The organism is Variovorax sp. P4_B10 (genome assembly GCF_056402375.1).
Window position 1 is genome coordinate 1 of the sequence record NZ_JBFUHN010000028.1, and the last position, 56,497, is coordinate 56,497.

Here is a 56,497-nt window from a genome sequence, read left to right on the forward strand (position 1 = left end):
GCATCAAGCAGAAATTCACTCGAGCCTATCGACCACAAACCAATGGCAAGGCCGAGCGCTTTATCCAGTCAGCGTTACGCGAATGGGCCTACGGCCGTGCATATGCCAGCTCGGATCAACGCCGAGCTGCGTTGCCGGTCTGGAATCACTTCTATAACTGGCACCGGCCCCATCACGGCATCGGCTGCCAGCCTCCTATGTCTCGGCTCTCGAATTCACGCAACAACCTCTTGACTCTTCACACCTAGGGCCGCATGCCTCCTCCTTTATTTCGCTGCGCAAGGCACCCCATCGGCGTGATCGTTCAGAGCACTTGTTGATCGGCCCGCACGAGCAGAGCGTCCCTCGTGCACAGGGCACCGGGTGCTCCCCGCAGCGAAATAAAGGAGGAGCGAAGCGGGGGACATTCGCGGAGGGGAGTACCCGGTGTCCTGTGCACGCACCCCGAACGGACCCCGCACCACGCCGTGCAGTCAATCCCAACAAGGCACCTGCATGGCCCTGAATAGACCGTGAACAGGCTCTAACGCGCCCCGAACGCCGCGTTCTCGAACAGGTCCTTGAACTCGCGCGGCTGCGAGCGCCAGTACTGGTGGGGCGCCTTCACCTGCGCGCCCAGCTCGGCGGCCGCGTGCCAGGGCCAGCGCGGGTCGTACAGGATCGCGCGTGCCAGCGACACCGCATCGGCCTGTCCCCTGGCGATGATCTCTTCGGCCTGCTGCGCTTCGGTGATCAGGCCCACGGCGATGACCGGCATGCCGACCTCCGACTTCACGCGCTCGGCGAACGGCACCTGGTAACCCGCACCGAGCGCGATGGCCTGCTTCGGCGACACGCCGCCGCTCGACACATGGAGGGCCGCGCAACCGCGCGCTTCGAGGGCCTTGGCGAATGCGGCCGTGCCGTCGAGGTCCCAACCACCCGGCACCCAGTCGATGGCCGAGACGCGCACCCACACCGGCTTGTCGGCGGGAAAGGCTTCGCGCACCGCGTCGAACACCTCCAGCGGAAAGCGCATGCGGTTCTCGAGGCTGCCGCCGTACCCGTCGGTGCGGTGGTTGGCGAGCGGCGAGAGGAACTGGTGCAGCAGGTAGCCGTGCGCCGCATGGATCTCGATGCCGTCGAGGCCCAGCCGCGCCGCGCGCCGTGCCGCGGCGACGAAGGCACGGCGGATGCGGGCCAGCCCTGCGGCGTCGAGCGCGATCGGCACGTCTTCCGAAGGCGAATGCGGCACAGCCGAAGGTGCATGCGCTTTCCATCCGCCCGGTTCCTCGGGACGTATCTGCTTGCCGCCTTCCCAGGGTGCACGGCTCGACGCCTTGCGTCCGGCATGCCCGAGCTGCATGGCGATCCGGATGGGCGAGTGGGCCCGGGTCGCAGCGAGCACGCGCGCAAGGCCTTCTTCATTGGCATCGGAGTAGAGCCCGAGATCGCCCGGCGAGATGCGCCCTTCGGCCTCCACCGCCGTCGCCTCCAGGATCATCAGTCCCGCGCCGGAAAGTGCGAGGTGACCCAGATGGATCAGATGCCAGTCGCCCGGCGTGCCCTCGGTGGCGGAGTACTGGCACATCGGCGCGATGACGATGCGGTTGTCCAGACGAAGCTTGCTGAGCTGCAAGGGCTCGAAGAGTTGACTACGGCTCATGATGATGATGCGGCTCCACAGGTGCGGTAATTCTGGGGCGTCTGCACGATCGGTGCGGTGGGCGCCGCAGAAGCCTTGCGGCTCAGGGCGGTATGGATCAGCAGTGCGGCGACCACCATCGCCATGCCGACGATCTCGTGCACCGTGGGCAGCTTGCCCATCGCCACGCTCATCAGCAGCGCCGACACCGGCACGAAGTTGAGGAACGCCGTGCCCGTGACGGCCCCCAGCGTGCGCACACCGTAGTTGAAAGCCAGCACCGCGATGGCCGAAGACACCAGACCCACATAGAGCAGCGCCTGCCACGAGAGGCGCAGGCCTTCGGCACTGGGTGCGCTCGTCAGGCCCAGCGCGGTGGCGGCAATGGCGCCCGCCAACAGCAGCGGCCAGGAGGCCAGCACCGTGAGCGCGGTGTATTCGATCACGTCGAGCTCGGGGAAGCGCGTCGTGCCGCGCGTGTACCAGACCCAGCCCAGGGTGCCGATGAAGGCCACGGCATCGCCGAAGAGTGTCGATTCGGCCGACGGCCCTGTGCTGAACAACAGGCCCGACACGATGGCCACGCCGAGCAGCGCCAGCACAGTGGTCAACAGCGTCGAGCGTGCCGGCCGTACGCCGTCGAGCGCCCAGCGCAGCAGCTGCGTGGTCATCGGCGTGGTCGCCATGATGACCGCGCCGTGCGAGGGCACCGAATGCGCGAGGCCGACCAGCAGCATCACGCTGAAAACGCCGAAGCCTGCGAACCCGCGCAGCGCCAGCGGCCCCGCATGCAGCCGCAGCTTGCGCCAGGGCGCCGCCCCGCGCGGAAGAATCAGCAGCACGAACAGCAGCGCCGCCATGCTGTAGCGGATCAGCGTGAGCCACACGGGTTCGACATGGTGGAGCACGCCCTTGCTCACGAGAAACATGCCGCCCCACCCGGAGGTGGCGAGCAGCAGCGCGGCGATGCCGAGCAGGCGTTGACGATGGGACATGGGAAACCTCCTGCAATGAATCGATGCCCCAAGGATCGGGATTCACCGCCCCGATGGCCATTCGCTTCTTTGGAGCGGGGCCTCCAAAAATGCGAACGGCCGAATCCGGCTGAAGCGCTCACAATTTGCCCCATGGAGCTCTACCAACTGAAGACCTTCGTCGCCATCGCGAAGGAGGGCAGCCTGACCCGGGCCGCCGAACGGGTGTTCACGAGTGCGCCGGCGGTCAGCGCCCAGCTCAAGGCGCTGGAAGACGAGCTCGGCGTCAAGCTGTTCGACCGCACCCCGCGCGGCATGGTGCCCACCGAAGCCGGCCACAGCCTGCTCGAAGAGGCCGAGCGCACGCTGGCCTCCGCGATGCGCATGCGCTCGGCGGCCGACCAGCTGCGCGGCGCGGCGCAGGGCGTGGTGCGCTTCGGCACGGTGGTCGATCCGGTGGCGCTGCGGCTGGGCGAGGTGTTGGTCACGCTCGCGGAGCGGCATCCGCAGGTCACGCTGCAGCTGAAGCAGGGCCTGTCGTACGAAACGCTGTCCGCCGTGCAGCGCGGCGAACTCGACTGCGCCTATGTGCTCAGCGACGGCGAGCAGATCGATGGTCTGGAGCTGCACCGCCTGGGCGCGGTCGACCTGGTCGTGACCCTGCCGCTGCCCGTGGCCGAGGCGCATCCCGATCTCTCGCTCGACGAACTCACGAACCTGCCGTGGGTGGGCACGCCGCCCTCGTGCATCCTGCGCGTGCATCTCGAGAAGCTGTTCGCAGGTGCAGGCCGCGAGTACCGCCAGGGCCGCACCGCCGATGGCGAGAGTGCCATCCGCAGCATGGTCGCGAGCGGCATGGGTGCCGGCCTGTTGCGGCTCGACCAGGCCGAGCAGGGCGAGCGCCACGGCGAGCTTGCGATCTGGAAGGGCTGGCGTTCCCACACCTGGCTGTGCTGGGTCGCGCCGTCCGGGGGGCGACGCCCCGTGGCGGTCGATGCCGTGCGAGGCGCGGTGATGGAGGCATGGGCCTGAAACGAGACCTTGTTTTCTTGTCTTGATGCGTTGTGCGTGAGGTGCGTTGTTCAGGGCGCGCTCACGCCGACGGTGTGCGCAGCGAAGCGAATGTCCCCCGGCGCGGCCTAGGGCCGCATGCCTCCTCCTTTATTTCGCTGCGCTGCGCACACCATCGGCGTGATCGCTCAGCGCAGCGGTTGATCGGCCAGCACTACAGCCGCGCCTCTCGTGCACAGGGCACCGGGTGCTCCCCGCAGCGAAATAAAGGAGGAGCGAAGCGGGGGACATTCGCGGAGGGGAGCACCCGGTGGCCTGTGCACGCGCCCTGAACGCTCCCGTGTCGTTGCGTCGCGCGATACGGCGCCACGCATCGCAGCAGGGTACGATCCCCGCCGCCACAACGCTCCGTCCTTCATGACCGCTGAAATCGCTCCCTTGCCCGGCCTGTTGTTGATGTTCGTGCTCGGACTGCGCCACGGGCTCGACCCCGACCACATCGCCTGCATCGACGGCCTGACCTGGCGGGCGCTCTCGCACAAGCACCGGCATGCGGGTTGGGTGGGCACGCTGTTCGCCATCGGCCATGGCCTGCTGGTGACAGCCATCGCGGTGGTGGTGAGCCGGCTCGCGCTGCACTTCGATCCGCCGGCCGTTGCCATCCAGGTCTTCGAGTGGATTCCCACCGCGCTGCTCTTGCTGGTCGGCACCCTGAACCTGCGCCTGCTGCTGAGCCGCGGGGAGGCCTACGCGCCGATGGGCTGGAAGATGAGCCTGGTTCCCAAGCGGCTGCAGGCGCAGTCGAGCGCCTGGGCGATCGTCGTCATCGGCGTGCTGTTTGCCACCGTGTTCGACACCGCCACGCAGGCTGCGGCCTGGGGCTATGTGGCGAGCAACCGCGACGGCGGCGCCTGGGCCGCGCTGACCGCGGGCCTGGCCTTCACCGCCGGCATGGTCATCACCGACACGCTCGACGGCCGCCTCGTGTGCCGCATCGGCCGCAGCGCCGAAGGGCCCGAAGCCGGCCGCAAGGCGCGGCGCATCCTCGGTTGGCTGATCGTCTGCATCTCCTATGCGGTGGCGGCGTACAACCTGGCCAAGGCCTGGTTCCCGCAGGTCGAGCTCAGCGACGTTGCGTTCTCGTGGGCGGGCTTTGCGCTGGTTGCCGTGATGCTCGTGCTGTGGAGCTGGATCGCCCGCGCGCGGGCCCGCGCGGCCGTCGCCGGCGCAGGGCCGAAGTAGCCCGGGGAGCACTCGTGCTGCCAAAGCCATGACCGCCACGATGCGCTTCCTGCGACGACGCGGCCGCTTCGCATGGCTGCTGCTGGCACTCGCGCAGGTCGCCTGTGCGCATCGCACGGGCCGGGATCTGCACGCTCCCCCGGCAGCGGCCGACGACGCCGTGCTGCACTGGAACCAGCCCGCCGTGCGCGCCGACTGCCCCGACCGGTCCGGCTACCTCTGGGTGCGGCCCGTCGAAGGGCCCGCCTGCATCCGCTATTTCGCGAGCGACGAGATCGACGGCGCGCGCGTGGCCATCGTGCAGTTTTCCGGCGACCGCGACGGCGTGATGGACCAGCCGCCCGCGCGCATTCCCGGCAACACGGAACCCCTGCGCACGCTGGACGCGCAGCGCAATCGCGACCGCTGGGATGTACCGTGGATCTTTGTCGCACGGCCTGGCACCTACGGCTCGTCGGGCGACCATCGCAAGCGGCGGCAGCTGGTGGAGTTCCACGCGCTCGATGCGGCGCTCGATGCGCTCATGCAGCGTCACCAGCTGCAGCGCATCGTGATCCTGGGCCACAGCGGTGGCGCCACCGCGGGCGCCGCGCTGCTCACCATGGGGCGCACCCGCGTGGCCTGCGCGGTACTGACCTCCGGCGCCTACGGCCTGCTGGAGCGCGCGCGTCTTCTGGGCCGCTCGAAGGACGGGCAGACCGACACCACCGGCAGCACGCAGTTCTACGACCCGCTCGACCATGTGGCCGGCATCGCTCGCGACCCGTCGCGGCGCATCGTGCTGATCGGCAGCCGCGACGACAGGAACACGCCCTTTGCCCTGCAGGAGCGCTTCGCCGATGCCGTGGCGAAGGCCGGGCACCGCATCGAGGTGAAGGCCCATGCGGCCGAGCCGCCCCAGTACCACGACCTCACGGACGGCATCGGCCCGCGCACCGCATCGCAGTGCGCGCGCGAGGCGATGTTCCAGCAGATACCAGGACAGAGCAGGACAGGAGCCCCATGAGCAGCAGCATCACTTCGCGCGAATACGGTCGCATGCCCGATGGCCGGGCCGTGACCGAATACACCCTCGACAACGGCCGCGGCCTCCGCCTCAGCGCCATCAACCACGGCGGCATTGTCATCGCGCTGCACGTGCCCGACCGGCATGGCCACAGTGCGAACGTCGTGCTGGGCCTGCCGGCGCTGGCCGATTACCTGAAGCCGCATCCGCACTTCGGCACCATCGTCGGGCGCTATGCCAACCGGATCGCGGCGGGGCGTTTCACGCTCGATGGTGCGGCGCACCAGCTGGGTCTCAATGACGGCGCGAATTCGCTGCACGGCGGGCCGAAGGGTTTCGGCACGCGCTTCTGGCAGATCGAGCCGGTGTCCTCGGAGGATGCGAGGGGCGGCATCGCGATCGAACTTCGCTACACGAGCGCCGACGGCGAAGAGGGCTACCCCGGCGAAGTGCAACTGACCGTGCGCTACACGCTCGCTGCTGCGGACAACACCTGGCGCATCGACTACCGCGCCGTGACCGACAAGCCGACGGTGCTCAACCTGAGCCATCACGACTACTTCAACCTCGCGGGCAGCGGCTCGGTGATGGACCATCGGCTGACGATCCCGGCCAGCCGCTTCTGTCCGGTGGACCCGCAGCTGATTCCGCTGGGCGTGGGCGAGGTGGCCGCAACGCCTTTCGATCTCCGCACGCCGACGCGCATCGGAGAGCGCATCCGCGAAGGGCACGAACAACTGCTGCGCGCGCGGGGCTACGACCACAACTGGGTGCTCGACCGCAGCAGCGGCAGCGGCCTGGCACTGGCGGCGCGCCTCGAACACGAGGCCTCGGGCCGCGTGATGGAAGTGCACACCAGCGAGCCCGGCGTGCAGTTCTACTCGGGCAACTTCCTCGACGGCAGCCTCCTGGGCGCCGACGGCGCGAGCCTGCGGCAGGGCGACGGGCTGTGCCTCGAAACGCAGCACTGTCCGGACTCGCCGAACCAGCCAGGCTTTCCCTCGACCGTGCTGCGGCCGGGCGAGATGTTCGCCAGCACGACCGAGCACCGCTTCGGCATCCTCTGACGACGGATCAGCGCGACGGGCTCTGTACCGTCGCCGCGACGATCCTGCGCACGATCGGCAGCACCACGAGCAGTGACGGAAACGCGGCCAGCCACGAGACGCCCCACGCCGCCATCCACATCTGCAGCAGTCCCGGGGCCAGCCCCACGCTCTTCACCGTGGAAATGCCGGCCACGATGCACGACATGAAGATCGACAGCAGAAGCGGCATGACGATGCCCGCATAGCGGGCCGGCAGTTTTCTGTAGCTCATGATCGGGCCAGCTCCTGGATGTATTGAGGCAGCGTGCGCGGCGCGCGGCCGAGGATGGCTTCGAGCGTCAGCGCGTTGCCGCCGAGCCCGTGCGCTGCGTAATGCGCATGGACCCTCGACAACAGCTGCAACTGGCGCGCGTCGTAAGGAGGCTTCGCCAGCGCGACCCAGTCGTCGAAGTCCAGCGCCTTCGCCAACACCGGCCGCCCGAGTGCCTCGCCGGCCATCGCGGCGATCTCCAGCCGGTTGAAGCGCCCCGGCGCGCAGAGCTCGAAGCTGCCGTAGGCCAGCCTGTCGCTCGTCAGGGCGATGGCTGCGGCCTCGGCGACATCGCGGTAGTCCACGCGCGCGATCCGCGTGAAGACCGGGTAGGGCTCGGCGAGGACGCCGTTCTTCGCGATGCCGGGCCATGCGCCCTTCAGGTTCTGGAAGAAGTTGGCGGGGTGCAGCAGCGTGTATTCCAGGTCGGACTCGAAGAGCGCGGTCTCCACCGGCACCTTGCTCGCATGGTTGGCGAGCGTGCCGTGCGTGGGCTGGATCACCGAGGAGAAGACGAACTTCCGCACGCCCGCCTTCCGCGCCGCGGCCACCAGGTTGCAGCCCATTTCCGCTTCGTCCAGCTGGAAGGCCGGGCCGATGTGAAACACGCCGTCGGCGCCGGCGGCCGCGCGCAGCAGGCTGGCCGGGTTGCGCAGGTCCGCGACGACGGCTTCGGCCGCACCGTTGTCGATGGCCGTGCGCCCGTCCTGCTCGGTGCGCACCAGCGCACGCACCGTGGCGCCTCGCTGGACCAGCGCGGGCACCACGAGGCCGGCCACGCGGCCGGTGGCGCCGACCACCAGCACGGTGGGTTGATGTTCTTCCATGGATGATTCCTCCGGGTAAGCGGCGTAAGGCCGCGGTCCCGGGAAGATACGGACCGCGGCGGCGCCCGAGAATCCGTGGCCATCGCCATAGACCTTCATCCAGATCGGGAAAATCCATGGACCAGATTCAGGACATCCGCGCCTTCGTCGCCATCGTCGACCAGGGCAGCCAGAGCGCGGCGGCACGCCAGCTGGGGCGCTCCGTGCAGTCCATCAGCCGCTCGCTGGGCTCGCTCGAGCGCAGCCTTGGCGTGCAGCTGCTGCGCCGGACGACGCGGCAGTCGTCCACCACCGAAGTGGGGCGGACCTACTACCGGCGTGTGCAGGCCGCGCTGGCGGAGTTCGACGCGGCCGCCGTGGAGGCGAGCAGCCAGCTGAGTGCACCCAGGGGGCTGTTGCGTGTGGCCGCGCCCGTTCAGTTCGCGCCGGCCTTCGTGGTGCCGCTGATCGGCGCATTCATGCAGCGCTATCCGGGCATGGCGGTGGATCTCACGGCGTCCGACCGCTTCGTGGACCTGATCGAGGGCGACCTCGACCTGGCGATCCGCATCGGCGAGCTGCCGGATTCGGAGCTGGCGGCCCGGCGGCTGGGCGATCTGCGGCGGGCGGTGTTCGGTGCGCCCGAGTACTTCGCGCGGCACGGGCGCCCCCAGCGGCCCGAAGACCTCGCCGATCACCAGTGCCTGGTGCGGACGACGCACGGCAGCGATGCCCACTGGCCGTTCACCGTCGACGGCAAGCTCGAGCGGGTGAAGGTGTCGGGGCGCTTCCGGGCCGACAACACGGCCGCGATCTACGCGGCGGTGGCGGGCGGCATGGGCCTGTGCTTCACGCCCCTGTGGCAGATCCGCCACCTGCTCGACAGYGGCCGCGTCGAGCGGGTGCTGAGCGAATTCGAATCGCCGAAGATTCCCGTCCATGCGGTGTGGCCCGCAGCCCGGGGCAGCGTCGCCAGGGCGAAGCTGTTCGCGGATTTCGCCGCGGACAACCTGCCGTCGTTCTAGCCGGCGAACAGCGCCGCAGGCACGCCGGGGCTGCCGATGCGCACGGCGAACAGGCCGCCGGCCAGCGGCTCGGCCTTCAGCTGTTCGTCGGTGCGGCCGTTGCGCGCGGTCGTGATGTAGAGCGTCTGCAGGTCGGCGCCGCCGAAGGCGCAGTCGGTGACGTTGCGCGCGGGCAGCGCGATGCGGCACAGTTCCGCCGCGCTCACCGGGTCGTGGCAGGTCACGCAAGCGCCGCCCCAGTGGGCGATCCAGAGGCGGCCGGCCGCGTCGGTGGTCATGCCGTCGGGCAGGCCGTCGGGCGAGGGGAAGCGATGCCACACGCGCCGGTTCGACACCGTGCCGGCTTCCATGTCGAAGTCGTAGGCATAGAGGTTGTTGAGCACCGTGTTGTTGAAGTACATGGTGCGGCCGTCGGCCGACCAGGTGGGCCCGTTGGTCACCTCGAAGCCGTCGTCGTGCTTGGTGCAGTTGCCGTCGGCGTCGTAGCGGTAGAGCGCGCCGGTGGGCGCCTTGCAGTCGAAGTCCATGCTGCCGCCCCAGAAGCGGCCGCGGCTGTCGCACTTGCCGTCGTTGAAGCGGTTGCCGGTGCGCTCGGGTTCGGGCTGGTGCAGGTAGCGCGGGGTGGCGCCGGCACCGGGCAGTTGCGTCGTGTCGAAGAGGGCGAAGCCGCGGCGCAGCGTGAGGATGAGGCCGGGCGCCGTCGCGCGTTCCGAGATCGCGGTGATCTCTTCATCGAACTGCCAGGCACGCCGTGCGCCATCGGAAGGCCGGAACCAGAACAGGCGCGGCGTGAGGATGTCGATCCAGTAGAGCGCTTGTTCGCGCTGCGACCACAGCGTGCCTTCGCCGAGGTTTGCGCCGGCGGGCCAGATGCATTCGGGGGCGCCGATGACCGACGGCGCGGGGATGTTCGTCATGTGTCTCTTCCTCTTTTTTGGGTTTGTCCTTGACGCGGCGATGCGCCTCGGGGCATATTGATATTAGAAATCAATAATATTGGAATTGATTGATATCAATTTTGCAATGTCAGTGCAATCGCTACCGGAGACGCCATTTGAACCCCTTGAACCCCTCGAAGCTCTCGATCCATCCCAGCCTGCAAGGCCGCGCCGTGTTCGTCACGGGCGGCGGCAGCGGCATCGGCGCGGCCATCGTGTCCGCCTTCGTCGCGCAGGGCGCGCGCGTCGCGTTCGTCGATATCGCTGAAGCGGCCAGCGCCGCGCTGGCCCGGCAGCTTGCCGAAGCAGGCCACCCAGCGCCCTGGTGGCGCGCCTGCGACGTGCGCGACATCGCCGCGCTGCAGGCCGCGATGGCCGATGCGGCCGCCGAACTCGGCGACTTCGCGGTGCTGGTCAACAACGTGGCGAGCGACGACCGCCACACGCTCGCATCGGTCACGCCCGAGTACTACGACAACCGCATGGCGATCAATGAGCGGCCGGCGCTGTTCGCGATCCAGTCGGTGGTGCCGGGCATGCAGCGGCTGGGCTTCGGCTCGGTCGTCAACCTCGGCTCCACCGGCTGGCAGGGCAAGGGCTCCGGCTACCCCTGCTATGCGATCGCCAAGTCGTCGGTCAACGGGCTGACGCGCGGGCTCGCGGTGGACCTGGGCCGCGACCGCATCCGCATCAACACCGTGTCGCCCGGCTGGGTGATGACCGAGCGGCAAGTGAAATTGTGGCTCGACGAAGAGGGCGAGCAGGCGCTGAAGCGCAACCAGTGCCTGCCCGACAAGCTGATGCCGGAAGACATCGCGCGCATGGTGCTGTTCCTCGCGTCGGACGACGCGGCCATGTGCACCGCGCAGGAATTCATCGTCGACGCCGGCTGGACCTGATCAGTCCAGCTCGAGCTTGCGCCCGTAGACGCTCATGCTCGCGGTCTTGAGTGCCTTCATCATCACCTTGGCCGCCGGCGACAGCAGCCGGTCGGTGCGCGTGATGATGCCGAAGGCGTCCATGTGGCAGGGCATGTCCAGCGGCAGCAGCGACACGATGCCGTGCGCCGCGTAGTAGCGCGCCACGTCGGTCGCGAGCACCGCCACCATGTCGCTCTGCTGCAGCATGCGGGTGATGAAGAGCAGGGCGGAGCTCTCGATGGTGTTGGTCGGCGGCGCGAGGCCTTCTTCCTGGAACATCAGCTCGAAGCGGTGGCGCAGCACGCTGCCCGCGGGCGGCACGATCCAGCCCGCGCTGACCACGTCGCGCAGGGTGAGCTCGCTCACGCCGAGCAAGGGATGGCCCGGGCGCACCAGCGCGCACACCGGCTCCTCGGTCAGCGCTTCGTAGCGCAGCTGCGACTTGTCGTGCTCGGCGAAGAGCCGTGCCACCAGGATGTCCAGCTTGCCCTGCTCGAGCCGCTCGATCAGCACCGGGCTGGTCTCGATCTCCAGCGACACGCGCAGGTCGGGCTGGTCGCGCTTCACCATCGCCACTGCCGGCGGCATCAGCGTGAGACCCGGCGCGGTGATGGTGCCGACGCTCACCTGGCCGAACCGGCCGGCCTTGAGCGCGGTGAGCTCGTCGTGCGCCTGGTTCAGGCTCGCAAGCGCCACGCGGGCGTGGCGGATCATGGTTTCGCCGTACCAGGTGGGGCGCATGCCGCGCGGCAGGCGATCGAAGAGCGGCACCTCCAGCACGTCCTCCAGGTCTTTCAGCAGCTTGGAGGCCGCGGGCTGCGTCATGTTGAGCACCTGCGCCGCGCGGTGGATGTTGCCTTCCTCGGCCAGGGCCACGAGCAGCAGCAGTTGCCGGGTCTTGAGGCGGGCGCGAATAAACCAATGGTTGTAGTTGGTCATGACTTCTTAAGACGAAGGGCTGTCGGGTTTTCCAGAATCCCTTGATTGATATCCATTTTGTCTAAAAAATGATTGGATTGATATCAATTCTGTTCCTAGACTCGCCGCACATCCACAACAACAGAGACAAGGTCGGCGCCCGGTGATTCACGGCGAGATCCATCAGAACGTGCGGCAGTACATCAATGGCCGCTGGGAAACCAGCGCGACCACCGGTGTGAGCGCCAATCCGTCGGACACCAGCGAGGTGGTCGCCGAATACGCACGGGCGGACCGCCGCCAGGCCGAGGCCGCGATCCGCGCGGCCACCGAGGCCTTTCCGCACTGGAGCCACAGCACGCCGCAGCGCCGCGCCGACGTGCTCGACCGCATCGGCGCAGAGCTGCTGGCGCGCAAGGACGAGCTGGGCCTGCTGCTGGCACGCGAGGAGGGCAAGACCCTGCCCGAGGCCGTGGCCGAGGCGGCGCGCGCGGGCCAGATCTTCAAGTTTTTCGCAGGCGAGGCCCTCCGTGGTGGTGCAGGTGGCGGTGGCGGCGAGAACATCGCCTCGGTGCGTGCCGGCGTGCAGGTCGACGTGACGCGCGAACCGGTCGGCGTGGTCGGGCTCATCACGCCGTGGAACTCGCCCTTCGTGATTCCCGCCTGGAAGATCGCGCCGGCGCTGGCCCATGGCAACAGCGTGGTGTTCAAGCCGGCCGAATTGGTGCCGGCCTGCGGCTGGGCGCTGGCCGAGATCATCAGCCGCGCGGCACTGCCCGCGGGCGCGTTCAACCTCGTGATGGGCAGCGGCCGCGAAGTGGGCCAGGCGCTGGTCGACAGCGCGCACGTCGATGCGCTGAGCTTCACCGGCTCGGCCGCCAACGGCGAGCGCATCCTGCAGGCGGCTGCCGCACGGCGCGCCAAGGTACAGCTTGAAACCGGCGGCAAGAACGCGCTCGTCGTGCTGGCCGATGCAGACCTCGACCGCGCCGTCGATTGCGCGGTGCAGGGCGCGTACTTCTCTGCCGGCCAGCGCTGCACCGCATCGAGCCGGCTCATCGTCGAAGCCGCGGTGCACGACGCCTTCGTGGCCAGGCTGCGGCAAAGGCTCAAGACCCTGAAGATCGGCCATGCGCTGGAGCGCGGCATCGACATCGGCCCGGTGGCCGACGAAGAGCGCCTGGCGCAGAACCTGGCCTGGGTCGGCATTGCGCGCGAAGAGGGCGCCGAGCACGTGTGGGGTGGCGACGCGCTCGAGCGCGCCACGCCGGGCCATTACATGAGCCCCGCACTCTTCCTGGCCAAGCCGGCGCACCGCATCGCACGCGAGGAAATCTTCGGTCCCCTGGCCTGCGTGCTGCGCGCCGACGACTACGACGAAGCGCTGGCGCTGTGCAACGACACGCCCTTCGGCCTGTGCGCGGGCATCTGCACCAACTCGCTCAAGCACGCGATGCATTTCAGACGCCATGCCGTGGTCGGCATGACGATGGTCAATCTGCCGACCGCGGGGGTGGACTTCCACGTGCCCTTCGGCGGCCGCAAGGGGTCGGGCTACGGGCCGCGCGAACAAGGGCGCCACGCCGCGGAGTTCTACACGACGGTAAAGACCGGCTACATGCTGGCCTGAACCGGACGGGTTTCATCACGCACGTCAACACAGACTCATCAAGAAGGAGACATCTCATGACCATGAATCGCCGCACTCTCAACATCGCGCTCGCCGCCGCCTCGCTCGGCAGCCTGCTGCCTGTTTCCGCGCTCGCGCAGAAGAAACTCGTCCTGGGTTTCAGTCAGGTCGGCGCGGAGAGCGAATGGCGCACCGCCAACACCGAGTCGATCAAGGCATCGGCCAAGGACGCGGGCATCGAGCTCAAGTTCTCCGACGCGCAGCAGAAGCAGGAGAACCAGATCAAGGCCATCCGCTCCTTCATCGCGCAGAAGGTCGACGTGATCGCCTTCTCGCCCGTGGTCGAGTCGGGCTGGGAAACCGTGCTGCGCGAAGCCAAGGCCGCGAAGATCCCGGTGGTGCTCACGGACCGCTCCGTCAACACCAAGGACGACACGCTCTACGTGACCTTCATGGGCTCCGACTTCACCGAGGAAGGCCGCAAGGCCGGCCGCTGGCTGGTCGAGAAGATGAAGGACCAGAAGGGCGAGGTCAACATCGTCGAACTGCAGGGCACCGTGGGCTCCGCGCCGGCCATCGACCGCAAGAAGGGCTTCGAGGAAATCATCAAGGCCGACCCGAAGTTCAAGATCGTCCGCTCGCAGACCGGCGACTTCACGCGCGCCAAGGGCAAGGAGGTGATGGAAGCCTTCCTCAAGGCCGACGGCAAGAAGATCAATGTGCTCTACGCGCACAACGACGACATGGCCATCGGCGCGATCCAGGCGATCGAGGAAGCCGGACTCAAGCCCGCCAAGGACATCACCATCATTTCCATCGACGGCGTGAAGGGCGCCTTCGAAGCCATGATCGCCGGCAAGCTCAACGTGTCGGTGGAGTGCAGCCCGCTGCTCGGCCCGCAGCTGATGAGCGCGGTGAAAGACATCAAGGCCGGCAAGGCGCTGCCCAAGCGCATCGTCACCGAAGAAGGCATCTTCCCCATGGAAGTGGCCGCCAAGGAATTTCCCAATCGCAAGTACTGAGACTGAGGCACATCTGACATGAAACGCAACTTCCTCAAGGCCTCCCTCGCGGGTCTCGCCTTCGCCGTCGTCGGCTTCACGCCCCTCGCCCATGCGCAGGACAAGGGCCTGATCGCCATCTCGATGCCCACCAAGTCGTCGGCCCGCTGGATCGCCGACGGCGCGAACATGGTCAAGTACTTCAAGGACAAGGGCTACAAGACCGACCTGCAGTACGCCGACGACGACATCCCGAATCAGCTCGCGCAGATCGAGAACATGGTGACGAAGGGCTCGAAGGTGCTCGTGATCGCGGCCATCGACGGCACCACGCTGTCCGACGTGCTGCAAAAGGCTGCCGACAAGGGCGTGAAGGTCATCGCGTACGACCGGCTCATCAAGGGCTCGAAGAACGTCGACTACTACGCCACCTTCGACAACTTCCAGGTCGGCGTGCTGCAGGCGCAGTCGATCGAGGCGGCCCTCGGCCTGAAGAGCGGCAAGGGCCCGTTCAACATCGAGCTCTTCGGCGGCTCGCCCGACGACAACAACGCCTTCTTCTTCTACAACGGCGCCATGTCGGTGCTGGACCCGTACATCAAGAGCGGCAAGCTGGTGGTGCGCAGCAAGCAGATGGGCATGGACAAGGTCGGCACGCTGCGCTGGGACGGTGCGGTGGCCCAGGCCCGCATGGACAACCTGCTGTCGGCCTACTACACCAAGGACCGTGTCGACGCGGTGCTGTCGCCGTACGACGGGCTGTCGATCGGCATCCTGTCGTCGCTCAAGGGCGTGGGCTACGGCTCGGGTTCGCAGCCGATGCCGGTCGTGTCGGGGCAGGACGCGGAGATTCCCTCGGTCAAGTCGATCCTGCGCAAGGAACAGACCTCCACTGTGTTCAAGGATACGCGCGAGCTGGCCAAGGTCACGGTCGCGATGGCCGACGCCATGCTCTCGGGCAAGACGCCCGAGGTGAACGACACCAAGACCTACAACAACGGCATCAAGGTCGTGCCCTCGTACCTGCTCAAGCCGGTGAGCGTGGACGGGTCGAACTGGAAGCAGGTGCTGGTCGACAGCGGCTACTACAAGGAAAGCCAGGTCAAGTGAGCGGCGAACGCACCATCCTCGAGATGCGCGGCATCACCAAGACGTTCCCGGGGGTGAAGGCCCTCAGCAACGTCAACCTGGCGGTGCGCGCGGGCGAGATCCACGCGGTGGTCGGCGAGAACGGCGCGGGCAAGTCGACGCTGATGAAAGTGCTGAGCGGCGTCTACCCGTGCGACTCGTACACCGGCGAGATCCATTTCGAGGGTGAGCTGCGCCGCTTCAAGGGCATTGCCGACAGCGAGAAGCTCGGCATCATCATCATCCACCAGGAGCTGGCGCTGGTGCCGCTGCTGTCGATCGCCGAGAACATCTTCCTCGGCAACGAGATCGCCAGCGGCGGCGTGATCGACTGGTTCGCCGCCTACGCGAAGACGCGCGAGCTGCTCGCGAAGGTGGGCCTGAAGGAACTGCCCACCACGCTGGTGACCGACCTCGGGGTCGGCAAGCAGCAGCTGGTGGAAATCGCGAAGGCGCTGGCCAAGGAGGTCAAGCTGCTGATCCTCGACGAGCCCACCGCCAGCCTCAACGAGAACGACAGCGATGCGCTTCTGATGCTGCTGCTCGAGCTGAAGCGCCAGGGCATCGCGTCGATTCTCATTTCGCACAAGCTCAACGAGATCGCCAAGGTGGCCGATTCGATCACCGTGCTGCGCGATGGCGCGACGGTCGAGACGATGGACTGCGCGCGGCAGGCGATCAGCGAAGACCGCATCATCCGCGGCATGGTCGGGCGCGACATGGAACACCGCTATCCGCAGCGCTCGCCGAAGATCGGCGAGACCGTGTTCGAGGTGCGCGACTGGCGCGTGCACCACGCGCTGCATGCCGATCGCGAGCAGATCAAGGGCGTGAGCCTCCACGTGCGGCAGGGCGAGATCGTCGGCATCGCGGGCCTCATGGGCGCGGGCCGCACCGAGCTGGCGATGAGCGTCTTCGGCCGCTCCTACGGCCAGCGCATCAGCGGCTCCGTGCTCATGCACGGCAAGCCGGTGGACGTGAGCACGGTGCGCAAGGCCATCGACCATGGCATTGCCTACGTCACCGAGGACCGCAAGGGACTGGGGCTGGTGCTCGAGGAGGGCATCCGCAAGAACATCAGCCTCGCCAACCTCGATGCGATCGCCGAAAGCATGGTGATCGACGACGGGCGCGAGTTCAAGGTGGCCAACGACTACCGCAAGGCGCTCAACATCCGCTGCTCGGGCGTCGAGCAGCAGGTGGTCAACCTGTCGGGGGGCAACCAGCAGAAGGTGGTGCTGAGCAAGTGGCTCTTCACCAAGCCGGAGCTGCTGATCCTCGACGAGCCCACGCGCGGCATCGACGTGGGCGCCAAGTACGAGATCTACACCATCATCGACCAGCTTGCGAGCGAGGGCAAAGGCATTCTCATGATTTCTTCCGAACTGCCCGAACTGCTCGGCATGTGCGACCGCATCTACGTGATGAACGAGGGGCGCTTCGTGGCCGAGTTTCCGGCGGCCGAGGCTTCGCAGGAACGCATCATGCATGCGATCGTGAGTGCAGGGAGTTCCGTCCATGTCGCAGCCTGAAGTCAACGCGGTGCAGGCCGCCGCCCCTGCCGCTTCGAAACTCCACGTGGGGTTCCTGAAGAACAACCTGCGCGAATACGGCATGCTGATCTCGCTGGTCGCGATCATGGTGCTGTTCCAGGTGCTGACCGACGGCACGCTGCTGCGGCCGCTGAACCTCACCAACCTGCTGCTGCAGAACAGCTACGTGGTCATCATGGCGCTCGGCATGCTGCTGGTGATCGTGRCTGGCCATATCGACCTGTCGGTGGGCTCGGTCTGCGGCTTCATCGGTGCGCTGGCGGCGGTGCTGATGGTCGAGTACGAATGGCATTTCGTGCCGACCGCCATCATCAGCATCGCGGCCGGTGCGGTGATCGGTGCCGCGCAGGGCTGGTTCGTCGCGTTCCGCAAGATCCCTTCGTTCATCGTCACGCTCGCGGGCATGCTGGTGTTCAAGGGGCTCACGCTGGCGCTGCTGGCGGGGCAGTCGGTGGGGCCGTTTCCGGTCGAGTTCCAGCGTCTCAGCTCGGGCTTCATTCCCGATCCGCTGGGCGGCCTCGATGCTGGTGGGCTGCGCATCACCTCGCTGGTGGTCGGCGCACTGGCTGCCGCGGCGCTGGTGTTCTTCAAGCTGCGCGGGCGGGCCAAGCTGGCGGCGCACGGCATGGAGCAGGAGCCCTATGCCTTCTTCCTCGTGAAGAACCTGTTCTTCGCGGCGATCATCCTGTTCTTCAGCTACCTGCTGTCCACCTACAAGGGCCTGCCCAACGTGCTGGTGGTGATGGCGGTACTGATCGTGGTGTACGACTTCGTCACCAACCGCACCACCATCGGCCGCCGCATCTACGCATTGGGCGGCAACGAGAAGGCGGCGCGGCTGTCGGGCGTGAAGACGCAGCGGCTGGCTTTCCTGACCTTCGTGAACATGGGCGCACTGGCCGCGCTCGCGGGGCTGGTGTTCGCGGCGCGGCTCAATACCGCCACGCCGAAGGCCGGTCTCGGCTTCGAGCTCGACGTGATCGCGGCCTGCTTCATCGGCGGCGCCTCGGCCTCGGGCGGCGTGGGCCGGGTGATGGGCGCGGTGATCGGCGCCTTCATCATGGGCGTGATGAACAACGGCATGTCGATCCTCGGCATCGGCATCGACTACCAGCAGGTCATCAAGGGCCTGGTGCTGCTGGCGGCGGTGTTCATCGACGTCTACAACAAGAACAAATAAGCGCATGACCGACAGCACCGCCACGCCCGTGCTCGAACTGCGGGGCATTCACAAGCAGTTCGGTGGCATCCCGGTGCTGCGCGATGTGCAGCTGAAGCTCTATCCGGGCGAGATCCATGCGCTGATGGGGCAGAACGGTGCGGGCAAGTCGACGCTGATCAAGGTGCTCACGGGCGTGCTGGCGTCGAGCGGCGGCGAGATGTTCCTCGACGGCAAGGCCATCCTGCCCGCGTCGCCGCTGGAGGCGCAGAAGCTCGGCATCAGCACGGTCTACCAGGAGGTCAACCTGTGCCCGAATCTCTCGGTGGCCGAGAACGTGTTCGCGGGGCGCTATCCGCGCTGCGGCGCGGCGCAGGGCTTTCGCATCGACTGGTCGGCGGTGAACCGCCGGGCGGCCGAGTTGCTGGCGCGCATCGGACTGGAGATCGACGTGACACGGCTGCTGTCGAGCTATTCGGTCGCCGTGCAGCAGCTGGTGGCGATTGCGCGCGCGCTCGGCGTGTCGTCGAAGGTGCTGATCCTCGACGAGCCGACATCGAGCCTCGATGACGACGAGGTCGAGAAGCTGTTCGAGGTGCTGCGGCGCCTGCGCGGCGAGGGGCTTGCGATCGTCTTCGTGACGCACTTCCTGAACCAGGTGTACGCGGTATCGGACCGCATCACGGTGCTGCGCAACGGCAACTGGGTGGGCGAGTGGCGCGCAGCGGACCTCGGGCCGCAGGCGCTGATCGCCGCGATGCTGGGGCGCGAGCTGGCCGCGCAGTCGGCCCGGCCCGCCGCACTGCCCGCGTTCGACGAAGCGGCGCCCGCCTTGCTGCAGACCGAAGGGCTGGGACAGGCCGGACAGTTGCAGGCGACCGATCTGCGCGTGCGTGCCGGCGAAGTCGTCGGCATCGCGGGCCTGCTCGGCGCGGGCCGCACGGAACTGGCGCGCCTGCTGTTCGGACTGGAATCGCCCGACCGCGGCGTGCTCAAGATCGACGGCCGTTCCGTCAGCTTCTCGAACCCGGCCGACGCGATCCGCGAAGGCCTGGCGCTGTGTCCCGAAGAACGAAAGACCGACGGCATCGTCGCCGAGCTCTCGGTGCGCGAGAACATCGCGCTCGCGCTGCAAGCGCGCCTGGGCACCCGGCGCTTTCTCTCGCACGCCGAGCAGACCGCCATGGCCGAGCGCTTCGTCGCATCGCTGGGCATCAAGACGGCGAGCGTGGAAACCCCCATCGGCCTGCTCTCGGGCGGCAACCAGCAGAAGGCCATGATCGCGCGCTGGCTCGCGACCGAGCCGCGCCTCTTGATCCTCGACGAGCCCACGCGCGGCATCGACGTGGCGGCCAAGCAGGAAATCATGGAAGAGATCCTGCGGCTCGCGAAGGCGGGCATGGCGGTGATCTTCATCTCCTCGGAGATGAGCGAGGTGGTGCGCGTGGCGCATCGCATCGTGGTGCTGCGCGACCGGCAGAAGGTGGGCGAACTTCCGGGCGGTTCGACCGAGGACGAGGTCTACGAAATGATTGCTGCGGCATGACTCTCCCCCAGTCTTCGCGCACTGCGTGTCGCTTCGCCAACCCCCTTCCGGGGGCGACACCGGCGGCCCGGCAAAGCCGGTTCCGCGGTGTCTCCCGCATGACGCCCCTCCCCCAGCGGGGGAAGGAACAAGAAAAAAAGCGCTGACATGAAACGCCTCTCGTCCCTGATGAACCACCGCCTGGCGTGGCCCATCGTCACGCTGTTGCTGCTGCTCGCGATCAACACCGCATTCAACGCCAGCTTCCTGCACCTCGAATGGCGCGACGGCCATCTCTACGGCAGCCTCATAGACATCCTGAACCGTGCGGCCCCGCTCGTGCTGGTCTCCCTGGGCATGACGCTCGTGATCGCCACGCGCGGCATCGACATCTCGGTGGGTGCCGTGGTGGCCATCGCCGCGGCCGTGGCTGCATGGATGATCGGCGGCTCGGTGTCCAGCGGCGTGAGCCGCTTCCCGATGCCGCTCGCCATCCTCGCGGCCCTCGGCGTCGCGCTCGTATGCGGCCTGTGGAACGGCCTGCTGGTCGCCAAGGTCGGCATGCAGCCGATCATCGCCACGCTGATCCTCATGGTGGCGGGCCGCGGCATCGCGCAGCTCATCACCGACGGGCAGATCATCACGATCTACTACAAGCCCTTCTTCTTCCTCGGCAGTGGCTACCTGCTGGGCCTGCCGTTCTCGCTGTTCATCGTGGCGGCGGTGTTCGTGCTGCTCTACCTGGCCATCACGCGCACGGCGCTCGGCCTCTTCATCCAGGCCGTGGGCATCAACCCGACGGCGGCGCGGGTGGCGGGCGTGCAGGCGCGGCGGCTCATCGTCGGTGCGTACGCGTTCTGCGGCGTGTGCGCGGGCGTGGCGGGCCTGCTGATCAGCTCGAACGTCAAGAGCGCGGACGGCAACAACGCCGGGCAGCTGCTGGAGCTCGATGCGATCCTGGCGGTCACGCTGGGCGGCACGGCGCTCACGGGTGGGCGATTCAGCCTCATGGGCAGCGTGATCGGCGCGCTGATCATCCAGACGCTGACCTATGCAATCTATTCGCTGGGCGTGCCGCCGGAGATCAACCTCGTGGTGAAGGCGGTGGTCGTGTTCGTGGTGATGCTGCTGCAGTCGCCGGAGTTCAGGGCGGAGGTGCGGACGCTGGTGCAGCGGCCGGTGCATGAGGGAGCGCGGTCATGAGTGCGGTGATTGAAGTGGCACCCTCATCCCAACCCTCTCCCGCGAGCGGGAAAGGGGGCAAGAGGGGGCTCAATCCGAAGTATTTCCCGCTGGCGGCGACCGTCTCGCTGTTCGTGCTGATGGCGACGCTGGGTTCGGTGTTCTACGACGGCTTCTTCTCGGCGCAGGTGTTTCTCAACCTGCTGATCGACAACGCCTTCCTGATCGTCGTGGCCGTCGGCATGACCTTCGTGATCCTCTCGGGCGGCATCGACCTGTCGGTGGGCTCGGTGATCGCGCTCACCACCATGGTGTCGGCCTCGCTGGTCGAGAAGCATGGCTGGAGCCCGGCGGTGGTGATTCCGCTGGTGCTGGCCATGGGCACGGCCTTCGGTGCGTTCATGGGCCTGCTCATCGAGCGCTTCCGGCTGCAGCCCTTCATCGTCACGCTGGCGGGCATGTTCCTCGCGCGCGGGCTCTGCTACCTGATCAGCATCGATTCGATCAGCATCACCAACGCGTTCTATTCGGAGGTCTCGCAGATCCGCATTCCGGTCTGGGGCGAGGCCTCGCTCTCGATCAGCGCGGTGATCGCCATCGCGGTGCTGCTGGCGGCCGTGTTCATCGCGCACTGCACGCCCTTCGGCCGCGCGGTGTATGCCATCGGCGGCAGCGAGCATTCGGCCATGTTGATGGGCCTGCCGGTGCGCTCCACGCTCGTCGGCGTCTACACGCTCTCGGGCTTCTGCTCGGCGCTGGCTGGCGTGATCTTCACCTTCTACATGCTCTCGGGCTATGGCCTGCATGCGCTGGGGCTGGAGCTCGATGCGATCGCGGCGGTGGTGATCGGCGGCACGCTGCTCACCGGCGGCGTGGGTTATGTGGCGGGCACGCTGTTCGGCGTGCTGATGCTCGGGATCATCCAGACGCTGATTTCCTTCGACGGCACGCTGAGCTCGTGGTGGACGCGCATCGTCGTCGGCGCGCTGCTCTTCGTGTTCTGCCTGCTGCAACGTTTTTTCACCTCGCGCGCACCCCGGCGCTGAACTTCATTTTTCTCAGGACACTCTCGCATGCCGGACACCCCTCCGAAGAAACTGCGCTCGACCGAATGGTTCGGTTCGGCCGACAAGAACGGCTTCATGTACCGCAGCTGGATGAAGAACCAGGGCATTCCGGACCACGAGTTCGACGGCCGGCCGATCATCGGCATCTGCAACACCTGGTCGGAGCTCACGCCCTGCAACGCGCACTTCCGCAAGATCGCCGAGCATGTGAAGCGCGGCATCTCGGAGGCGGGCGGGTTCCCGGTCGAGTTTCCGGTGTTCTCGAACGGCGAGTCGAACCTGCGGCCCACCGCGATGCTCACGCGCAATCTCGCGAGCATGGACGTGGAAGAAGCCATTCGCGGCAACCCGGTCGATGCGGTGGTGCTGCTCACGGGCTGCGACAAGACCACGCCGGCACTGCTGATGGGTGCCGCGAGCTGCGACATCCCGGCCATCGTGGTGACGGGCGGGCCAATGCTCAACGGCAAGCTCGAAGGCAAGAACATCGGCTCGGGCACGGCCGTGTGGCAGCTGCACGAATCGCTCAAGGCGGGCGAGATCAACCTGCACCAGTTCCTCTCGGCCGAGGGCGGCATGTCGCGCTCGGCGGGCACCTGCAACACCATGGGCACGGCCTCGACCATGGCCTGCATGGCCGAGGCGCTCGGCACTTCGCTGCCCCACAACGCGGCGATCCCGGCGGTCGATGCGCGGCGCTATGTGCTCGCGCAGATGTCGGGCATGCGCGCGGTGGAGATGGCGAAAGAAGGGCTCACGCTCTCGAAGATCCTCACGCGCGAGGCTTTCGAGAATGCGATCCGCGTCAATGCCGCCATCGGCGGGTCGACCAACGCGGTGATCCACCTGAAGGCGATTGCGGGCCGCATCGGCGTCGATCTTGAACTCGAGGACTGGACGCGCATCGGTGGCCATACGCCCACCATCGTCGACCTGCAGCCTTCGGGCCGCTTCCTGATGGAGGAGTTCTACTATGCGGGCGGCCTGCCCGCCGTGCTGCGCCGGCTCGGCGAGAGCGGCCTGCTGCCGCACCCTGGCGCACTCACCGTCAACGGCCAGTCGATCTGGGACAACGTGCGCGAGGCGCCGAGCCTCAACGACGAGGTGATCCGTCCGCTCGGCAACCCGCTGATCGCCGACGGCGGCATCCGCATCCTGCGCGGCAACCTCTCGCCGCGCGGCGCGGTGCTCAAGCCCTCGGCCGCTTCGCCCGAACTGCTCAAGCACCGCGGGCGTGCCGTGGTGTTCGAGAACCTGGAGCACTACAAGGCGCGCATCGTCGACGAAAGCCTCGAGGTCGATGCGAGCTCGGTGCTCGTGTTGAAGAACTGCGGCCCCAAGGGCTATCCCGGCATGGCCGAGGTCGGCAACATGGGCCTGCCGCCCAAGCTGCTGCGCCAGGGCATCAAGGACATGGTGCGCATTTCGGATGCCCGCATGAGCGGCACGGCCTACGGCACGGTGGTGCTGCATGTGGCGCCCGAGGCCGCCGACGGCGGGCCGCTCGCCGCGGTGCGAGACGGCGACTGGATCGAGCTCGATTGCGATGCGGGGCGGTTGCACCTCGACATCAGCGACGAAGAGCTGGCGGCACGCCTGGCTTCGCTGTCGAGCAACGATGCCCAGCCGATGTCCACGCGCGGCGGTGGCTACCAGAAGCTCTACGTCAACCATGTGCTGCAGGCCGATGAGGGCTGCGACTTCGACTTCCTCGTCGGCTGCCGCGGCGCCGCCGTTCCCCGTCATTCACACTGATTCACCATGACCCCCAGATACCGCGGCATCTTCCCGGTGGTGCCTACCACCTTCACCGAACAGGGCGCACTCGACCTCGAGAGCCAGAAGCGCTGCGTCGATTTCATGATCGACGCGGGCTCCGACGGCCTGTGCATCCTCGCCAACTTCTCGGAGCAGTTCGTGCTGTCGGACGACGAGCGCGAAGTGCTCACGCGCACGATGCTCGAGCATGTGGCGGGCCGTGTGCCGGTGATCGTGACCACCACGCACTTCAGCACCAGGGTGTGCGCCGAGCGCAGCCGCCGMGCGCAGGACATGGGCGCCGCGATGCTGATGGTGATGCCACCGTACCACGGCGCGACCTTCCGCGTGCCCGAGCCGCAGATCTTCGACTTCTACGCCAAGCTGTCGGACGCGGTCGACATTCCGATCATGATCCAGGACGCGCCGGCCAGCGGCACGGTGCTGTCGGCGCCGTTCCTCGCGCGCATGGCGAAGGAGATCGCGCATGTGGCGTACTTCAAGATCGAGACGGCCGGCGCCGCGGCAAAGCTGCGCGAGCTGATCCGCCTCGGCGGCGATGCCATCGAAGGCCCGTGGGATGGCGAAGAGGCCATCACGCTGATGCCCGATCTCGATGCCGGCGCGACCGGCTCGATGACCGGCGGCGGCTACCCGGACGGCATTCGCCCCATCATCGAGGCGCACCGTGCGGGCGACCGTGACAAGGCCTTCGCGCTCTATCAGCAGTGGCTGCCGCTGATCAACTACGAGAACCGCCAGGCTGGATTGCTGGCGTGCAAGGCACTGATGAAAGAGGGTGGGGTGATCGCCTGCGAGGCGCCACGCCACCCCTTGCCCGCGATGCACCCCGACACGCGTGCCGGGCTGATCGACACCGCGAAGCGGCTCGATCCGATGGTGCTGCGCTGGGGAAAGTAGACGCTAGCTCTTTTCGAGCTCGGTGACCTGCAGGGACAGGTCGAACAGCTTGGACTTGCTGGCGTAGTAGCGGTCGAGCCGCCATTCCTTCAGGATGTCCATGGCGAGCTCGAAGCTCTTGTAGTCGAGGTTGTAGAGCGTGATCAGTTCGAAGCTGCGTTCGGACTCGAGCGCCAACACGAGCTGGGCCAGGATCTTGGCCGATTCGTTGGCCGGGTCCGTTTCTATGAATCGGCGAGCGACCTTGATGGCATTCATGGGAAAGAGTTCCTCAGTGGGCAGGGACCGAGAACTATAGCTAGCACCGCTCTGCGTTTTATGACAGTCTCGTGACAATCAAGGTCATCGCCCCGGAGCAGCCGGCCCCCCCGGTCCGGGGCGAGTGGCCTGGGTGCCGCCAGGCACCATCAGCGCGGCGCTGGCGTGGGTGCAATGATGATCGGCGCGGGGACGGCTCTCGAAGGAGCCGGCATCGGTTCCAGCATGGGCGCAGGCATGGGTGCCGGCATCACGGCCGGCGCAGGCATCACCACGGTGGTGACCGACTCGCGGATCACGCCGCCGCCCATCACGCTGCCGTCGACGCTGCTGTTGGTGTTGCCGCTGCTGCCCATTACGCGCGCCTCGCAGTCGGCACGGTCGGCCGGCGGCTGCAGGCCGCAGCGCGCGAGGGCGTTGCTGCGGTAGTCGGGGGCGCTGGTCAGGCCGCCGCGTGCGGCTTCCTGGCGGGCTGCGCCGGCTTCGCGGATGCAGGCCGCGCGGTCTTGCTGGTTGTGGCCGCAGACGGAAAGTTCCTCCCGGTAGATACCGGCGTCGCCGCGGCGCTGGCCGGCGGCGGAGGCAATGGTGGTGCTGGCCAGCCCGCTGATTGCCAGCAGGGCGAAGATCATCGATCGGGTGTTGCTTTTCATGGTGTGCTCCTTGGAGTGACCGGAAAAAGACCTGGGTTGTTGAACATGCAGCGCGCGGCCGGGTTCAGCGCGTCGGTTGCACGGGTTGGGYGGGCAGGGGCGTCACGGTTTCGCGGATCACGCCGCCACCCATCACGCTGCCTTCGGTCGTGGTGTGTGCGCTGCCGCGGATGCGTGCTTCGCAGTCGGCTTGATCGGCGGCGGGCTGCTCGCGACAACGCGCGAGCGCGTTGGCGTCTTCACGGCCGGCGCTCGGGGTGGTGAGGCCATTGCGCCCTGCTTCCTGGCGTGCGGCGCCGGCTTCGCGCAGGCAGGCGGCACGGTCCTGCTGGACGCCGTCGCAAACCGCGCGTTCCTTCTGCATGCGGGCTTCGGAGCCCGGCGCCTGCGCATTCGCGAAGGGGGCGCCGAGAACGAAGAGGCCACCGGCCGCAAAGAGAGCGGTGGCGGAAAGAACGGAACGGAATCTTGTTGTCATGGATGCTCCTGGTTTGGAAGCACCCTTCAGACTCCGAATGGTGCAACCGGAGCAGCAGTGTGGGTTCGGCGGACCCGGGCGGGCTGTGGGACAGCGCACTGTGCCGTCCCGGCCGGACACGCCCCTGCGTGTGGGACTTGTCCGGCAAGGATGTCGTCAACCCGCAGCGATGCGCTGTGCGAGGTGAGCGAGCGCTTCCTCAACCTGGTCGACAAGAATCAAGGACAGGTCGCCTGGCTGCAGGCGGGCCAGTGCGGTGTCGATCGCGACGAATTCGCCGCGGATCTCGTCGATGTAGCGTGTGCGCGCGGCGCCCTGCAGGCCCTGGCGCAGCAAAGCCATCACTTCGCCATCGGCGCGGCCACGCTGCGCGGCATCCTGATAGAGGATCACGTCGTCGAAGGCCTCGCCGAGGATCGCGGTCTGGTCGCGGATGTCCGAATCGCGCCGGTCGCCCGCTCCGCTGATCACCACCGAGCGCTTGTTGGCCGGCATGGTGTCGACCGCCGAAACCAGCGCGCGCATGGCGTCCGTGTTGTGGCCGTAGTCGGCGATCACGGTGGCGCCGCGGTAGTCCATGACGTTGAAGCGCCCGGGCACGCCGGCCGCGTCGTTCATGAAGCTCGCGAGGCCGCTGCGGATGGTGTCCCAGTCGAGGCCCACGGCCCAGGCCGCGGCCACCGAGGCCATCACGTTGTCGACCTGGAAGCCGATGGTGCCGTTGCGCGTGATGGGCACGTCGCGCAGCGCGATGCGTTCGCGCCACGAGCCTTCGGCCGCAACCAGCGTGTCCTGGTCGACGTACACGGTGCGCTTGCCTTGCGCGCGGTGCGTGGCCATCACCGGGTGCATGCGGTCGGCGGTGAAGAAGATCACATGGCCGGGGCAGCCGGCCGCCATGGCGGCGACGTTGACGTCGGCCGCGTTGAGCACCGCATAGCCGTCGGCCGCCACGTTGCGCACGATCACGCGCTTCAACACCGCGAGGTCCTCGACGGTGGTGATGTAGTTCAGGCCCAGGTGGTCGCCGCTGCCGATGTTGGTGACCACGGCCACCTGGCAGCGGTCGAAGCCGAGGCCTTCGCGCAGCACGCCGCCGCGGGCCACTTCGAACACGGCCGCGTCGACATCGGGGTGCATCAGCACGTTGCGCGCGCTCTTCGGGCCGCTGCAGTCGCCGCTGTCGGTCTGGCGTCCGTCGACGTACACGCCGTCGGTGTTGGTCATGCCGGTGCGCAGGCCGCTCGAGGCGAGCAGGTGGTTGATGAGGCGCGCGGTGGTGGTCTTGCCGTTGGTGCCGGTCACGGCCACCACGGGGATGCGGCCGTCGTCGCCATGGGCGAACATCGTGTCCATTACCGCCTCGCCGACCGCGCGGCCGCGGCCGAACGACGGCGAGATGTGCATGCGCAGACCCGGCGCGGCATTCACCTCGACCACGCCGCCGTGCTGCTCCTCGAGCGGGCGCAGCACGTTCTCGCAGACCATGTCGACGCCGCAGATGTGCAGGCCGACCATCTGCGCCGCATCGACCGCGCGCGCGGCCACTTCGGGGTGCACGGTGTCGGTCACGTCGGTGGCGGTGCCGCCGGTGGAAAGGTTCGCGTTGTTGCGCAGCACCACGCGCTGGCCGCGCTCGGGCACGCTGTCGGGCGTGAGGCCCTGGGCCTCGAGCCGGCCGATCGCGATGTCGTCGAGCCGGATCTTGGTGAGCGAGGTGGCGTGGCCTTCGCCGCGGCGCGGGTCGAGGTTGACGGTGTCCACCAGCTGGCGCACGGTGGCGCTGCCGTCGCCGATCACCTGCGGCGGATCGCGCCGCGCGGCGGCCACGAGGCGGTCGCCGACCACCAGCAGGCGGAAGTCGAAGCCCGGCAGGAATTTCTCGACCATCACCTCGCCGTAGACGGCGGCCGAGTCGTAGGCCGAGGTCAGTTGCTCGCGCGTGGTGATGTTGACGGTGACGCCCTTGCCCTGGTTGCCGTCCTGCGGCTTGACCACGACCGGCAGGCCGATTTCTTCGGCGGCGGCCCAGCCGTCTTCGGCGCTGGTGACGGGGCGGCCCAGCGGCACCGGCACGCCGGCGGCATTGAGCAACTGCTTGGTGAGTTCCTTGTCCTGCGCGATCGACTCGGCCACGCCGCTGGTGCTGTCGACCTCGGCCGCCTGGATGCGGCGCTGCTTGGAACCCCAGCCGAATTGCACCAGGCTGCCGCTCGTGAGGCGGCGGTAGGGAATGCCGCGCGCCACGGCGGCATCGACGATGGAGCCGGTGCTCGGGCCGAGGCGCTCGGACTCGTCGAGGTCGCGCAGCTCGGTGATGGCGGCGGTGGCATCGAAGGCCGTGTCGGCCAGGGCGGCGGCGATCAGTTCCTCGGCCAGCGCGATCGCGCGGCGGCCGACGGCTTCTTCGCTGTACTGGAAGGTGACCTGGTAGACCCCGTCTTCCACCGTGGGCGCGGTGTGGCCGAAGTTGACGGCGCAGCCGGCCTGGGCCTGCAGCGCCACGGCGGCGTTCTCGATCACATGGGCGAGCGCCAGCGGCTGGCCCAGCACCATCGGGTGCAGTTCGCCGATGGTGGGGAAGCGGGCGCGCAGGCGGGCCTCGAAACCGGCCAGCTTGCTGATGGCGTTTTCATCGCCTTCGCAGGCGACGACCGCTTCGATGGCGGTGTGGCGGCTCCAGAGATTGGGCCCGCGAAGGGCGCGGATGCGGGTGACTTTCATGGGGCTACGGCTCGGTTCGCGGATTCTGTTGGACGGTGCGGCCGTCTCTGTCGAGGCGGCCGCGCACGTCAGGCGAGTTGGGGTTGGGGGTGTTGCGACGACAGCGGCTGCGTCTGCGACAGCTGCAAAGAAGCCAGCGCGGCTTGCAGGTCGGCCTCGAAGGCCTCGACGCCGGCGCCGATCAGGTTCAGCGGGATGCCCATGGCCCAGGCGGCGGCCACGGCAGCCAGCAGGCTTTCGAGGCTCACGCCGGCATGGGTGGCACGCCAGATGGTCAGGCGGCCGAGGCCCGGCAGGAAGGATTCGCTGGTGCCGTTGGCCAGCACCACGCGGTCTTGCCGCACCAGCACGGCCTTGCCGCCGGCGGACTGGTGCGCGGTGAGCGCGGCAGCCTGCGGATCGGCAGCGTAAAGGATGACGGCACCGTCGCACAGCGGCGCGAGGCCGGCCACGCGCGGATCGCCCGCGTTCAGCACGGCCGTGCCTTCGCTGAGCACCACGTCGACCTGCGTGCGCAGCACCTTGACCATCTGGTCGCTCTCGGTGATGTCGTAGTCGGCGAGCGCTTCGGCGCCCTCGAGGTCGGTCACGATGCCGACTTCGCAGCGGTCGTAGGCGAGGCCGTCGCGCAGGATGGTTTCGGCGCCGTTCTCGATCACCACGGCCTCCACGGCGCGGTTCACCAGCAGGCGGTGGCCGGCGTCCCAGTTGGCGCTGTTGCGCGCATCGACGCGGCGGCGCTCGAGGAACAGGCCGTCGCGGCAGGCAAGGCCGGTGTGGCGGCCGCCCAGGTTGATCAGCCAGGCGACCAGGCGTGCCAGCACCGCGGTGTCCTGCGAGCCGGCCACGCCGACCACGGGGATGCGGCCCGGTGCGTCATTGGGGAACAGGTGGTCGCAGATGGCGCGGCCCACCGGGCGCGGCGAGCCGACGGCCGGCTTCAGGTGCATCAGCAGGCCGGGGCCGGCATTGACTTCGACGATCGCGCCGCGCTGCGGGCCGAGCGGCTTGCCGATGTCCTGCGCCACGAGGTCGATGCCGGCGATGTCGAGGCCCACCACGCGGGCGGCCAGCACGGCGGCGTGTGCGACTTCGGGGTGGACCTGGTCGGTGCAGTCGTTGGCCATGTTGCCGTTGCGCTGGATCGTCACCACGCGGCCGGCGGCCGGCACGGCGGCGCCGTCGAGTTCCTGGCGCTTGAGTTCGAGCTGCAGCTTGGCGTCGGTGGCCAGCACGATCAGGTCGAGCGGGTATTCCTCTTCGGCGCCGCGGCGCGGGTCGCTGTTGAGTTGTTTTTCGATGAGTTCGGCCACGGTGAGCTTGCCGTCGCCCGTCACGGTGATGATCTCGCCGCGCGCGGCCGCCACCACCTCGCCGCCCACCACCAGCAGGCGGTGTTCGTGGCCGCGGATGAAGCGCTCGACCATCACGTCGCTGCCTTCGGGTTCGGCGACCGCGAAGGCCGCCATCACTTCCTCGCGGGTCGTCAGTTCGAGCGACACGCCGCGGCCGTGGTTGGCGTCCGAGGGCTTCACCACCACCGGCAGGCCGATGTCCTCGGCGGCTTCCCAGGCTTCTTCGGCGTTGGCGACCACCTGGCCTTCGGGCACGGGCACGCCGCAGCTCGCAAGCAGCGACTTGGTCAGTTCCTTGTCGCTGGCGATCGATTCGCCGATGGCGCTGGTGTAGTCGGTCTCGGCGGTCCAGATGCGCTGCTGGTTGGCGCCGTAGCCCAGTTGCACCAGGTTGCCGCTGTTCAGCCGCATGTGCGGAATGCCGCGGTCGGTGGCGGCGGAAACGATGGCGGCGGTGCTCGGGCCGAGGTAGCAGTCCTCGACCTTGGCCTTGACGGCATCGACCGCCTTCTGCACGTCATCGGCGGTGAACGGGTCGTTGTTGATGGCCGCCATCAGCAGTCGGTGGCCTTCGGCCAGCGCCACCCGGGCCACCTGCTCGTCGCGCGCGCGGAACACCATGCGGTAGACGCCGTGCTCCGAGGTGCTGCGGGTTTGCCCGAATCCGGTCGGCATGCCGGCCAGGTTCAGCAGCTCGATCACCACGTGCTCGAGCACGTGGCCCGACCAGGTGCCTTCGGTCAGCCGCTGGATGAAGCCGCCGCGCTCGCCCACGCCGCAGTGGTGCTCGATGAGCGCCGGCAGCAGGCCGGTCAGGCGGTCGGTGAAGCCGTCGATCTTGTTGGAGGGGTAGTCCTCCAGTTGGCCCAGATCGAGCCAGACTTCGAGCACCGGACGGTAGGTCCAGAGGTTGGGACCGCGCAAATAGTTGATGCGCAGCAGGCGGATGTCGTCGAAACGGGTCATGCAAACGTTCGATGTGCTTTGGCCGAGCACCACGGCGCCTTCAAGCGCGCCCATGGCGATCAGTCAGAATCGGCGCCCGACAAAGGGCGCCATGACGCGGTCCATGCGGCCCGCGACGGGCAAGAGTCAAAGAAACACAATGCAACATCACGATCCAGTCGGCACCCGGGAGGGCGAAATCGAGGCGGCTTCAGCTGCGCTAAAAAACCGGCTCGCAGTCGCGGAAAACGTTCTGGTAATACTGACGGTTGACCTCGACGACCAACTTCGTTTCGCATCCGGCCTGGTTGCGTTAACTGACCAGCGCCTGATTGCCCTGGAACCTGGAGGGGAATGGCGTGAGTGGCCACTAACAAATCCGTCCCTGGAGCTGCTCCTGGCCGACCATTCGGGCGTCGGCACCCTCGACCTGATCGGCGCCCAAGGCCGTCTGGCGCGCTGGCGTTACACGCTGGCGAGCCAGGCCATCGCCTTGCGCCTGCTCAAGCTGTTCGGCCAGCGTGCGGCAAGTGTCGCGGAGGCGACAGCGGAAGTCGTCGACGGCGACGAACCGGCTGCCGACACCGAACTCCAGACCCCGCCCTCGACCTGGGTACTGCTGCGCCTGGGCCGTTTCGCCAAGCCCTACCGGAAGCAGCTCTTTGCAGGGTTTTTCCTGACCCTGCTCTCGACCGCCGCGACCCTGGTGCCGCCCTACCTGACCATCCCGCTGATGGACGACATCCTGATCCCGTTCCAGAACGGGCAGAAGATCGATCCGGCGCGTGTCGGCCTGTACCTGAGCGGCCTGCTTGGCGCCGCGCTGCTGGGCTGGGGGCTGGGCTGGGCCCGCACCTACCTGCTGGCGCTGGTGTCGGAGCGCATCGGCGCCGACCTGCGCACCACCACCTACGAACACCTGCTGACCCTGCCGCTCGACTATTTCGGCGGCAAGCGCACCGGCGACCTGATGTCGCGCATCGGCTCGGAAACCGACCGCATCAACGTGTTCCTGTCGCTACACGCGCTCGATTTCGCCAACGACGTACTGATGATCGTGATGACCGCGGCCATCCTGATCTCGATCAACCCGCTGCTCGCGGTGGTCACGCTGGTGCCGCTGCCCTTCATCGCCTGGATGATCCACGTGGTGCGCGACCGGCTGCGCACCGGTTTCGAGAAGATCGACCGCGTCTGGTCCGAAGTGACCAACGTGCTGGCCGACACGATCCCGGGCATCCGCGTGGTCAAGGCCTTCGCGCAGGAACGCCGCGAGGCCGACCGCTTCCGCACCGCCAACGCCTACAACCTGCAGGTCAACGACAAGCTCAACCGCACCTGGTCGGTGTTCACGCCCACCGTTTCGCTGCTGACCGAAATCGGCCTGCTCGTGGTCTGGGGCTTCGGCATCTGGCAGGTCGCGCGCGGCAGCATCACGGTGGGTGTGCTGACGGCCTTCATCGCCTACATCGGCCGCTTCTACACGCGCATGGACTCGATGAGCCGCATCGTCTCGGTCACGCAGAAGGCGGCGGCCGGCGCCAAGCGCATCTTCGACATCCTCGACCATGTGAGCAACGTGCCCGAGCCGGTCAATCCGGTGAAGGTGGAGCGTGTGCAGGGGCGCATCGAGATGAGCGGGCTGGGCTTCCGCTACGGCTCGCGCGCCGTGATCCACGACCTCGACCTCGTGATCGAGCCCGGCGAGATGATCGGCCTCGTGGGCCACAGCGGCTCGGGCAAGAGCACGCTGGTCAACCTGATCTGCCGCTTCTACGACGTGACCGACGGCGCCATCAAGGTCGACGGCACCGACATCCGCCGCTTCGCCGTGGCCGACTACCGGCGCCATGTGGGGCTGGTGCTGCAGGAGCCCTTCCTGTTCTTCGGCACCATTGCGCAGAACATCGCCTACGGCAAGCCCGACGCCACGCGCGAAGAAGTGGTGGCCGCGGCACGCGCCGCGCATGCGCACGACTTCATCCTGCGCCTGCAGCACGGCTACGACTCGCTGGTCGGCGAGCGCGGCCAGGGCCTTTCGGGCGGCGAGCGCCAGCGCATCAGCATTGCGCGGGCGCTGCTGATCGACCCGCGCATCCTGATCCTCGACGAGGCCACCTCGGCCGTGGACACCGAGACCGAGAAGGAAATCCAGAAGGCGCTCGACAACCTCGTGCAGGGCCGCACCACCATCGCCATCGCGCACCGGCTGTCGACGCTGCGCAAGGCCGACCGGCTCGTGGTCATGGACCGCGGCGAGGTGGTCGAGGTCGGGCCGCACGATGCCCTGATGGCCAAGCAGGGCGCCTACTGGCGGCTCTACCAGGCGCAACTGCGCCAGGGCGACGACGATGCGAGCGAAGGCGCGGCCGACGAGCGTGCCGGCGCCCAGTTGCCGCTGATCAGCCACGCGGCCCATCCGGCGGGGGAGGCATGATGAGCGGCACCACCACGATCACCACCACTTTCGATCTCGAGCGCGACGCCTTCGGCCGCCTCGTGCTGACCGATGCGCAGGACGAACGCCACGTAGGCGTGACCCCCGTGCGGGCCTTCCCGCTCAGCGCGCCCGGCGAAGGCATCTCGCTGGTCGGCGGCGAGGGCCGCGAACTGGTCTGGATCGACCGCGTCGAGACGCTGCCGGCGCAGACCCGCGCACTGCTCGAAGAGGAACTGGCGGTGCGCGACTTCGCACCCACGCTGTTGAAGCTGCACCGCGTGTCGAGCTTCGGCGTGCCCAGCACCTGGACCGTGAGCACCGACCGCGGCGAGACCAGCTTCGTGCTCAAGGCCGAGGAAGACATCCGGAGGCTCGAAGGCGGCGCATTGCTGATCGCCAGCGCGCACGGCGTGCAGTTCCGCATCCCCGATGCCAAGGCGCTCGACCGCGCCTCGCGCAAGCTGCTCGAACGCTTCCTCTAGGGCTGGAGGGGGCTGCGGCTTCCGTCCGGGCGCAGCGCGGCGTCGCAGACCGGCAGCACCATCTGCTTGACCGCCTTGGCCCAGCGGTGGCCCCAGTCGGTGATCGGCTTCTCGAACCAGCGGTAGAGCAGGTCCGAGAGAGCGAGCGCCGTGGCGAACGAGAGAAACAGCAGCAGCGCGCCGACGATGGTGGCGCCCGGCAGCACCGCGATCACCGCGTGCGCGGCGACGTACTGCACCAGGTACATCGCGTACGACCGGTGTCCGATGAACGCCAGCCACTTCGACCCCAGCGCCCGCGCCGCCCACGTGCGGGTGGCGATCAGGGCCGGGAGCAGCATCGCGATCAGCAGGCTGTACACCGCGATGGCCGACGCGTCGCCGATGCGGCCCGCAATGACCGGGAAGCGGCGATGCCACACCACCAGCACCAACACGATCGCGATGGCCGCGCCGTGGGTCATGAGGCCGCGCACCAGCCCGAAGGTGCGGCGCGCGTGCATCAGGATGGCCAGCGCCGAACCGAACAGCATGCCGACGTAGTTCTGCGGACGCAGCAGGTCCCAATGGAAGCCGCCGATGCCGATCATGGCCATCGCCGCAATGCAGAAGCCGACAGTGGCCAGGCTGGACCGGAAGGTCGAGCCGAAGACCACGAGCAGCGTGGGCCAGACCAGGTAGTACTTCCACTCCACGCCCAGGGTCCAGGTCATCTGGAGAGGCGCCATGGTGGCCATTTCGTTGAGCAGGCTCAGGTAGCAGGGCGTGGCCGCCTTCATCTGTTCCCAGGTGCCATCCCGCGCCACGTAGCTCAGGCCCAGCACCGCCAGGAAGACCAGCAGGTAGAGCGGCAGCAGCCGGGTGGCGCGGCGAATGTAGAACGCCTTCAGCGACACGCCGCCGGTGGTGTCGCGCTCCCGCAGCAGCAGCGTGGTGATCAGGAAGCCGGAGAGCACGAAGAAGGCGTGGACGCCGAGCCAGCCCGAGAAATGCGTCCAGCCGATGCCGCCGAAATGGTCGCTGAAGACGAGAAAGACGGAGACGGCCCGGAGGCCGTCCAGTGCGGCGAAATTGCGTGTGCCTTGAAAATCTTCGAAGCTGATCGCGGTTCCGCGCTCGCCCATCTGTGTGCCCCCTGCATCGTTTGTGCAGGATTTTGCCTTAACTTCGAGTTACAACCATCCCCAAAAAGGGTGGTTTTGCGGACGGAATCGACATGCTACGCGGCCTGCGAAAATCGCGTCTTTGGACTACAACGGCCCGCCGTCGACGGAAATGCCCCTGCACACCACCGCCCTCGTTCTGTTCTCCGGCGGCCAGGACTCGACCACCTGCCTTGCCGATGCGCTCTCGAAGTACCAGCGCGTCGAGACGCTGGGCTTCGACTACGGACAGCGCCATCGCGTCGAGCTCGACGTGCGCGGCACCATCCTCGCGCAGATGCGCGAGCGCTTTCCCGACTGGGCGCCGCGCCTGGGCGAAGACCATGTGCTCACGCTCGCGGCGCTGGCCCAGCTCGGCGGCTCCTCGCTGACCGAGGAGGTCGCCTTTGCCATGCAGGCCGACGGCCTGCCCAACACCTTCGTGCCCGGGCGCAACCTGCTGTTCCTCACGCTGGCCGGCGCCCTGGCGTACCGGCGGGGCCTGCAGGTGATCGTCACCGGGGTCTGCGAGACCGACTTCTCGGGCTACCCCGACTGCCGCGACGACACCATGAAGGCCATGCAGCTGGCGCTCTCGCTCGGGCTGGAGCGTCGCCTCGTGATCGAGACGCCGCTCATGTGGATCGACAAGGCCGAGACCTGGCAGATGGCCCACCGCCTCGGCGGCGAGCCGCTGGTCGAGCTGATCGTTGAAGAAACCCACACCTGCTATCTCGGCGACCGCGTGCACCGCCAGCCCTGGGGCTATGGGTGCGGCGAATGCCCCGCCTGCGACCTGCGCAAGAAGGGCTGGGAGCGCTACGCCGCGGCGGGCTGAGGCTGCGCGGCCGCGATGTTCAGGCGGTAGCGTGCGCCGCCGCCTGCTGCCGTTCCTTCGGGCTGCGGCACCAGCGTCCAGCGCTGGTTGTGGAAATCGCCGACCGCCGCACGGTGCGCGATCGACACCATGGCGCCGCCCGCCGCATGGACCGTGTCCGCCAGCCGCTTGTAGAGCACGCCCTCGGCCTCGGCATCGAGGGCGCTCGTGATCTCGTCGGCGAACAGCCAGGCCGGTTTCTTCAGCAGCACCCGAGCGATCGCGAGCCGCTGCTGCTCGCCGCCCGAGAGCTTCTGGCTCCAGGAGTCGCTGTCGTCGAGCCGGCTGGCCAGGTCGGGAAGCAGGGCGTCGGTCAGCGCCTGGCGCAACTGGTCGTCGCTGAAGTTCGCGGCCGGATTGGGATAGGTCAGCGCGTCGCGCAGCTTGCCGTCGGGCACGTAGGGCCGCTGCGGCATGAAGACCGCGTCGCCCGGCACCTGCACATGGCCGCGCGCGAAGGGCCAGATGCCCGCGAAAGCGCGGAACAGCGTCGATTTGCCGCTGCCCGACGGGCCCTGCAGCAGCACGCTGTCGCCAGGCCGCACCGAGAGCGCGGCGCCGGACAGCAGTTGCCTGCCGTCGGGCAGGGCCACCGTCAGGTCGTCGGTGTGCAGCGAGGCCGCGCTGCCGCGCTCCAGGGCATCAGTGCGCGCGGCGTGGGCGCGCATCGCGTCGTCGAAGGTGGTGAGGCGGTCGGTGGTGGCGCGCCAGATGGCCACGCGGTCGTAGTTGTCGACGAACCAGCTCAGCGAATCCTGCACCTTGCCGAAGGCGGACGAGATCTGCATCAGCTGCCCGAGCTGGATGGCGCCGCTGAAGAAGCGCGGGGCCGCCACGATGAACGGAAAGATCACCGCCGCCTGCCCGAAGAAGGAAGTGAAGGTCACCAGGTTCTTCTGCTGCTTGATCAGCTGCAGGTAGTTGCGCAGCACGGCGCCGAAGCGCAGGTCGAGCTGGCCGTGCTCGACCTTCTCGCCATGGTCCAGGGCGATGGCCTCGCTGTATTCGCGCACGCGCACCAGGTGATGGCGGAAGTCGGCCTCGAAGCGCTGCTGGCGGAAGTTGAGGCCGATCAGCGGCCGGCCGATGAAGTGCGTGATGACCGTGCCCACGACGCAGTACGCGACGGCCAGCCACACCATCGCGCCGGCGATCTGGTAGGTGGTGCCGCCCATGGAAAAGCCGAAGCTGCCCGAGAGTCCCCAGAGGATGCCGACGAAACTGACCAGCGTGACGACCGCGTTCAGCAGGCCCATCGACAGTGTCATCGTGTAGTCGGTGAACATCTGCATGTCTTCCTGGATGCGCTGGTCGGGGTTGTCCGGCGTGTTGCCGTTCTTTTGCGCGTAGCGCGCCAGTTCCAGGTGGTAGAAGGTCCGGTCGGCTGTCCAGCGCGACAGGTAGCTGCGCGTCATCCAGGCGCGCCAGCGCAGCTGCAGCAACTGGGTCACGTAGAACTTGAGCACCTGGACCAGGATGTTGGCGAATGCGATCCAGCCGAACACGCCGATCTCGCGCCAGAAGATCGCCGAGTCCTTGTTCTGCAGCGCATCGTAGAAGCGCCCGTACCACTGGTTGCCCAGCACGGCCACATACACGTAGGACAGGTTGAGCGCGACGATGCCCAGCAACATGAGGCGGGCCCGCCATTTTTCTTCGGACCGGAAATACGGTGCGGCGAGGGAAAGGATACGGCGCAGGGTCGAGAGAAGCCGGGAAACGCGGGAGTCAGCGGTCATGACAACGATTGGGAGCGCGCCGGGGTGGCGCTTCGCTTGCATCGTAGCGCCCGGGATCTCCCCAGACTTAAGCGGCGCTGAAAGCGCTCAGCGCAGCATCACCCGCGCGGCGGTCGCGAGGAAGTGCGACAGCGGTGGCGTTGCAAGGCCCGCCACCTTGGCTTCCTCATCCCACAACCGCAGCCGCACGGCATCGCCGGCCCACCGGTGCGAGGCAAAGCGCTGCGCCGCTTCCGCGTCCATCACGCCGCCCTGCAGCGCCAGGCTGCGCACCGAGTCCGGCGAGAGCTTCGAGAAGTAGTCCGGCCGCGTGGCGCACAGATAGCGCTTGGCATCCACATGCAGCCGGATCGGTTCGCGCACTTCCACACCGAAGGCGCCGCGCAGCAAGGGCAGCGCGATGTGCTGGTGACGGTCGTCGATGCTCAGCTCGGTCGGCGACTGCGACAGCGTCTGGTGTTCGGCGATCAGCAGGTGCCCCAGGTCGTGCAGCAGCGCGGCCGTGACCAGCGCGTCGCCCGCATCCGCCTGTTCCGCGAGCCAGGCGCATTGCAGTGCGTGCTCTCGTTGCGAGACCGCTTCGCCCGCGTACGCAATCTCGCCGCGTTCGGCGAACAGGCGGGCAATCTCGGCGAGGTCGAGTGTCATTGAATTGAAACGCAGTGCGTGCGGCCGCCCTTGAAGGGTCAACGCGCGCCATGACGGGCGTGTGACGGGCCTGACAAACCGCTGTCACACGCCGCTGCGAGCATCGCCGCGTTCACGGCCCCGTTGCCGTGCGTAGTTTTGTCCGCGCACTTCTTCTCTTCTTCTTTCCCGAGGGATTTCCCATGTTGCTTCGTCGCATTCGCCGTGCCGCCGTGCCTGCCGCCCTGTTCTCGCTGGCGTTCGCCGCTTCCGCCCAGGGCCGCACCGAACTGCTGGTCTACACCGCGCTCGAAGCCGACCAGGTGCAGGCCTACAAGGCCGCCTTCGAAAAAGAGAACCCGTCCGTCGAGCTGAAGTTCGTGCGCGACTCGACCGGCATCGTCACCGCCAAGCTGCTGGCCGAAAAAGCCAATCCGCAGGCCGACGTGGTGTGGGGCCTGGCCGCCACCTCGCTGATGCTGCTCGACAAGGAAGGCATGCTCCAGCCCTACGCGCCCAAGGGCCTCGACGCCATCAAGCCCACCATGCGCGATGCGGCCAACCCGCCCAAGTGGGTCGGCATGGACGTGTGGTCGTCGGCCATCTGCTTCAACACCGCCGAAGCACAGAAGAAGAGCCTACCCAAGCCGACCAGCTGGGCCGACCTGACCAACCCCGTCTACAAGGGCCAGATCACCATGCCCAACCCCGCGGCCTCGGGCACCGGCTACCTGATGGTCTCGGGCTGGATCCAGATGATGGGTGAAGAAAAGGCGTGGAAGTACATGGACGCGCTGCACCAGAACATCGGCATCTACAGCCAGTCGGGAAGCAAGCCCTGCCGCCAGGCCGGCGCCGGCGAGTTCGCGCTCGGCATGTCCTTCGAGTACCGCGCCAACAAGACCAAGCGCGACGGCGCGCCCATCGACATCGTGCTGCCGAAGGAAGGCCTGGGCTGGGACATGGAAGCCACCGGCATCATCAAGACCAGCAAGAAGCAGGACGCCGCCAAGGCGCTGGCCGACTGGGCCGTGACGAAGCAGGCCAACGAGCTCTACGCGAAGAACTTCGCCGTGCTCGCGCTGCCGGGCATCCAGGAGAAGCTCGAGTTCGTGCCGGGCGATGTCGAGAAGCTGCTCGCGAAGAACGACTTCACCTGGGCCGCCGCGAACCGCGACCGCATCCTGACGGAATGGTCGAAGCGCTACGAATCGAAGTCGGAAAAGAAGCCGATGTGATCGGCGATGTGACGGGACTTTCGGGCAGCAGCACATGACGAGCTTTCTCTCCCTTCGCGGCATCGGCAAGTCCTTTGGTGCCACCCGCGTGCTCGACGGCATCGATCTTGACATCGAGCCCGGCGAATTCGTGTGCCTGCTCGGTCCGTCCGGTTGCGGCAAGACCACGCTGCTGCGCATCGTCTGCGGCATCGAGCGCGCCGACGGCGGGCAGATCCTGCTCGGCGGCCAGGACATCGCGGGCCTGCCGCCCGCGGCGCGCGGCTTCGGCGTGGTGTTCCAATCGTATGCGCTGTTCCCCAATCTCACGGCGGCGCAGAACATCGCCTACGGCCTGCATCCCACGGGCGCACTGGCACGCGAGATGGCCAGGCGTTCGCGCGAGATGCTCGACCTGGTGGGCCTGGCCGCGCATGCCGACAAATACCCGGTGCAACTCTCGGGCGGCCAGCAGCAGCGCGTGGCCCTGGCTCGCGCGCTCGCGCCCAACCCGCGCCTGCTGTTGCTCGACGAGCCGCTCTCCGCGCTCGACGCGCAGGTGCGCGCCAGCCTGCGCAGCGAGATCCGCGCGCTGCAGAAGCGCCTGGGCATCGTCACCATCATGGTCACGCACGACCAGGAAGAAGCGCTCTCGATGGCGGACCGCGTGGTGCTGATGCACAACGGCCGCATCGAGCAGGCCGGCACGCCCGACGAGCTGTACCGCCAGCCGCGCACCCGCTTCGTGGCCGGCTTCGTCGGCCGCATGAACATGCTGCCCGCCACCGTGCTGGCCGATGGCAAGGTGCGTGTGCGCGACAGCGAACTGTTCTGTTCGCCCGGCAGCCTGAGCGTTGGCACGCAAGCCACAGTCGGGATTCGGCCCGAGCATGTGGTGATCAAGCGCTTTGGTTCAGAACTCGGCGCCAACAGCTTCGCGGCGCGATTGATCGACACGGAATTTTTCGGCAACCGTACCTCGGCGCGGCTGGTCTGCGAGCCGCTCGGCATCGAGATCGAGGCGGAGCTTCCCGCCGATGCGCGCGGCGGTGGCGGCGAGCCGCTGGTGCCCAGCAGCATGGTGCACATCCAATTGCCCCTGAGTGCGCTTTCGGTTTTGGCGCACTGAAATGGGACCTTGCTTTTCGATTCGTCGCGTTGTGGGTCATTCAGGGCGCGCTCACGCCGACGGTGTGCTCTGCTCCGCGAATGTCCCCCGGCGCGGCCTAGGGCCGCAGGCCTCCTCCTTTATTTCGCTGCGCAGAGCACACCGCCAGCGTGATCGCTCAGAGCCGTCGTTGATCGGCCGGCACAAGAGCAGCGCCCATCGTGCACAGGGCACCGGGTGCTCCCCGCAGCGAAATAAAGGAGGAGCGAAGCGGGGGACATTCGCGGAGGGGAGTACCCGGTGTCCTGTGCACGCACCCCGAATGTCCCTGGTCCTCGCGCACTTCATGTCGCGCGCCGCTTCACGCGATAGCGTGTTGAAAAAACCAAGATGAGCAGCTCCCCCGACGCCATCGCCGTCGTCCCGGTGGTGATGGCGCGCAGCAGCGCCTTCGACCGCGAGCGCTGGCTGACCGGTGCGGCCGTGTTGCTGGCCGTGCTGCTGCTGGTCGTGATCGTCGCGCTGCCGGTCGGCGCGTTGGTCGGCCAGAGCTTCTTCGACCGTGCGGGCGCGTTTGTCGGTTTTGCGAACTTCGTGCGCTACCTCGACAACCCGGCGCTCGTGCAGTCGGCCTTCAACAGCCTGGGGCTCGCGGCGATCAGCGCCGTAATCTGCACGGCAATTGCCTACGTGTACGCCTACGGGCTCACGCTCTCGTGCATGCCCGCCAAGGGCCTGCTGCGCGCCGTGGCGCTGGTGCCGTTGCTCGCGCCCTCGCTGCTGCCGGCCATCAGTCTCGTCTACCTGTTCGGCAACCAGGGGCTGTTCAAGGGGCTGATGGGCGGTGCCTCGATCTACGGGCCGCTCGGCATCGTGCTCGGTTCGGTGTTCTGGACGCTGCCCCATGCGCTGCTGATCCTCACCACCGCCATGGCCACCTCCGACGGCCGTCTCTACGAGGCGGCGCAGACGCTCGGCGCCTCGCGCTGGCGCATCTTCCGCACCGTGACGCTGCCGGCCTCGCGCTACGGCCTCATCGTGGCGGCGATGGTGGTGTTCGTGCTGGTGATCACCGACTTCGGCGTGCCGAAGGTGGTGGGCGGCCAGACCGGCGTGCTCGCGACCGACATCTACAAGCAGGTGGTCGGGCAGCAGAACTTCCAGATGGGCGCGGTGGTCGGGTTGGTGCTGCTGATTCCGGCGGTGCTGTCCTTCCTGGTCGAGCGGCGCGTGCGCAGCAGGCAGGCCGCGGCGCTCTCGGCGCGCGCCACGCCCTACCAGCCGGAGCCCGTGACGACGCGCGACCGTGCGCTGCTGGTGTTCTGCGGTCTTGCGGCCTGCGCCATCCTCGTGATGATCGGCATGGCGGTGTTCGCATCGCTTGCCACCTACTGGCCCTACCAGCTCGCACCATCCTTCAAGAACTACGACTTCAGCAACATGGACGGCGGCGGCTGGGGCAGCTACTTCAACTCGCTGCGGCTCGCGTTGTGCGCGGCGGTGGCGGGCGCGCTCCTCACGTTCGTCTCGGCCTACCTGGTGGAGAAACCGCGCCACTTCGGCCTGCTGCGCGAGTTGCTCAACCTGTTGGCCAACCTGCCGCTCGCGGTGCCGGGGCTGGTGCTGGGCGTGGGCTACATCTTCTTCTTCATCTCGCCGTCGAACCCGCTGCACGGCCTCTATGGCGGCATGGCGATCCTCGTGATCTGCACCGTCGCGCACTTCTTCTCGGTGGCGCACCTCACCTCGCTCACGGCGCTGCGCCAGCTCGACCGCGAGTACGAGCTGGTGTCGGAGTCGATGGGCGTGCCGTTCTGGCGAACGCTGTGGCGCGTGCACCTGCCGGTGGCGCTGCCCACGGTGCTCAACGTGGGCGGGTACTTCTTCGTCAACGCGATGACCACCGTGTCGGCCGTCGTGTTCCTCTATTCGCCGCAGACCACGCTGGCCGCCGTCGCCGTGCTCAACATGGACGACGCCGGCGACGTGGCGCCCGCCGCCGCCATGGCCTCCCTGATCATGCTCACGGCCGCCGTCGGCCGCGGCGTGTTCGCGCTGGCCGGGCACTGGGCGCTCGAGCGTACCCAAACCTGGAGGAACCGGTGATGCCCGGCAACCGACAAGACAACTTCGACCTCATCGTGGTCGGTGCCGGCATCGTCGGCCTGGCCCACGCCTACACCGCCGCGCAGCGTGGCCTCAAGGTCTGCGTGATCGAACGCGATGCGGCCTGCATCGGCGCATCGATCCGGAACTTCGGCTTCATCACCATCACCGGCCAGGCGCCGGGCGATACCTGGCGCCGCGCGATGCATGCCCGCGAGGTCTGGCAGGCCATTGCGCCGCAGGCCGGCATCGACATCGTGCACCGCAACCTCTGGCTCGCAGCCTACCGGCCCGAGGCGCACGCGGTGCTCGAAGCCTTCATGCGCACGCCGATGGGCGAAGCCTGCGAGCTGCTCGATGCCGCCGACGCCCAGGCCAAGGCGCCGGCGCTGAGCCTGGCGGATGCCCGCTCGGTGCTGTTCAGCCCGCACGAGCTGCGCGTCGAATCGCGCACCGCCATCGGCCTGCTAGCCAAGTGGCTGGCCGAGGTGCATGGCGTCGTGTTCCGCTTCGGCGAGAGCGTGCACGAGGTGGAGACGCCGCGCGTGCGCACCTCGCGCGGCACACTGCGCGGCGAGCGCGTGGTGGTCTGCACCAACACCGAGCTGCATGGCCTGTTTGCCGAACGCATTGCCGCGCACGACCTCACGCTGTGCCGGCTGCAGATGCTTCGCGTGAAGCCCGAGGCGGGTTTTCGCCTGCCGGGCTCGGTGATGATGGACCTGAGCCTCGTGCGCTACGAGGGCTACAGCACGCTGCCCGAGGCCGCGGCGCTGCGTGCACGGCTGCAGCAGGAAGAGGCGGCGTCGCTCGAACACGGCATTCACCTGATCGTGGTGCAGAGCGCCGACGGCTCGCTCGTGGTCGGCGACTCGCACCACTACGGCGATGCACCCGAGCCCTTCGCGATGGAGGAGGTGGACCGGCTCATCCTGCGTCACCTGCGCAGCACGCTCGACCTCGAAACCGCGCAGATCACCGAGCGCTGGACCGGCGTCTATCCCTCGTCGAAGACGACACCCTGCGTGATCGATGCGCCCGACGATGCCACGCGCGTGGTGCTGGTCACCAGCGGCAGCGGCGCGAGCACCGGCTTCGGCATTGCGCACGACGTCTTCAAGGGATGGTGACGCGCGAACCGCGTTTGCTTCCCACCCGATCTTTCCTATCCTTTTCGCCATGAACGCCCACAACCACTCCAAGCTCCAGGCCGTCGTCTTCGACTGGGCCGGCACCATCCTCGACTTCGGTTCCTGCGCGCCGATGGGCGCCTTCGTGAAGCTGTTCGAACAGTTCGGCGTGGACATCACCATCGCCGAAGCACGCGGCCCGATGGGCATGGCCAAGTGGGACCACATCAAGGCGCTCGGCACGCTGCCGCGCATCGCCTCGCAATGGGAAGCGAAGCACGGCCATGCCTTCAACGATGCCGACGTCGACCGCCTGTACGAGGTGTTCACGCCGATGAACGCGGCCAGCGCGCGCGACCATGCCGAATTCATTCCCGGTGCACTCGATGCCGTGAACGCGGCGCGCGAACGCGGCCTCAAGATCGGATCGACCACCGGCTACAACCGCCCGATCATGGACGTGGTCGTGCCCATCGCCGCAGCCGGCGGCTACGCACCCGACAACCTCGTCTGCGGCGGCGACCTTGCCGAAGGCCGCCCGTCGCCGCTCATGATGTACCGCTGCTTTGCCGACCTCGGCGTGTGGCCGCCGCACACCGTGGTCAAGGTCGACGACACCGGCGTGGGCCTGCAGGAAGGTCTCAACGCGGGCACCTGGGCCGTGGGCCTGGCGGTCAGCGGCAACGCGGTGGGCCTCACGCTGGCCGAATGGACGGCGCTCGATGCTGCACAGCAGCAGGAGCACCGCGAGCGCGCGACAGTGCGGCTCAAGGCCGCCGGTGCGCACTACGTGATCGACAGCGTGGCCGATCTGCCGAACGTGCTCGAGGACATCGAGCGCCGGCTGCAGGGCGGCGAGCGTCCGGCCATCGCCTGATACCGGCGCGGCACCGCGTCCGACTTGACTTGCAGGGAAGCGGGCATAGCATGCGCCGCATGAGAAGCACAGCCCTTGTTCTTCTGTTCTGCGTCGGCCTGCTGGCGACCAGTTGCGACGACGTGCCCAAGCCGGGCGGACCCTTGCCCAAGGCTTCGGCAGACGTCGTGATGCCGGTTCTGCACGCAGGCTGATTCGCCCTCGCGCGCGGAGGCGACCACGTGCCGCCGGGCATCGCGCGCTCCGCATCTTCACGCTTGAAGGTATCCTCGGCGCGGAGAAAAACAATGACGACATCTGAGACAGCCGCCCACCAGGCGGGTTCGCGCTACGCCATGCTGCGTCTGAGCCTGACGCTGCTGATCATGACGGTCGGCAGCAGCGGCATGTACGTGGTGTCGGTGATGCTGCCGGCCGTGCAGGCCGAATTCGGCATCGACCGTGCCGATGCCTCGCTGCCCTACACGCTGCTGATGCTCGGCTTCGGCCTCGGCGGCGTGCTGATGGGGAAGCTGGCCGACCGTTTCGGCGTGATGTGGCCCCTGCTGATCGGCGCGCTGAGTCTCGGTGCCGGTTATGTCGCCTGCGGCATGGCCGGCGGCATCGTGTCCTTCATCGTGGCGCAGGCCGTGCTCGTCGGCCTGCTGGGCAGCGCCGCGGCCTTCGCGCCGCTGGTGGCGGACACCTCGCTCTGGTTCGTCAAGCGGCGCGGCATCGCGGTGGCGGTGTGCGCGAGCGGCAACTATGTCGCCGGCGCCATCTGGCCGCCGATTGCACAGCACTTCATCGAGTCGGTCGGCTGGCGCCAGACCTACATCGGCATGGGCCTCTTCTGCGGGCTCACGATGGCGGCGCTCGCGCTCTTCTTCCGTGCGCGGCCGCCGGCATTGGTTGCTGCTGCACCCGTCGGCCATGGATCGGGCGCAGCGCGGCCGCGCGACATGACGCGGCCCTTCGGCCTCGGCATGGGCACGGCCCAGGGGCTGCTGTGCGTGGCGGGCGTGGCCTGCTGCGTCGCGATGGCGATGCCGCAGGTCCACATCGTGGCCTATTGCGGCGACCTGGGCTACGGGCCGGCGCAGGGCGCGCAGATGCTGTCGCTGATGCTGGGCTTCGGCGTGGTGAGCCGGCTGGTGTCGGGCGTGATCTGCGACCGCATCGGCGGGCTGCGCACCTTGCTGCTGGGCGGCCTGCTGCAGTGCGTGGCGCTGCTGCTGTTCCTGCCGTTCGACGGGCTGGTGTCGCTCTACGTGATCTCGGCGCTCTTTGGCCTGTTCCAGGGCGGCATCGTGCCTTCGTACGCGATCATCGTGCGCGAGCACTTTCCGCCCCGGGAAGCGGGCGCACGCGTGGGCACGGTGCTGATGTTCACGCTGTTCGGCATGGCGCTGGGCGGATGGATGTCGGGCAAGGTCTTCGACCTGACCGGGAGTTACCACGCGGCCTTTCTCAACGGCATCGGCTGGAACCTGCTGAACCTGAGCATCGCGTCGTTCCTGCTGTTCAGGGTGTACCGCCGGCGGCCTGCCCTCGCCGTGGCGGCCTGAGGCTCGCAGCCCTAACCCGCCTCGCCGATCAGCCGGCCGAGGGTCTGCATCGCTTTCTCGCTCTGGCCATTCCACGCGTGGCCGTAGTTGAGGCGCAGGCAATGGGTGAAGGCGCGCGTCGCTGAAAAGATCGGACCCGGCGCGACGCTGATGCCGAGCTCCAGCGCCTTGCGATGGATGTCGAGCGCGTTGGCATGCGCCGGCAGCTCGACCCACAGGAAGTAGCCACCGAGCGGCCGCGTGGCGCGCGTGCCCGCCGGAAAGTAATGCCCCACCGCCTGTGCGAAGGTCGCCTGCTGCATGGCCAGTGTCTGGCGCAGCTTGCGCAGGTGCTTGTCGAGGCCGCCTTTTTCCAGGTACGTCGCGAGCGCGAGCTGCGCGGGCGCCGAGGTGCTGAGCGTGGTCGTGAGCTTCTGGCGCGCCACCTTGCGTGCGAAGCGGCCGGCCGATGCCCAGCCGATCCGGTAGCCCGGTGCCAGGCATTTCGAGAACGAGGAACAGTGCAGCACGAGGCCCTGCGTGTCGAAGGCCTTGGCCGGCGCAGGCCGACGGTCGCCGAAGTAGAGCTCGGCGTACACGTCGTCCTCGATCAGTGGCAGGTCGTGGCGCGTGAGCAGTTCGACCAGCGCCTTCTTCTTCGCATCGGGCATCAGGCTGCCGAGCGGGTTCTGGAAGGTGGTCATGAGCCAGCAGGCCTTGGGCCTGTGGGCCGCGATGGCAAGCTCGAGCGCCCCGAGGTCGATGCCTTCGCCCGGATGCGTCGGCACCTCGATGGCCTGCAGCCCCATGCGCTCCAGTGCCTGCAGCGCGGCATAGAAGGTGGGCGATTCGACGATCACCGCATCGCCGGGCCGGGTGACCGCCGCGAGGCACAGGTTGAGCGCCTCCAGCGCGCCGTTGGTGATGACGATCTCGTCGGCCGGTACCTGCATGCCGTCGGCGAGGTAGCGCAGGGCGATCTGGCGCCGCAGCGCCGCGCTGCCCGGCGTGAGGTCGTCCACCGTGCTCCACGGGTCGAGCGACTTGGCGCTCGCCGCCATGAACTGGCCGAGCCGCGCCAGCGGGAAGAGCAGCGGGCTCGGAAAGGCCGAACCGAAGGGCACGACCTTGCGCGACATGCTGGCCTCGAGGATGTCGAAGACCTGGTCGCTCACGTCGAGCGACATCGGGCCGTCCGCCGGGCGGGAGGTGAGGGTGGATTCCGGCGGCGCGTCGCGCAAGCCGCCGCCCGCCACGTAGTAGCCCGACCGGTCCCGCGCCCGCACGAGCCCGCGCGCCTCCAGCAGGTAGTACGCCTGGAACACCGTGGACGCGCTGACCCCGCGGCTCTGGCCGGTGTGGCGCACCGAGGGCAGGCGGTCGCCGGTCTTCAGGGTACCGTTGCGGATCGAGGCCTCGATGTCCGCGGCAAGGGCTTCGTAACGTTTCATCGCAGGGTGGTCGTCATTCGCCAGGACTTTATCTGCACCGGTGAATCGGGGCGGATCTGCATCTGTTTTTTTGAAGCCGTTTGGGGCACAGTCTGTGCATGTCCAATCTCATGCGCGCGGTGCGCGCCGTTCTCTGGAGTTTCATCGGGCTGGGCGGACGCCGCGCCGACGCGGAGACGCGGGGCGCACAGGTCGGCGTGCTGCCGTTGATCGGCGTTGCGCTCGCCATGGTCCTGCTGCTGATCGCGGGTCTGCTGGCATTGGCACACTTCGCGGCAGGCACATGAAGGCCGCCCTTCGATCCGCCGCCGCCGCGCTGCTGTTCCTCGTGCACGGTGCAGCAGGCGCCGCGACGCCCGGCAGCGTGCCCGACACCATCGAGCAGCGCGTGGCCGCCTGCATCGCCTGCCACGGCCGCGAGGGCGCGGCCACCAACGCGGGCTTCTTTCCGCGGCTGGCCGGCAAACCTGCCGGCTACCTGTTCAACCAGCTCGTGAGCTTCCGCGACGGCCGTCGCTTCAACGGCGACATGGCGTACATGGTGCAGCACCTCTCCGACGCCTACCTGCGCGAGATGGCCGAGTACTTTGCCGGGCTCGACCTGCCTTATCCGCCGATCTCTCCGAACAGCGACGCCACGCCCCAGCAGCTGCAGCGCGGCCGCAAGCTCGCGCTCGAAGGCGATGCGGCGCGCGGCGTGCCGGCCTGCGTGCAATGCCACGGCGCGGCGCTCATGGGCGTGCAGCCGGCCATTCCCGCGTTGCTGGGGCTGCCACGCCTTTATGTGTCGTCGCAGCTCGGTGCCTGGCTCACCAGCGAGCGCCATGCGCTCGCCCCCGACTGCATGGCCGAGATCGGCCGCCGCATGACCACGGCCGACATCAACGCCGTCGCGAGCTGGCTGGCGGTGCAGCCGATGCCGGCCAACACAAAGCCTGCGGCCTCGCTGCCGGCCCCGTTGCCTGTCGCCTGCGGCGGCATGCCGAAGTGAGCCGCCGATGAAACTGCGACACATCGGCTGGACGCTGCTGACCCTGGTCGTGCTGGCGGCCGTGCTCGCCGGCGTGCTCGTGGCGATGAACCTGCGCGGCGAGGACGCCTTGCCCGCACAGGCCGAGGCCTTCAACGCCACGCCCCAGCAGGTCGAGCGCGGCCGCTACCTCGCGCTGGCCGGCAACTGCGCGGGCTGCCACACCACGCGCGGCGGCCAGCCCTATGCGGGCGGCCTGCCTCTCGATACGCCCTTCGGCACCATCTATTCGAGCAACCTCACACCCGACACGAAAGCCGGCATCGGCGGCTGGAGCAGTGCGCATTTCTGGCGTGCCATGCACAACGGCCGCAGCAAGGACGGGCGCCTGCTCTACCCGGCGTTCCCGTACCCGAACTTCACCAAGGTGACGCGCGAGGATTCGGATGCGATCTACGCCTACCTGCGCAGCGTGGCACCCGCACCGGCGCCGAACATGGCGCATCGGTTGCGCTTTCCCTACGACACGCAGGCCGCGCTGGCCGTGTGGCGCGCACTCTCGTTCAAGCCCGAGAACTTCGTGGCCCATGCGGGCAAGCCGGCCGAATGGAACCGCGGTGCTTACCTGGTCGATGGTCTCGGCCATTGCATCGCCTGCCATGGCAGCCGCAATTCGCTGGGGGCGACGGAGACGAAGCTCGGCCTCTCGGGGGGGCTGATTGCCGTGGAGAACTGGTATGCGCCTTCGCTGACCGATCCGCGTCAGGCCGGCGTGGCCGACTGGCCCGTGGCCGACGTGGTGGCACTGCTCAAGAGCGGTGTCGCGCCGCGCGGCTCCGTCATGGGGCCGATGGCCGATGTGGTGTTCCGCAGCACGCAGCATCTGAGCGATGCCGACCTGACGGCCATGGCGAGCTACCTGAAAGACCTGCCCGACGTACCGAAGCCCGAAGCGCCTGCACGCGCAGCAACGCCCATCCGCCGCGATGCCGGCACGATGGCGCTCGGCGCGAAGATCTACGACCAGCGTTGCGCCTACTGCCATGGCGACCAGGGCCAGGGTGCGACCGGCGCCTATCCGCCGCTGGCAGGCAACCGCGCAGTGAACATGGCGCGGCCCACGAACCCGATCCAGGTGGTCTCGCATGGCGGCTTCCTGCCGGCGACGGCCGGCAACCCGCGTCCCTACGGCATGCCGCCGTTCGGTCAGGTGCTCGATGCGGCGGAAGTGGCGGCCGTGCTCACCTACATTCGCGGCTCGTGGGGCAACGACAGCGCGCCGGTCACGCAGCTGGACACCATGCGGCGTTGAGTGGCGCGGCATGTGCCGGCCGGCGGCTTCAGGCCGTGTGCGGGTGCCGTGCGCTTTCGTACAAGGTGCGTGCGAGCGAGCGATGCTCGGCAAGCACTGGCGCCAGCTCGAGCCCGGTGAAGCTGCCGTCGCGAATGCGCACCTCACCGTTGATTACGCTCAGCGCGGCCACCCCCGGCGTGCAGAACACCAGCGCTGCCACCGGGTCGTGCCATGCGCCCGCGTGCGCGACGCCGCGCATGTCGAAGGCCACGACGTCGGCCGACATGCCCGGTGCGAGCGCGCCGATGTCGTCGCGCCCCAGCACGCGCGCACCGCCGATGGTGGCAATCTCCAGCGCCTCGCGCGCCGTCATCGCCGCCGGGCCGTAGCCCACGCGCTGCAGCAGCATGGCCTGACGCGCTTCTCCGAGCATGTGTGCGCCGTCGTTCGATGCGCTGCCGTCCACGCCCAGGCCGACCGAGACGCCAGCCCGCCGCATCGCACCGATCGGCGCGATGCCCGAAGCAAGCCGCATGTTCGAGCACGGGCAGTGCGCCACGCCGGTACCGGTGCGGCCGAACAGCGCGATGCCCGCCTCGTCGAGCTTCACGCAGTGCGCGTGCCACACGTCGCGGCCCACCCAGCCGAGGTCTTCGGCGTACTCGGCCGGCGTCATGCCGAACTTCTCGCGCGAGTAGGCGACGTCGTTGTCGTTCTCGGCCAGGTGGGTGTGCAGCGACACGCCGCGCTCGCGCGCCAGTTCGGCCGACAGGCGCATCAGGTCGCGCGACACCGAGAACGGCGAGCAGGGCGCGAGCACGATGCGGCGCATCGAATGGCGCGAGGCGTCGTGCCAGCGGCCGATGAGCCGCTCGCTGTCGCGCAGGATGGTTTCCTCGGTTTCCACCACTTCGTCGGGCGGCAGGCCGCCGGCGCTTCGGCCCACGCTCATGCTGCCGCGTGCGGCGTGAAAGCGCATGCCCATCGCATCGGCCGCCTCGATCGAATCGTCGAGCTTCGAGCCATTGGGAAAGAGATAGAGATGGTCGCTCGTGGTGGTGCAGCCCGAGAGCATCAGTTCGGCCATCGCGGTCTGCGTCGAGACGCGGATCATCTCGGGCGTGAGGCGCGCCCACAGCAGGTACAGGTTCGTGAGCCAGCCGAACAGTTCGGCGTCCTGCGCCTCGGGCACGGCGCGCGTGAGGCTCTGGTACATGTGATGGTGCGTGTTGATCAGGCCGGGCATCACCACATGGCCGTGCATGTCGATGGCCTCGGCCTGGCCGCTGCGCAGGGCATCGAGGTACGCCGCCGGCAGCTCCGCCGTGGCGCCCACCCAGGCGATGGCGGGCCCGTCCATCACCACCGCGCCGTCGGCGATCTCGCGCCGCGCGGCGTCCATGGTGACCAGCACGTCGGCGTGCCGGACGATCAGCAGCGGCTGTTGCGGTGGGGAAGAAGGTTTCATGATGTCATTCGGCTCCGTGCGAGGTGCGTGCCGCCAGTGTGAAGGAACGCTCCTTCGACAGCACGCCGTTGTAGAAAAGATTGAGCAGCACCGCGGCCAGCGTGCCCAGCACGATGCCGCTGTGCGTCAGCGGATGCGTCCATGCCGGAAAGTGCTGGAAGAAGTTGGGCGAGAGCGTGGGAATCAGCCCGAGCCCGATGGAGATCGCGATCACGTACAGCGCATGGCGGTTCTGCGCATGGTCGATCGCACCCAGGATGCGCACGCCCGTTGCCGCGACCATGCCGAACATCACGATGCCGGCGCCGCCGAGCACGAACTGCGGCACCGAGGCCACGATGTGCGCGATCTTCGGAAAGAGCGCGAGCGCAATCAAGAGCAGGCCGCCGCCCGCTGCCACGTAGCGCGAGCGCACGCCCGTCACCGTGACGAGCCCCACGTTCTGCGAGAACGAGGTGTACGGAAAGGTGTTGAACACCCCGCCGATCACCGTGCCCAGTCCGTCGGCGCGCAGGCCGCGCGTGAGCGCATCGGTGCCCACCTTGCGTCCGGTGATCTCGCCGAGCGCGAGGAACATGCCCGTGGACTCGACCAGCGTGATCAGCATCACGATGCACATCGAGGCGATGGCGGTGAACTCGAAGCGCGGCAGGCCGAAATGGAAGGGCGTGGTCACGGCCATCCAGCTCGCTTCTTCCAGCCCGTCGAAGTGCATGCGCCCGAGCGCCAGCGAAACGCCGATGCCGAAGACGATGCCCAGCAGCACCGCGATGTTGGCGATCAGGCCCTTGCCGAAGCGCGTGATCGCGATGATCACCGCCAGCACGGCCGCCGCGATGGCCAGGTTCACCGGCTCGCCGTAGGCGGGGTTGGCCACCGCATGCGCCACGCCGTCGATCATGCGGGTCGCGGTGGGCTGTCCGCCCGCCGCCCAGTTGATCGCCACGCCCATCAGCGACACGCCGATCAGCGTGATGACCGTGCCCGTGACCAGCGGCGGAAACACGCCCAGCACCCGCCCCATCAGCGGCGCGACCACGATGCCGAACACGCCCGCCACGATGGTCGCGCCATAGATGGCCGGCAGGCCCAGCGAAGGGTCGATGCCGATGGCGATCATCGGCCCGACGGCCGCGAAGGTCACGCCCATCATCACCGGCATGCGGATGCCGAAGCGCCAGAAGCCGATGGCCTGCACCAGCGTGGCGATGCCGGCGGCCAGCAGGTCGGCGTTGATGAGGAAGGCGATGTCGGCCTTCGAGAGGCCGAGCGCGCCGCCCACGATGAGCGGCACCGCCACGGTGCCCGCGTACATCACGAGCACGTGTTGCAGGCTCAGCGCGCCGCAGCGGCCGAGGGGAAGTTTCTGGTCGACCCCTTCGCCGTCTCCTGCGGGGGTCGTTTTATCGTTCGAAAGCATGTGGACCTTTCCTGCCGATGAGCCGGCGCGGCAGTCTAGGAGCGATGCGTTCGCGTGCGCAAAGTCAATAAATGACCTGCCCTGTGCACAAAAAGTGGACGCTTTCCGGCGGCGGTGGGGTCACGGTGCCAGCAGTTCGTCGAGGCACGCGACGACGTGGTTCGCGAACAGCTCGGCCGCGGGGCTCGGCACCTGGGCCGCCCGGGTCTCGAGCGTGAGCGTCTGGGCGCGCAGCGTGGCGTCGCGCAGCGGAATGAAGACCAGCGAGCCGTCCTGCCGCTCCTCGTCCACGTCGAGCCGGTTGAGCAGCGTGATGCCGCCGCCCTGGCGCACCAGCCGGCGCATCAGCGCGGTGGAGGTGGTCTCGATCACCGGCGAGACGCTGATGGCCGAGCGCCCGAACGCCGCATCGAGGATCGGGCGGATCGACAGCGAAGGCGCGGGCAGGATCAGTGGGTAGCCCACGCATTCGGCCAGCACCGTGGTCGCGTGCTCGGTGAGCGGATGGCCCGCCGGCACCACCGCGCCGATGGGCCACTCGCTGGTGAAGAGGGTGCGAAAGCCCGCCGTGCCCGGCACGTCGTAGGCCAGCGCCAGGTCCGCATCGCCTTCGCTCACGCTGCGCAGCACCGCCGCGATCGGCAGGCCGAGCAGCTTGAGCTGGATGCCCGGATGCGCCTCGCGAAAGCGCTGCACCACGGCCGGCAGGAAGGCATCGGCCAGGCCGGCCGTGGTGGCGAGCGTGACCTCGCCCTGGCGCAGCCCGCGCATGGCCTCGATGCGCTGGCGCACGAGGTCGAACTCGCGCAGCGTGCCGCGCGCATGCGCCAGCACGATCTCGCCCACGGGCGTGAGCTTGAGCGTGTTGTGGATGCGCTCGAAGAGCGGTGCGCCCAGTTCTTCCTCGAGGTTGAGAATCTGCCGGTTGACTGCCGTGGGCACCACGTGCAGCTGCTCGGCCGCCTTGCGGATCGAACCCGCGCGAACTACCTCGACGAAATAGCGAATGACCTTGGCGTGCATGAAATCCCCTGCGCCGTTCCGTGGCGCGGGGGCATCATGCATGCGGGTTCAGAGGTCGGGCAAGCCCATGGCCGGATCGCTCACCGTTGACTGTGACGGTCCGCGGGCCGTCGCTGCGCATGCTCAGGGAGATATTGCCGTTGGCGATGTTGCGACATACGACGTGCATTGCCTCAAGTCACCACAAACGCCACTGGCCCGGCCAGAGCCTCGTAGCCATCGTTGGCCAGAAACCAGGCTTTGTAAGAGCCTGCAGCAAGGGCCGCCGTCTTCAGCGTCACTTGGCCGCTGGCGCCGGTCGCGTATTGATAGATGCTGTATGTGCGATAGCCCGCTTGATCGGCCACTGTGCTGGATGACGGAAAGACACCGATCCAATTCGTGGCGCTCACGCTCTCTGCCGGAACGCTGTAGCCGAAATCAATGGTGCTCCCTGCCGCAATGCTGGTCTTCAAGGCCGTGAGCGTTGGGGCCACAGCGGGTGGTGTCGGGTCGGGAGGAATCACTGGCGGTGGCGTCGAGTCCAGCTTCGGGTCAGACTTGCTCGACCGGCCGTTCTCGACATGACCCGCAAAGCGCCGAAAGAAGCTGTAGTCGGTGTTGGCGGTGATGGAAAAGTCGTACCAGCCGTCGCTCGTGCTCAGATCCCAGTAATCGTCGACGCTGGCGCCAGCGCTCAATGTGAAGTTGCGGGAAGCCGCGCTGCCGTAGCCATTGACCACCGTCACCTGGCATGGCGTATCGCCCGTGTTCTTGAGCGTCAGCCGGATGTTGCGGTTGGTCACGTCGTAGCAGGCCGCGACTTCCGGATTGGCGTGCCCTGGGGCGGTCGCAGTCGAAACATTGCCTTTGAACTGGCGCAGGAAGCCATTGGCGCCATAGACGCTGAGATCGTAGATTCCCTGCGTGACGGCAACGGCGCTCCAGTAGTCGGAGAGCTTCTTGCCCGCTTCAACGGTGTACACCCAGGGGCCGTCCGTACGGTTGCCGGCGTAGACCTGAAACACCGCGGCCACGCCTCCTGTGTTGCCAAAGTCGAGCCAATACTTGCCGGCGGCGCCATCGGTTCTGCCGTGCGCGAACAGTTCGTAGGGTATCGGGCGAGCGGGCCGCTGACCGGGTTCCTGTTGTGGCAGCGTCTGGACCGCAGGTACCTGCGATTGGTAGCTGCCAGGGTTCGTCGTGGGTGGCACATAGCCCGCAGTGGGCGAGAGCGCCGGAATGACCGAGTCCGGGTTGGCGAAGTTGAAAGCCGAACTCAGGTCGCCGCAGACTGCGCGACGCCAGGGCGAGATGTTCGGTTCCTGCACGCCAAACCGGGCTTCGATGAAACGGATGATCGACGTGTGGTCGAATACTTGGGAATTGACCCAACCGCCTTTGGACCAAGGCGAAACCACGAGCATCGGTACGCGCACTCCCAGACCAAAAGGTTGGTTGTCGGTGTGGTATTCGTTGACGGTACTGACCGTGGATTGGCCCTGGCTCGCCGAGAAGGGCGCGAAGGGCGGCGGCACGTGGTCGAACGAGCCGTCGTTCTCGTCGTAGGTAACGAGCAGCACGGTCTTGGACCACACATCCGCATTGGAGGTCAGTGCCTGCAAGACATGATCGATGTACCAGGCGCCGCCGTTCGATGGCCAATCGGGGTGCTCGGTGTAGGCTTCGGGCGCGGCAATCCACGACACCTGAGGCAACGTGTTGTTGGCGACGTCGTTCTTGAGTTGATCGAAGAGAGTCCCGCTGACGGCGATGTTGGTTCCGGTCCGGGCCTTGTCGTACAGCGCATCGCCCGGCTTGGCGCTACGGTATTGTTTGAAATAGAGCAGCGAGTTGTCGCCGTAGTTGCCGATGAAGCCGTTGCTGCCCACCCAGCCCCAGTTTCCACTTGCATCAAGTCCGGTCCCGATGTCCTGGTAGACCTTCCACGAGATCCTTGCCGCCTCGAGTCGCTCGGGATAGGTGGTCCAACTGTAGTTGCCTGTCTCGCCATTCGAGATGTCCGGGCCACCGGTGGCGCCGTTGGTACCGTCGTTGCCACAGCAGCCGCTGAACATGTAGTAGCGATTGGGGTCGGTCGGTCCCAGCAGTGAGCAGTGGTAGGCGTCGCAGATCGTGAAGGCGTCGGCCAGCGCGAAATGAAAGGGGATGTCCTCGCGCGTCATGTAGGCCATTGTGCGAACGCTCTTTGCCGACACCCATCCGTCGTATCGACCCTTGTTCCACGCGTTGTGCCCGTCGCCCCAGTTGTGATTCAGGCCAGAGATGTACTTCGAGCCCAGATTGCCGGCGTCCGGGTGATAGGGCAGGACATAGCCGCTGCCCTTGGGCTGGTACCAGACGGGTTTCCCGTTGGGCAATGCGATCGGTCGCGGGTCGCCGAAACCGCGCACACCTTTGAGGGTGCCGAAGTACTGGTCGAACGAGCGGTTCTCCTGCA

General features: G+C 67.8%; 48 protein-coding genes and 1 pseudogene (1 of these 49 cut by a window edge). 30 read left to right on the forward strand and 19 right to left on the reverse strand.

The genetic code is table 11. From position 1 onward, the window contains the following. Positions 1-248, forward strand: a 248-nt coding sequence (locus AC1DXX_RS14805; protein WP_478134956.1) for an integrase core domain-containing protein, incomplete at its 5' end; no start/stop codon positions are given. A gap of 275 nt (positions 249-523) precedes the next feature. Here the strand turns inward: AC1DXX_RS14805 and AC1DXX_RS14810 are convergent. Both AC1DXX_RS14810 and AC1DXX_RS14815 read right to left on the reverse strand, forming a co-directional pair. Next, positions 524-1,645 carry an NADH:flavin oxidoreductase/NADH oxidase gene (locus AC1DXX_RS14810; protein WP_478134957.1) on the reverse strand — a complete coding sequence of 374 codons (1,122 nt, stop codon included), beginning with the start codon at positions 1,643-1,645 and terminating at the stop codon, positions 524-526. Then, positions 1,642-2,619 (reverse strand): DMT family transporter, encoded by a 978-nt coding sequence (locus tag AC1DXX_RS14815; protein ID WP_478134958.1) that lies wholly within the window; start codon positions 2,617-2,619, stop codon positions 1,642-1,644. The genes AC1DXX_RS14810 and AC1DXX_RS14815 overlap by 4 nt, the downstream gene beginning before the upstream one ends. Before the next feature lie 132 nt (positions 2,620-2,751). Between AC1DXX_RS14815 and AC1DXX_RS14820 the strand changes: the two genes are divergently transcribed. The 4 genes from AC1DXX_RS14820 (at position 2,752) to AC1DXX_RS14835 (ending at position 6,924) form a co-directional block, all read left to right on the forward strand. Continuing rightward, positions 2,752-3,630, forward strand: a complete 879-nt coding sequence (locus AC1DXX_RS14820) for a LysR family transcriptional regulator (protein ID WP_478134959.1) — start codon at positions 2,752-2,754, stop codon at positions 3,628-3,630. A gap of 396 nt (positions 3,631-4,026) precedes the next feature. Beyond that, positions 4,027-4,851: a HoxN/HupN/NixA family nickel/cobalt transporter gene (locus tag AC1DXX_RS14825; RefSeq protein WP_478134960.1), complete on the forward strand. Its 825-nt coding sequence runs from the start codon at positions 4,027-4,029 to the stop codon at positions 4,849-4,851. Between the two features lie 28 nt (positions 4,852-4,879). Beyond that, the gene (locus AC1DXX_RS14830; RefSeq protein ID WP_478134961.1) at positions 4,880-5,857 is read left to right on the forward strand and encodes an alpha/beta hydrolase family protein; all 978 of its coding nucleotides are present in this window, start codon (positions 4,880-4,882) and stop codon (positions 5,855-5,857) included. Continuing rightward, positions 5,854-6,924: an aldose epimerase family protein gene (locus AC1DXX_RS14835; RefSeq protein ID WP_478134962.1), complete on the forward strand. Its 1,071-nt coding sequence runs from the start codon at positions 5,854-5,856 to the stop codon at positions 6,922-6,924. Before AC1DXX_RS14830 ends, AC1DXX_RS14835 begins: the two co-directional genes overlap by 4 nt. A gap of 7 nt (positions 6,925-6,931) precedes the next feature. Here the strand turns inward: AC1DXX_RS14835 and AC1DXX_RS14840 are convergent, their stop codons facing one another. Then, the gene (locus tag AC1DXX_RS14840; RefSeq protein ID WP_478134963.1) at positions 6,932-7,177 is read right to left on the reverse strand and encodes a DUF2798 domain-containing protein; all 246 of its coding nucleotides are present in this window, start codon (positions 7,175-7,177) and stop codon (positions 6,932-6,934) included. Then, positions 7,174-8,043 carry an NmrA family NAD(P)-binding protein gene (locus tag AC1DXX_RS14845; protein WP_478134964.1) on the reverse strand — a complete coding sequence of 290 codons (870 nt, stop codon included), beginning with the start codon at positions 8,041-8,043 and terminating at the stop codon, positions 7,174-7,176. Before AC1DXX_RS14845 ends, AC1DXX_RS14840 begins: the two co-directional genes overlap by 4 nt. Before the next feature lie 116 nt (positions 8,044-8,159). Between AC1DXX_RS14845 and AC1DXX_RS14850 the strand changes: the two genes are divergently transcribed. Continuing rightward, the gene (locus tag AC1DXX_RS14850) at positions 8,160-9,047 is read left to right on the forward strand and encodes a LysR family transcriptional regulator (protein WP_478134965.1); all 888 of its coding nucleotides are present in this window, start codon (positions 8,160-8,162) and stop codon (positions 9,045-9,047) included. On the opposite strand, the gene AC1DXX_RS14855 is transcribed toward AC1DXX_RS14850, so the two are convergent. Beyond that, positions 9,044-9,964 (reverse strand): SMP-30/gluconolactonase/LRE family protein, encoded by a 921-nt coding sequence (locus tag AC1DXX_RS14855; RefSeq protein ID WP_478134966.1) that lies wholly within the window; start codon positions 9,962-9,964, stop codon positions 9,044-9,046. The two genes, AC1DXX_RS14850 and AC1DXX_RS14855, sit on opposite strands and share 4 nt — an antisense overlap. A 146-nt stretch (positions 9,965-10,110) precedes the next feature. Here AC1DXX_RS14855 and AC1DXX_RS14860 point away from each other — a divergent pair, with 146 nt between their 5' ends. Continuing rightward, positions 10,111-10,884 carry an SDR family NAD(P)-dependent oxidoreductase gene (locus AC1DXX_RS14860; RefSeq protein WP_478135018.1) on the forward strand — a complete coding sequence of 258 codons (774 nt, stop codon included), beginning with the start codon at positions 10,111-10,113 and terminating at the stop codon, positions 10,882-10,884. On the opposite strand, the gene AC1DXX_RS14865 is transcribed toward AC1DXX_RS14860, so the two are convergent. Next, positions 10,885-11,844, reverse strand: coding sequence for a LysR family transcriptional regulator (locus tag AC1DXX_RS14865; protein ID WP_478134967.1), 960 nt, complete (start codon positions 11,842-11,844; stop codon positions 10,885-10,887). Positions 11,845-11,986: 142 nt separating this feature from the next. Between AC1DXX_RS14865 and AC1DXX_RS14870 the strand changes: the two genes are divergently transcribed. The 10 genes from AC1DXX_RS14870 to AC1DXX_RS14915 all read left to right on the forward strand — a co-directional run bounded on the left by AC1DXX_RS14870 (position 11,987) and on the right by AC1DXX_RS14915 (position 24,747). Continuing rightward, positions 11,987-13,453 (forward strand): aldehyde dehydrogenase family protein, encoded by a 1,467-nt coding sequence (locus AC1DXX_RS14870; RefSeq protein WP_478134968.1) that lies wholly within the window; start codon positions 11,987-11,989, stop codon positions 13,451-13,453. A gap of 56 nt (positions 13,454-13,509) precedes the next feature. Then, positions 13,510-14,475, forward strand: a complete 966-nt coding sequence (locus tag AC1DXX_RS14875; RefSeq protein WP_478134969.1) for an ABC transporter substrate-binding protein — start codon at positions 13,510-13,512, stop codon at positions 14,473-14,475. A gap of 18 nt (positions 14,476-14,493) precedes the next feature. Further along, entirely contained in the window at positions 14,494-15,564 is a 1,071-nt protein-coding gene (gene chvE, locus AC1DXX_RS14880) for a multiple monosaccharide ABC transporter substrate-binding protein (RefSeq protein WP_478134970.1), read from the forward strand. Positions 15,565-15,587: 23 nt separating this feature from the next. Beyond that, complete coding sequence (gene mmsA, locus AC1DXX_RS14885; protein ID WP_478135019.1) at positions 15,588-17,114, forward strand: multiple monosaccharide ABC transporter ATP-binding protein; 1,527 nt, start codon at positions 15,588-15,590, stop codon at positions 17,112-17,114. Next, positions 17,101-18,315: a multiple monosaccharide ABC transporter permease gene (mmsB, locus tag AC1DXX_RS14890; RefSeq protein ID WP_478134971.1), complete on the forward strand. Its 1,215-nt coding sequence runs from the start codon at positions 17,101-17,103 to the stop codon at positions 18,313-18,315. The genes mmsA and mmsB overlap by 14 nt, the downstream gene beginning before the upstream one ends. A gap of 4 nt (positions 18,316-18,319) precedes the next feature. Beyond that, the gene (locus tag AC1DXX_RS14895; RefSeq protein ID WP_478134972.1) at positions 18,320-19,840 is read left to right on the forward strand and encodes a sugar ABC transporter ATP-binding protein; all 1,521 of its coding nucleotides are present in this window, start codon (positions 18,320-18,322) and stop codon (positions 19,838-19,840) included. 147 nt (positions 19,841-19,987) lie between these two features. Continuing rightward, complete coding sequence (locus tag AC1DXX_RS14900) at positions 19,988-21,022, forward strand: ABC transporter permease (RefSeq protein ID WP_478134973.1); 1,035 nt, start codon at positions 19,988-19,990, stop codon at positions 21,020-21,022. Continuing rightward, positions 21,019-22,047, forward strand: a complete 1,029-nt coding sequence (gene yjfF / locus AC1DXX_RS14905; protein ID WP_478134974.1) for a galactofuranose ABC transporter, permease protein YjfF — start codon at positions 21,019-21,021, stop codon at positions 22,045-22,047. The genes AC1DXX_RS14900 and yjfF overlap by 4 nt, the downstream gene beginning before the upstream one ends. A gap of 27 nt (positions 22,048-22,074) precedes the next feature. Further along, on the forward strand, positions 22,075-23,823 hold the full coding sequence (locus AC1DXX_RS14910) for an IlvD/Edd family dehydratase (protein WP_478134975.1): 1,749 nt from the start codon (positions 22,075-22,077) through the stop codon (positions 23,821-23,823). Between the two features lie 6 nt (positions 23,824-23,829). Next, complete coding sequence (locus AC1DXX_RS14915; RefSeq protein WP_478134976.1) at positions 23,830-24,747, forward strand: dihydrodipicolinate synthase family protein; 918 nt, start codon at positions 23,830-23,832, stop codon at positions 24,745-24,747. A 3-nt stretch (positions 24,748-24,750) separates the two neighbouring features. Here the strand turns inward: AC1DXX_RS14915 and AC1DXX_RS14920 are convergent, their stop codons facing one another. From AC1DXX_RS14920 to AC1DXX_RS14940, 5 genes are all read right to left on the reverse strand, one after another. Further along, entirely contained in the window at positions 24,751-25,005 is a 255-nt protein-coding gene (locus tag AC1DXX_RS14920) for a hypothetical protein (protein ID WP_478134977.1), read from the reverse strand. A 149-nt stretch (positions 25,006-25,154) separates the two neighbouring features. Continuing rightward, entirely contained in the window at positions 25,155-25,658 is a 504-nt protein-coding gene (locus AC1DXX_RS14925; protein ID WP_478134978.1) for a hypothetical protein, read from the reverse strand. Positions 25,659-25,722: 64 nt separating this feature from the next. Next, on the reverse strand, positions 25,723-26,136 hold the full coding sequence (locus AC1DXX_RS14930) for a hypothetical protein (RefSeq protein WP_478134979.1): 414 nt from the start codon (positions 26,134-26,136) through the stop codon (positions 25,723-25,725). 156 nt (positions 26,137-26,292) lie between these two features. Further along, complete coding sequence (gene cphA / locus AC1DXX_RS14935; RefSeq protein WP_478134980.1) at positions 26,293-28,860, reverse strand: cyanophycin synthetase; 2,568 nt, start codon at positions 28,858-28,860, stop codon at positions 26,293-26,295. A gap of 68 nt (positions 28,861-28,928) precedes the next feature. Further along, positions 28,929-31,181, reverse strand: a complete 2,253-nt coding sequence (locus AC1DXX_RS14940; protein WP_478134981.1) for a cyanophycin synthetase — start codon at positions 31,179-31,181, stop codon at positions 28,929-28,931. A gap of 139 nt (positions 31,182-31,320) precedes the next feature. Between AC1DXX_RS14940 and AC1DXX_RS14945 the strand changes: the two genes are divergently transcribed. Further along, positions 31,321-33,597 carry a cyanophycin metabolism-associated ABC transporter gene (locus tag AC1DXX_RS14945; RefSeq protein ID WP_478134982.1) on the forward strand — a complete coding sequence of 759 codons (2,277 nt, stop codon included), beginning with the start codon at positions 31,321-31,323 and terminating at the stop codon, positions 33,595-33,597. Then, positions 33,597-34,082, forward strand: a complete 486-nt coding sequence (locus AC1DXX_RS14950) for a cyanophycin metabolism-associated DUF1854 family protein (protein ID WP_478134984.1) — start codon at positions 33,597-33,599, stop codon at positions 34,080-34,082. Before AC1DXX_RS14945 ends, AC1DXX_RS14950 begins: the two co-directional genes overlap by 1 nt. Here the strand turns inward: AC1DXX_RS14950 and AC1DXX_RS14955 are convergent. Further along, positions 34,079-35,206, reverse strand: a complete 1,128-nt coding sequence (locus AC1DXX_RS14955) for an acyltransferase family protein (RefSeq protein WP_478134985.1) — start codon at positions 35,204-35,206, stop codon at positions 34,079-34,081. The two genes, AC1DXX_RS14950 and AC1DXX_RS14955, sit on opposite strands and share 4 nt — an antisense overlap. 151 nt (positions 35,207-35,357) lie before the next feature. Here AC1DXX_RS14955 and queC point away from each other — a divergent pair, with 151 nt between their 5' ends. Further along, entirely contained in the window at positions 35,358-36,062 is a 705-nt protein-coding gene (queC, locus tag AC1DXX_RS14960) for a 7-cyano-7-deazaguanine synthase QueC (protein ID WP_478134986.1), read from the forward strand. Here the strand turns inward: queC and AC1DXX_RS14965 are convergent. Next, on the reverse strand, positions 36,044-37,840 hold the full coding sequence (locus tag AC1DXX_RS14965) for an ABC transporter ATP-binding protein/permease (RefSeq protein ID WP_478134987.1): 1,797 nt from the start codon (positions 37,838-37,840) through the stop codon (positions 36,044-36,046). The two genes, queC and AC1DXX_RS14965, sit on opposite strands and share 19 nt — an antisense overlap. Before the next feature lie 87 nt (positions 37,841-37,927). Beyond that, entirely contained in the window at positions 37,928-38,488 is a 561-nt protein-coding gene (locus tag AC1DXX_RS14970; protein ID WP_478134988.1) for a phosphonate degradation HD-domain oxygenase, read from the reverse strand. A 182-nt stretch (positions 38,489-38,670) separates the two neighbouring features. On the opposite strand from AC1DXX_RS14970, the gene AC1DXX_RS14975 reads away from it, so the two are divergent. The 7 genes from AC1DXX_RS14975 to AC1DXX_RS15005 all read left to right on the forward strand — a co-directional run bounded on the left by AC1DXX_RS14975 (position 38,671) and on the right by AC1DXX_RS15005 (position 46,452). Continuing rightward, a complete protein-coding gene (locus tag AC1DXX_RS14975; protein ID WP_478134989.1) occupies positions 38,671-39,705 on the forward strand; it encodes a putative 2-aminoethylphosphonate ABC transporter substrate-binding protein in 1,035 nt (344 codons plus the stop codon). Positions 39,706-39,739: 34 nt separating this feature from the next. Further along, positions 39,740-40,813, forward strand: a complete 1,074-nt coding sequence (locus tag AC1DXX_RS14980; RefSeq protein WP_478134990.1) for an ABC transporter ATP-binding protein — start codon at positions 39,740-39,742, stop codon at positions 40,811-40,813. A 369-nt stretch (positions 40,814-41,182) separates the two neighbouring features. Next, positions 41,183-42,898 carry a putative 2-aminoethylphosphonate ABC transporter permease subunit gene (locus tag AC1DXX_RS14985; RefSeq protein ID WP_478134991.1) on the forward strand — a complete coding sequence of 572 codons (1,716 nt, stop codon included), beginning with the start codon at positions 41,183-41,185 and terminating at the stop codon, positions 42,896-42,898. Then, positions 42,898-44,028 carry a TIGR03364 family FAD-dependent oxidoreductase gene (locus tag AC1DXX_RS14990; protein ID WP_478134992.1) on the forward strand — a complete coding sequence of 377 codons (1,131 nt, stop codon included), beginning with the start codon at positions 42,898-42,900 and terminating at the stop codon, positions 44,026-44,028. Before AC1DXX_RS14985 ends, AC1DXX_RS14990 begins: the two co-directional genes overlap by 1 nt. Positions 44,029-44,077: 49 nt before the next feature. Next, positions 44,078-44,905, forward strand: coding sequence for a phosphonoacetaldehyde hydrolase (gene phnX / locus AC1DXX_RS14995; RefSeq protein WP_478134993.1), 828 nt, complete (start codon positions 44,078-44,080; stop codon positions 44,903-44,905). A 59-nt stretch (positions 44,906-44,964) separates the two neighbouring features. After that, positions 44,965-45,099 carry a hypothetical protein gene (locus AC1DXX_RS15000; protein ID WP_478134994.1) on the forward strand — a complete coding sequence of 45 codons (135 nt, stop codon included), beginning with the start codon at positions 44,965-44,967 and terminating at the stop codon, positions 45,097-45,099. 93 nt (positions 45,100-45,192) lie between these two features. Then, positions 45,193-46,452 carry an MFS transporter gene (locus tag AC1DXX_RS15005; RefSeq protein WP_478134995.1) on the forward strand — a complete coding sequence of 420 codons (1,260 nt, stop codon included), beginning with the start codon at positions 45,193-45,195 and terminating at the stop codon, positions 46,450-46,452. Between the two features lie 11 nt (positions 46,453-46,463). On the opposite strand, the gene AC1DXX_RS15010 is transcribed toward AC1DXX_RS15005, so the two are convergent. Then, on the reverse strand, positions 46,464-47,882 hold the full coding sequence (locus tag AC1DXX_RS15010; RefSeq protein ID WP_478134996.1) for an aminotransferase-like domain-containing protein: 1,419 nt from the start codon (positions 47,880-47,882) through the stop codon (positions 46,464-46,466). A 98-nt stretch (positions 47,883-47,980) separates the two neighbouring features. Between AC1DXX_RS15010 and AC1DXX_RS15015 the strand changes: the two genes are divergently transcribed. From AC1DXX_RS15015 to AC1DXX_RS15025, 3 genes are read left to right on the forward strand one after another with little or no spacing between them, the layout of a single operon-like run. After that, positions 47,981-48,169, forward strand: a complete 189-nt coding sequence (locus AC1DXX_RS15015; protein ID WP_478134997.1) for a DUF2970 domain-containing protein — start codon at positions 47,981-47,983, stop codon at positions 48,167-48,169. Beyond that, a complete protein-coding gene (locus tag AC1DXX_RS15020; protein ID WP_478134998.1) occupies positions 48,166-48,873 on the forward strand; it encodes a c-type cytochrome in 708 nt (235 codons plus the stop codon). Before AC1DXX_RS15015 ends, AC1DXX_RS15020 begins: the two co-directional genes overlap by 4 nt. A 7-nt stretch (positions 48,874-48,880) precedes the next feature. Beyond that, entirely contained in the window at positions 48,881-50,164 is a 1,284-nt protein-coding gene (locus tag AC1DXX_RS15025; protein WP_478134999.1) for a c-type cytochrome, read from the forward strand. 28 nt (positions 50,165-50,192) lie between these two features. On the opposite strand, the gene AC1DXX_RS15030 is transcribed toward AC1DXX_RS15025, so the two are convergent. The 4 genes and pseudogenes from AC1DXX_RS15030 to AC1DXX_RS15045 form a co-directional block, all read right to left on the reverse strand. Beyond that, positions 50,193-51,614, reverse strand: a complete 1,422-nt coding sequence (locus AC1DXX_RS15030) for an 8-oxoguanine deaminase (RefSeq protein WP_478135000.1) — start codon at positions 51,612-51,614, stop codon at positions 50,193-50,195. 4 nt (positions 51,615-51,618) lie between these two features. Further along, entirely contained in the window at positions 51,619-53,034 is a 1,416-nt protein-coding gene (locus AC1DXX_RS15035) for a nucleobase:cation symporter-2 family protein (RefSeq protein ID WP_478135001.1), read from the reverse strand. A 120-nt stretch (positions 53,035-53,154) separates the two neighbouring features. Further along, positions 53,155-54,057: a LysR substrate-binding domain-containing protein gene (locus AC1DXX_RS15040; protein ID WP_478135002.1), complete on the reverse strand. Its 903-nt coding sequence runs from the start codon at positions 54,055-54,057 to the stop codon at positions 53,155-53,157. 515 nt (positions 54,058-54,572) lie between these two features. Further along, positions 54,573-56,497, reverse strand: a pseudogene (locus AC1DXX_RS15045) (phosphocholine-specific phospholipase C); its annotated part runs 157 nt beyond the window's last position; the annotation flags it as partial.

Bases quoted from the DNA above. Each gene is read 5' to 3' on its own strand.
- cphA (WP_478134980.1), bottom strand. From the start codon at position 28,860: ATGAAAGTCACCCGCATCCGCGCCCTTCGCGGGCCCAATCTCTGGAGC.
- AC1DXX_RS15030 (WP_478135000.1), bottom strand. From the start codon at position 51,614: ATGAAACCTTCTTCCCCACCGCAACAGCCGCTGCTGATCGTCCGGCAC.
- AC1DXX_RS14940 (WP_478134981.1), bottom strand. From the start codon at position 31,181: ATGACCCGTTTCGACGACATCCGCCTGCTGCGCATCAACTATTTGCGC.
- AC1DXX_RS14945 (WP_478134982.1), top strand. From the start codon at position 31,321: ATGCAACATCACGATCCAGTCGGCACCCGGGAGGGCGAAATCGAGGCG.
- AC1DXX_RS14910 (WP_478134975.1), top strand. From the start codon at position 22,075: ATGCCGGACACCCCTCCGAAGAAACTGCGCTCGACCGAATGGTTCGGT.
- AC1DXX_RS15020 (WP_478134998.1), top strand. From the start codon at position 48,166: ATGAAGGCCGCCCTTCGATCCGCCGCCGCCGCGCTGCTGTTCCTCGTG.
- AC1DXX_RS15040 (WP_478135002.1), bottom strand. From the start codon at position 54,057: ATGCACGCCAAGGTCATTCGCTATTTCGTCGAGGTAGTTCGCGCGGGT.
- mmsA (WP_478135019.1), top strand. From the start codon at position 15,588: ATGCGCGGCATCACCAAGACGTTCCCGGGGGTGAAGGCCCTCAGCAAC.
- AC1DXX_RS15005 (WP_478134995.1), top strand. From the start codon at position 45,193: ATGACGACATCTGAGACAGCCGCCCACCAGGCGGGTTCGCGCTACGCC.
- AC1DXX_RS14975 (WP_478134989.1), top strand. From the start codon at position 38,671: ATGTTGCTTCGTCGCATTCGCCGTGCCGCCGTGCCTGCCGCCCTGTTC.
- AC1DXX_RS14810 (WP_478134957.1), bottom strand. From the start codon at position 1,645: ATGAGCCGTAGTCAACTCTTCGAGCCCTTGCAGCTCAGCAAGCTTCGT.
- AC1DXX_RS14950 (WP_478134984.1), top strand. From the start codon at position 33,597: ATGAGCGGCACCACCACGATCACCACCACTTTCGATCTCGAGCGCGAC.
- AC1DXX_RS14980 (WP_478134990.1), top strand. From the start codon at position 39,740: ATGACGAGCTTTCTCTCCCTTCGCGGCATCGGCAAGTCCTTTGGTGCC.
- AC1DXX_RS14965 (WP_478134987.1), bottom strand. From the start codon at position 37,840: ATGACCGCTGACTCCCGCGTTTCCCGGCTTCTCTCGACCCTGCGCCGT.
- AC1DXX_RS14825 (WP_478134960.1), top strand. From the start codon at position 4,027: ATGACCGCTGAAATCGCTCCCTTGCCCGGCCTGTTGTTGATGTTCGTG.
- AC1DXX_RS14955 (WP_478134985.1), bottom strand. From the start codon at position 35,206: ATGGGCGAGCGCGGAACCGCGATCAGCTTCGAAGATTTTCAAGGCACA.
- AC1DXX_RS14970 (WP_478134988.1), bottom strand. From the start codon at position 38,488: ATGACACTCGACCTCGCCGAGATTGCCCGCCTGTTCGCCGAACGCGGC.
- AC1DXX_RS14820 (WP_478134959.1), top strand. From the start codon at position 2,752: ATGGAGCTCTACCAACTGAAGACCTTCGTCGCCATCGCGAAGGAGGGC.
- AC1DXX_RS14990 (WP_478134992.1), top strand. From the start codon at position 42,898: ATGCCCGGCAACCGACAAGACAACTTCGACCTCATCGTGGTCGGTGCC.
- AC1DXX_RS14985 (WP_478134991.1), top strand. From the start codon at position 41,183: ATGAGCAGCTCCCCCGACGCCATCGCCGTCGTCCCGGTGGTGATGGCG.
- AC1DXX_RS14845 (WP_478134964.1), bottom strand. From the start codon at position 8,043: ATGGAAGAACATCAACCCACCGTGCTGGTGGTCGGCGCCACCGGCCGC.
- AC1DXX_RS14875 (WP_478134969.1), top strand. From the start codon at position 13,510: ATGACCATGAATCGCCGCACTCTCAACATCGCGCTCGCCGCCGCCTCG.
- AC1DXX_RS14840 (WP_478134963.1), bottom strand. From the start codon at position 7,177: ATGAGCTACAGAAAACTGCCGGCCCGCTATGCGGGCATCGTCATGCCG.
- chvE (WP_478134970.1), top strand. From the start codon at position 14,494: ATGAAACGCAACTTCCTCAAGGCCTCCCTCGCGGGTCTCGCCTTCGCC.
- AC1DXX_RS14900 (WP_478134973.1), top strand. From the start codon at position 19,988: ATGAAACGCCTCTCGTCCCTGATGAACCACCGCCTGGCGTGGCCCATC.
- AC1DXX_RS14925 (WP_478134978.1), bottom strand. From the start codon at position 25,658: ATGAAAAGCAACACCCGATCGATGATCTTCGCCCTGCTGGCAATCAGC.
- AC1DXX_RS14865 (WP_478134967.1), bottom strand. From the start codon at position 11,844: ATGACCAACTACAACCATTGGTTTATTCGCGCCCGCCTCAAGACCCGG.
- AC1DXX_RS14835 (WP_478134962.1), top strand. From the start codon at position 5,854: ATGAGCAGCAGCATCACTTCGCGCGAATACGGTCGCATGCCCGATGGC.
- AC1DXX_RS14920 (WP_478134977.1), bottom strand. From the start codon at position 25,005: ATGAATGCCATCAAGGTCGCTCGCCGATTCATAGAAACGGACCCGGCC.
- AC1DXX_RS14815 (WP_478134958.1), bottom strand. From the start codon at position 2,619: ATGTCCCATCGTCAACGCCTGCTCGGCATCGCCGCGCTGCTGCTCGCC.
- AC1DXX_RS15025 (WP_478134999.1), top strand. From the start codon at position 48,881: ATGAAACTGCGACACATCGGCTGGACGCTGCTGACCCTGGTCGTGCTG.
- AC1DXX_RS14895 (WP_478134972.1), top strand. From the start codon at position 18,320: ATGACCGACAGCACCGCCACGCCCGTGCTCGAACTGCGGGGCATTCAC.
- phnX (WP_478134993.1), top strand. From the start codon at position 44,078: ATGAACGCCCACAACCACTCCAAGCTCCAGGCCGTCGTCTTCGACTGG.
- AC1DXX_RS15010 (WP_478134996.1), bottom strand. From the start codon at position 47,882: ATGAAACGTTACGAAGCCCTTGCCGCGGACATCGAGGCCTCGATCCGC.
- AC1DXX_RS14855 (WP_478134966.1), bottom strand. From the start codon at position 9,964: ATGACGAACATCCCCGCGCCGTCGGTCATCGGCGCCCCCGAATGCATC.
- AC1DXX_RS15015 (WP_478134997.1), top strand. From the start codon at position 47,981: ATGTCCAATCTCATGCGCGCGGTGCGCGCCGTTCTCTGGAGTTTCATC.
- AC1DXX_RS15035 (WP_478135001.1), bottom strand. From the start codon at position 53,034: ATGCTTTCGAACGATAAAACGACCCCCGCAGGAGACGGCGAAGGGGTC.
- queC (WP_478134986.1), top strand. From the start codon at position 35,358: ATGCCCCTGCACACCACCGCCCTCGTTCTGTTCTCCGGCGGCCAGGAC.
- AC1DXX_RS15000 (WP_478134994.1), top strand. From the start codon at position 44,965: ATGAGAAGCACAGCCCTTGTTCTTCTGTTCTGCGTCGGCCTGCTGGCG.
- yjfF (WP_478134974.1), top strand. From the start codon at position 21,019: ATGAGTGCGGTGATTGAAGTGGCACCCTCATCCCAACCCTCTCCCGCG.
- AC1DXX_RS14830 (WP_478134961.1), top strand. From the start codon at position 4,880: ATGACCGCCACGATGCGCTTCCTGCGACGACGCGGCCGCTTCGCATGG.